Source organism: Stenotrophomonas sp. GbtcB23 (genome assembly GCF_019091045.1).
Lineage (GTDB): Bacteria > Pseudomonadota > Gammaproteobacteria > Xanthomonadales > Xanthomonadaceae > Stenotrophomonas > Stenotrophomonas rhizophila_A.
On the sequence record NZ_JAGXKC010000027.1, the window covers coordinates 1 to 57,671 of the forward strand.

The window sequence follows — 57,671 nt, forward strand, 5'->3', positions numbered from 1 at the left end:
CCTCGTCTCTCATACCTTGGGTTATCTGTCTTGCCACGGGTCACCTCGATGCTTGGATTGATCCTATCGAGTGTCCAGCCGGATTAGACCACCTCAACCCATCCGTGGGGGCTTGGCAAAAACATCCATGTTTCTGACAGTCCCTACAGGGGCTACCCGCCTGCCTCCCCGACGGATTGCGTGTGCGGTTGGGTAAAGCGGCCACGCAGGGCGTGGCTCTACGAGGGTGCAAGCCGCTACGGCGGGGTAGGGTCGGTTCCCAAACGACTGCCGTGAAACACACCGCGCCCGGTAACGCATGAAAATAATCGAAGCAGACGCCCAAAAAAAACGACAACCGCCTATGAAAGCGCGGTTGCCGTGGAGGAGCGTTTCCCCTGCCCGAAGGCAGGGTTGGGTTGACGCTTAGAACTTGTAGGTCGCGCCGAAGTACAGCTGGCGGCCCGAGTACAGGCTGGAGATCAGACGGGCATCGGTATCGTTGCCGAGGTGGACGCGCTGTTCTTCCTTGGTGGCATTCAACACGGACGCGGTGAAGGTCAGCGCGTCGGTGAAGTTGTAGGCCACGTTCAGATCGAGCTGTGCATACGGCTCGGTGTACTCGGTCATGCCGCCATTCAGGCCACCGACCACTTCACCACGACGGTTGTACGAGGCACGTGCCAGGAACTTCTCGTTCTCGTAGAACACCGTCACGTTGGCCTGGTTCTTGGCGCTGCCGACCAGCGGCGACGAACCGATGCTTTCACCATCGAGCACGATCGAGGCCAGGTTGGTGTCGTTGTAGGTGTAGTTGGCCTGCACACCGAAGCCCATGTCGAACGTGTACTGACCGTACAGTTCCACGCCCTGCGACACGCCATCGCGGCCGTTGGCCTGGGTCTCGTAATCCTGCACCGTGACCGACTCGCCGCCGACCACCATCTGCACGTCACGCACCACCGGCACGGTGAAGTTGTCGACGTTCTTGCGGAACAGGCCGATACCCGCGACCGCGCCCGGCTTGAAGTACCACTCCAGGCCCACGTCGAACTGGGTGGCCTCGAACGGCTCCAGGTTCTTGTTGCTGCCGTGGCCCTGCCAGCCTTCCTGCGGCGCGCCACCGGCGACGCGACGGTCGTTGACGTACTCGGCGCTGTAGTAGCTCAGTGCACCCGGCGCGGCAATGCTGGTGTAGCTCGGGCGCGCGATCACCTTCGACGCCGCGCCGCGCAGCACCAGGTTCTCGGTGATGTCCCAGGCGATGTTGAAGCTCGGCAGGAAGTCGGTGTAGGTCTTGTCGGTGCCGATCAGCTCGAACGACTTCTGCCGCGCCAGGCTGTCAGGCAGGCGGACGAAGCCGCTTTCGCAACCGTAGGTCGGGAACGCCGCCGCCGCCGGGTCGGTACACGACATCGGCGCACCGGACGCGTTGTCGAGGAAGTAGTCGTTGAAGCGTTCGATCGCATCGCTGGACTGTGCGAACTGCTCCGTACGCACCACGCGCAGGCCGACGTTACCGCGCAGGCGCTCGGTACGGAAGTTGGCCTGGAAGTAGCCGGCGTAGACCTTCTCGTTGACGTTGTAGACGAAATCTTCTTCGGTACGGTTGTGCGAACCGCCGTAGCGGTCGTTGAGGTAGTTGATGTACGCCGGGTAGTTGATGCCCGGGAACACGTTGGCGTTGAAACCGCCGTTGATGCCGCTGATCGGGTTGGACAGGAAGAAGCCCGGCTGCGCAATGCCGGCCGTGTTGTCGCAGCCCGCCTGGTAGCGGTTGTTGTCATAGTCCGCCGGGTCGGTGCCCGGGCAGACCCAGTAGGTGTTGCCGGTATTGCGGTGGACCTTGCCATCGCTGTACTTGGCGCCGAACTGGAACGAATCCAGCCAGCCGGTCTCGAACAGCTTGGTGAAGTCGGCCTGGAAGTGGTTCTGCTTGATCTCGGTCTGCATCCAGGACGAATCGGTCGAGCCGGTGTCCACTTCAGCAATGCCGTTCATCAGCTGCTGCTGCAGGTCGGGCGAGAACGTGGCCGACGGCGTGCCGGTCAGGTCCCATGCCGAGTACTGGTTGCCGGTCTGCCACACGCCATCGACACGGCGGCGCGGCTTGGCCGACATGCGGAACTTCATCGACGGGCCACCTTCGGACCAGGTGCGGCCGCCGCTGAAGGACGCCTTCCACAGCGGGCTGATGTCCCAGTCGATGCTCAGGTCGGCGGTCTGCGACAGCGCCTTTTCGCGGCTGTAATCGCCGGTCAGCTGCGGGGTGGGGATGGTGCAATCGTCCGGACCCCAGCCACCCGGCGGCAGGCCGGCGGCGGCAGCTTCGTCTTCACTGCAGTAGTAGGTCTTGCCCGGGATCTTCTCGAACTGCGCGCCGGTGACGATGGAGCCGCTGGGATCCATGGTCAGGCCGTTGAGCAGGCGACCGCCGGCCCAGTTGCCGTCCTGGTTGTAGCGGGCCATGTTCCATTCCGGAATCTTGAGCATGTTCTGGGTGTAGTCACCCTCCAGCTCGAAGCGGAAGTAGTTCGCCGTCAGCGTTACGTTGTCGGTCGGCTTGAACTGGAAGGTGAACTGACCGCCCTTGCGCTGGCGCTCTTCTTCCTTGACCGCGAAGTTCACCGAGGTCGGCATGTAGAAGTCGGTGTAGTTGCGGCCGTTCTGGTCGTTGAAGCCGGAGTTGCCCCACCAGTAGTTGACACCCCCCTGGTTCATGTCATTGCCGAACACGTCGCGCGCGGTGGTGTCGGTGCCATACCACTGGTAGTTTTCCGTGGTGGCTTCCATGGTGCGGCTGGTGCGCTTCTGCTGGGTCACGCCGACCAGCACGCCGAAGCGCTCGTCGTCGCTGTGCCAGGAGTAGAGCGCCGACGCCTGCGGGTCGACGTCGCGGCTGTTGTCCGAGGAGGTGCCTTCCAGGGTCACGTAGCCGGAGTTGGACTCCATCTCCAGCGGGCGGCGGGTGTGCAGGATGACCGTGCCGCCGATGCCGCCTTCGTCGATGCGCGCTTCGGGCGACTTGAACAGCTCGGCGCTGGACAGCATGTTCGACGGCAGCAGGGTGTAATTGAACGAACGGCTCGCCTCGTCATTGGTTTCCGAGGTGGCGATGTAATTGCCGTTCAACTGGGTCAGGGTCAGGTCCGGGTCCAGACCGCGCACGCTGACGCTCTTGCCTTCGCCGCCGTCACGGGTGATCACCACGCCCGGCACGCGCTGCAGCGAATCGGCGACGTTCTTGTCGGGGAACTTGCCCACGTCTTCGGCCGTGATCACTTCGACCACGGCGTTGGCGTCGCGCTTCTGCTGCAGGCTCTTCTCGATGGCGTAGCGGTAGCCGGTCACCTGCACGCTGTCGAGCGTGGTTGCCGAGGGGGTCTCGGACGGGGTGGTGGCCTGCTGGGCGAACGCGGCGGCCGGCACGAAGGCGGCGGCGGCCAATGCGAAGGTGATGGCGGCCGACAACGCGTCGCGGCCGTGTTTGCGGGACATCTGGTTCATTCCACTCTCTCCCTTGGATTGAAGCGTATGGCTGACACGTTGTATCGATCTAAATTCGGAGGCCGAATTGGCGTGGGGTTACAGGTCTCCACGCCCGCCGTGGCCGGTTCTGTGACGGTTTGGAGTTGGATCGATCTAAACCGCTGGCGGCGAATTTTTAACACGGCCGGGCCCGGGACGCATGCTGCTGCGCAATATGGACGGGGAGGGGGCAGATGTGCCTATGGCCCCTGGTGGGTGGTCTGTTATGTTGCGCCGCAGAATGCATCCCGCAATTTGTCCATGGTTTACTTAAATCGATCTAAATTCACGTCGTCGTGACTTTGGAGCGATCCAAACCATAGGACCCACTGCATGCGCCGATTGCCGTCCCGCCTTGCCCTTCCGCCCCTGCGCCGCCCGCTGGCGGGCCTGGCCTGCCTGGCCGTGCTGGCCTTCACCCCGATGCTGCAGGCCGCCCCGGCCGCGCTCGAGCGGGAGGTCAACACCTTCATCGGCAGCAAGGATGACGGCAATACGTTCCCGGGCGCCTCGGCCCCGTTCGGCCTGATCCAGGTGAGCCCCATCGGCGAACACTATGCCGGCTGGCGCTATGACGATCCCAAGATCCGCGGGTTCGGCCATTCCTTCCTGTCCGGCGCAGGCTGCTGGGAGCAGGGCGGCCAGGTCTCGGTGCTGCCGGTGACCGGCACCATCGGCCCGGGCGGTGATTTCGATACCGACACCGCCAAGAGCTTCGACCACAAGGCCTACGCCTCCGGTTACACCCACGAAGGCGAAGTCGGCCAGGCCGGCTACTACAAGGTGCGCCTGACCAGCTACGGCGGCATCGACGCCGAAGCTACCGCACGCACCCGTGCCGCCGCCGAGCGCTACACCTTCCCGGCCGACGCCGGTACCGGCCACGTGCTGGTCAACGTGGGCCAGGCCAACGAGCGCCATTCGGTGATCGGCAGCGTGATCGACGTGGTCGGCGACCGCGTGGTCGAAGGCAAGCTGGTCACCAAGAGCTTCTGCGGTGGCCACCAGTACACCACCTGGTTCCGCATCGAATTCGACCGCCCGTTCAAGGCCCATGGCACCTGGGGCGAGGGCGGTGGCCTGCCCGGCGCCCGCCATGGCATGGAAGGCGAGCTCAAGCCCAGCGGCGCGTGGCTGAGCTTCGACCTGTCCAAGGGCCGCGCGGTAACCGCGGTCAGCGCCATTTCGCACGTGGATGCCGACGGCGCACGCGCCAACCTGCGCAGCGATGGCATGCAGGATGGGCGCCTGCTTGGCTTCGAGCGCATGCGCAGCCTGTCGCAGCAGCAGTGGCGCAAGGAACTGTCCACCGTGCGCGTGGACAGCAAGCATGCCGACGACCGCACGGTGCTCTACACCGCGCTGTACCACGCGCTGCTGCAGCCGCTGACCGGCAGCGATGCCGACGGCCGCTACCGTGGCTACGACGACAACATCCACCGCGCCGAGGGCTGGACCTACTACGAGTATTTCTCGCTGTGGGATACCTACCGTGCGCAGAACCAGTGGCTGGCGCTGACCCGCCCGCAGGTGACCAGGGATATCGGCCGCAGCCTGCTGGCGATCAACGAGCAGGGCGGCTGGCTGCCGCGCTGGGGCTACGCGAACTTCGAAACCAACATCATGACCGGCGACCCGGTCACCCCCTTCATGGTTGACCTGTGGCGCTTCGGCGCGCTGGCCGGGCGCGAAGGCGAGGCCTACACCGCACTGCGCCGCAATGCCTTCGAACTGCCGCCGATGAACTCGCGGCATGCCGGCCGCTCGGGCAACCCGGGCTATGTTGAGAATGGCTACGTCGCCTACGACCGCGCCTTCCCGTCCAAGGGCATGGATGTCGATCCGCACCACGGCGGCTCGGCCACCCTGGAATACGCCCTGGCCGACTGCGCGCTGGCACAGATGGCCGATGGCCTGGGCCATGCCGACGATGCCGGCGTGCTGCGCCAGCGCGGCCGCAACTGGCAGAAGGTGTGGGACCCGAGCGTGCGTGACGAGGAAACCGGCATGAGCGGCTTCCCGCGCCCGCGCATGGACGATGGCAAGTGGTACCTGCCGGCGGACGGGCATTACAGCCCGCGCTCGCACCATGGGTTCCATGAAGGCACGGCATGGCAGTACCAGTGGCTGGCCCAGCAGGACATCCCCGGCCTGGTCCAGGCCATGCACGGCCGCGAGAACGCCGGCAAGCGGCTGGATGCGTTCTTCGCCTATGACGCGCTGCTGCAGTCGCCGCTGCAGGCCGCCCGCAAGGAATGGGTGGTGGGTCCGTACAGCTACTACAACCAGTACCGCTACAACCCAAACAATGAGCCCGATCTGCATGCGCCGTGGATGTACACGCTGATCGGCCAGCCGTGGAAGACCGCCACGGTGGTGCGCGCCGCGCAGCAGCTGTTCACCAACGCCCCCAATGGCGTCACCGGCAACGATGACCTGGGCACCATGTCGGCGTGGTACCTGTTCAGCGCGCTGGGCCTGTACCCGGCGGTGCCGGGCAGCGGCGAGTTCCTGCTGCATACCCCGCGCTTTGCCAAGGTCGAGGTCGACCTCGGCCAGGGCCGCACGCTGCGCCTGCAGGCTCCCGGTGCCGACGGCCGCAAGCTGCAGTACGTGCAGGGCGTGCAGGTTGATGGCCAGGCGCATGCCCCGGTGTGGGTGGACTGGAACCGCCTGCAGCAGGGCGGCACCATCGCCTACACCCTGGGCGATACCGCACCGGAAACCGGCTGGGGGACCCAGGTCGACGCCCTGCCGGTGTCGTACTGCGCCACCCCGGGGGCCGGGCTGGAATGAGCCCGCAGGCCGCGATCCGTTGACCGATGTGATCGTTTAGGCTTGCAGGACCATGAGGACGCCGACGCCACGATGAAAAAGGACACTTCCGCTGCCAAGGGAACCCGCGCCAGCACGCCCCGTGCCGGCGCCGCACGTGCGGTCACCGTGACCGACATCGCCGATGCCATCGGCGTGTCGCGCGCCACGGTGTCGCTGGTGCTGCGGGGCAGCCCGCTGGTCAATGTCGACACCCGCGCGCGGGTGGAAGCCGAACTGCGCCGGCAGCGCTATGTGTACAACCGCGGCGCAGCCAACCTGCGCCGGCGGACCTCGACCAGCGTGGCACTCGTCATCAACGACCTGTCCAACCCGTTCTTCGCCGAATTCGCTTCCGGTGTAGACGAGGCGCTTGGCGCGAAGGGCTACGTGACCCTGCTGGGCAGCACCGGCGAATCGCCGGTGCGGCAGCAGGCGGTGTTGACCACGCTGATGGAACACACCCCGGCCGGCCTGATCCTGTCGCCGGCCGAAGGCAGCGATGCCACCGAAGTGCGCCAGGCCGTGGGCTATGCCAACGTGCTGCTGTTCAACCGCGAGCTCAAGGGCGGCGACTGGGATTTCCTCACCCTGGACAACCAGCAGGGCGCTTACCTGGCCACCCGCCACCTGATCGAGCAGGGCCATCGCCGCATCGCCTTCTTCGGCGGCCATGCCGAGTCCAGCTCCTGCCACCAGCGCCGCACCGGCTATGCGCAGGCCTTGGCAGAGGCGGGGTTGTCGGTGAAGCCGGACTGGCTGATTGAATCAGCGCCGAACCGGTTGGAAGCCGCCGCGCGGTCCGGTGAGCTGTTCGCCGGCGACGTACCCACCGCGGCGGTCTGCTACAACGACACGGTAGCCTTGGGCCTGATGCTGGGCCTGGCCTCGCGCGGCGTGCAGCCGGGCCGCGATTTCGCGGTGACCGGGTTCGATGACATTTCCGAAGCAGCGGTGGCGTTGCCGCCGCTGACCACCCTTACCGTCAATCCGCGCGAGCGCGGCCGCCAGGCGGCCGAACTGCTCCTGCAGCGGCTGGACGATCCCACCGCCGCACCGCGCCATACCGTGGCACCGGTGCAGCTCCGTATCCGTGACAGCAGCGGCCCCGCCGTCGGCTGAGTCCGTTCCCTTTCACCTGCCCGCACACTGAGGCGCGTTACGCATGCCCATTTCTCCAACGCATCGCCTGCCCACATCGTCATCCACCGCGCCCGTGGTCAACACGCGCATGGCGTTGGCGGTGGCCACCACGATCTTCTTCATGTGGGGCTTCCTGACCTGCCTCAACGACATCCTGATTCCGCACCTGAAGGCCGTGTTCGAACTGAACTACGCCAAGGCGATGCTGGTGCAGTTCACCTTCTTTGGCGCGTACTTCCTGATGTCGCTGCCGGCCGGTCGGCTGGTGGCGCACCTGGGCTACAAGAAGGGCATCGTGGCCGGCCTGGCCATCGCCGCCGTTGGCGCGCTCGGCTTCTGGCCGGCCGCCGAACTGCGGGTGTATGAAGCCTTCCTTGGCGCGCTGTTCGTGCTCGCCACCGGCATCACCGTGCTGCAGGTGGCAGCCAATCCGTACGTGGCGCTGCTCGGCCCGGAACAGACCGCATCGAGCCGCCTGACCCTGGCGCAGGCGTTGAACTCGCTGGGTACGGCGATCGCGCCGATCTTCGGCGGCCTGCTGATCCTCGGCAACACGGTCAAGAGTGCCGATGAACTGGCCGCACTCGGCGCGGCCGAACAGCTGGCCTACCGCACCCAGGAAGCACAGTCGGTGCAGGGCCCGTACGTGGGCCTGGCGATCGCGCTGGCGCTGCTGGCGGTGTTCGTCTATCTGTTCCGCCTGCCGGCGTTGAATGAAACCACCGAACAGGCCGACCCGGTCAAGCACACCCTGATGGATGCGCTGCGCCACCGCCACGTGACCTTCGGGGTGCTGGGCATCTTCTTCTACGTCGGTGCGGAAGTCTCGATCGGCAGCTTCTTGGTCAATTACCTGTCGATGCCGAACATCGGCGGCCTGACCGAACAGCAGGCCACCGGCTACGTGTCGGCCTACTGGACGATGGCGATGATCGGCCGCTTCGTCGGTTCGGCGATCATGACCCGCTTCTCCCCGCGCCTCCTGCTTACCCTGTTTGCCACCGCCAACGCCGTGTTGCTGGCAGTGACCATGGCCAGCGAAGGGCAGGTGGCGATGTACTCGGTGGTGGCCATCGGCCTGTTCAACTCGATCATGTTCCCGACCATCTTCGCGCTCAGCATCGAGCGCCTGGGCGCGCTGACCAACAAGGCCTCCAGCCTGCTGATCATGGCCATCGTCGGTGGCGCGATCATCCCGTTCCTGCAGGGCCTGCTGGCCGACCGCATCGGCCTGCACCTGTCTTTCATCCTGCCGTTGCTGTGCTACGGCTACATCCTCTTCTACGGCGTGTGGGGCTCGCGCCCGCGCGCCGGTTTCAGCCAGGGGGGCTGAGCGCGTCATGACCAAGATTGTTTGTTTCGGCGAAATTTTGATCGATCTACTTGCGCAGCCGCCGGCCACGCCGGACACGCCTCGCGCGTTCCTGCAGTACGCCGGCGGTGCCCCGGCCAACGTCGCCGTGGCCGCCGCGCGGCTGGGGGCGGACACCCATTTCGCCGGCATGCTCGGCCAGGACATGTTCGGCGACTTCCTTGCCGAGAGCCTGGCCGGTGCCGGGGTCGCCACCGACTGCATCGTGCGCACCGACGCGGCCAAGACCGCGCTGGCGTTCGTGGCGCTGGACGCGCACGGCGAGCGTAGTTTCAGCTTCTACCGGCCGCCGGCCGCGGACCTGCTGTTCCGCGCCGAGCACTTCAGCCCGGCCTGTTTCGACGGCACGCGCAGCTTCCACGTGTGCTCCAACAGCCTGACCGAAGCGGCGATCGCCCAGGCCACGCTCGACGGCATGCAGCGCGCACGTGCGGCCGGCGCGATGGTCAGCCTGGACCTCAACCTGCGCCCCGCGCTGTGGCCGGCCGGTGTCGACCCGACCGCGCAGCTGTGGGAAGCGCTGGTGCTGGCCGACCTGGTCAAGCTCTCGCGCGAGGAACTTGACTACCTGGCCGCGCCGCTGGGCGCCGACGGCAATGCCCTGGTCATCCAGCGCCTGCTGGCGGCCCACGCGCAGGCCGTGGTGGTCACCGATGGCGCCGCGCCGATGCGTTGGCACACCCGCCATGGCAGCGGCGTGGTCACCGGCTTCCAGGTGCCTGCCGTGGACACCACCGCCGCAGGCGATGCGTTCGTGGGCGGGCTGCTGTTCGCGCTCGGTGAGCGCGGTGCCGATGGCGATGCGTTCGTCGACTTCTGCCGCGATGCGGCCGGGCTGCAGGACGCCATCCGTTTCGGTGCCGCCGTTGGCGCGCTGGCCGTGACCCGCAAGGGCGCGTTCGCCGCGATGCCCAGCCTGGCCGATGTCCAGACACTGCTGCAGCAACAACAGGAAACCGCCGCATGACCACCGCCATTCCCGCCCAGCCTGATTTCCGTTCGCCGGAATTCCTGCGCGCGCACATCGCGCAGAGCATGGCGTTCTACCAGCCGCACGAGATCGACCCCAACGGCGGCTTCTTCCACTACTACCTGGACGATGGCACGGTCTACGACGCCAGCCACCGCCACCTGGTGAGCAGCACCCGCTTCGTGTTCAACCACGCCATGGCCTACCGCGAATTCGGCAAGGCGGACGACCTGAAGGCGGTGGAACACGGCATCCGCTACCTGCGTGAGGTGCACCGCAACCCCGTCACCGGCGGCTACGCCTGGACCCTGCGCGACGGCGTGGTCGAAGATGGCACCAACCACTGCTACGGCGTGGCCTTCGTGCTGCTGGCCTACAGCTGCGCGCTGAAGGCCGGCATCGGCGAAGCCCGTGCGTGGATGGATGAAACCTGGGCGTTGCTGGAAACGCGCTTCTGGGAACCCGAATTCGGCCTCTACAAGGACGAAGCGGACGCCGAGTGGAACTTCAGCGACTACCGCGGCCAGAACGCCAACATGCACATGTGCGAGGCGATGCTGGCTGCGTTCGAGGCCAGTGGCGAAGCCCGCTACCGCGACCGTGCGCTGCTGCTGGCCGACCACATGACCCGCCGCCAGGCCGCGCAGGGCGAGGGGCTGGTGTGGGAGCACTACGACCGGCAGTGGCAGATCGACTGGAACTACAACCTCGACAACCCCAAGCACCTGTTCCGCCCGTGGGGTTTCCAGCCCGGCCACCAGACCGAGTGGGCCAAGCTGTTGCTGATCCTCGATCGCCATGTGCAGGCTGACTGGCTGGTGCCGACCGCGCGCCACCTGTTCGATACCGCAGTGGCGCGCAGCTGGGACGAAGCGCGCGGCGGCCTGTACTACGGCTTCGCGCCGGATGGCACGGTGTGCGACGACGACAAGTACTTCTGGGTGCAGGCCGAATCGCTGGCGACCGCCGCGCTGCTGGCCGCGCGTACCGGTGACGCGGTCTACTGGGACTGGTACGACAAGCTCTGGGCGTACGCCTGGCAGCACATGATCGACCACCAGTACGGCGCCTGGTACCGCATCCTGGATGCGGACAACCGCAAGTACAGCAACGAAAAGAGCCCGGCCGGCAAGACCGACTACCACACCATGGGCGCGTGCTACGAAGTGCTCAACGTGGTGCGCTGAACGCAATGACGGGCGCCGGGCGTGGCCCGGCGCAACTGCATGACCGGGGGAGCGCCCGGTCCAACGGCACGGCCGGGCACCGCCCGGCGCTACGGGGTGGGGCATGAAGGTGTGGGTATGGGGCGTTGGACTGGTTCTTCTGCTTGCGCTGCACGCGCCTCCTGCTGCGGCAGCGCCGCTGCAGGCGCAGTGGTCGTTCCGGCTGCTGCCGGGCAACGCGCAGGGGAAGGCGCATCCGGAGGCGGCGCAGTGGCGGCCGGCGTCGGTTCCCGGCGCGGTGCACACCGACCTGCTGGCGGCCAGGCGCATTCCCGATCCGTACGCCGGTGCACCTGAGGCCGGCCTGCAGTGGATCGGCCTGGCCGACTGGGAGTACCAGGCCCGCTTCGACGTTGACGCCGCCACCCGGGCGCGCGCCCACGCTGAATTGGTGTTCGAGGGTCTGGATACGTTTGCCGAGGTCAGCCTCAACGACCAGCCCCTGCTGCGGGCCGACAACAGCCACCGCACCTGGCGCGCGCCGGTGCAGGGGCGGCTGCGAGCCAGTGGCAACGTCCTGCGCGTCGTGTTCCGTTCGCCGATCAGCACCCTGCTGCCCAGCGTGCAGGCGATGCCGCACAAGATCGCCGGCAACTACCCGTCGCCGTATGGGGATGAACCGCGTGAGGCCATGGTCGGCAATTTCGTGCGCAAGCCGGGTTACCACTTCGGGTGGGACTGGGGCCCGCGTTACGTGACGGCCGGCATCTGGCGTCCGGTGCGGCTGGAAAGCTGGAACGCGCAGCGCATTACCGATGTGGCGGTGCAGACCACGGCGCTGGATGCGCAGCGGGCCGCGCTGCTGGTGCAGGTCGAGGTGGAGGCAGCGGCCGCGCGCCAGGCGCGGGTGCAGGTGGACATGCTCGACCCCGATGGACGGGTCGCCGCCACGGTGGAACAGCCGGCCGCGCTGCGTGCCGGCGTGCAGGTGCTGTCGGTACCGGTGCAGCTGGCCCAGCCGCGTCGCTGGTGGCCGGTCGGCCACGGCGAGCAGGCGCGCTATACGGTACGTGCGCGTGTGGATGACGGTAGCCGCGATGCGGCCGAGCGCAGCATCCGCACCGGGCTGCGCACAGTGGAGCTGCGCCGCGAGGACGATGCCAAGGGCGGGCAGGGCTTCGCCTTCGTCATCAACGGGGTGCCGATCTTCGCCAAGGGCGCCAATGTCATTCCGTTCGACATGTTCCCGGCGCGGGTCGATCTGGCACGGATCCGCCGCGAGCTGACCGCCGCGCGCGATGCGAACATGAACATGCTGCGCAACTGGGGCGGCGGCTATTACGAAGACGACGCGTTCTTCGACATCGCCGACGAGCTGGGCCTGCTGGTCTGGCAGGACTTCATGTTCGGTGGCGGCATGCAGCCCGGCTACGATCCGGCGTTCCGCGCCAACGTGGTGGCCGAAGCGCGCGACAACGTGCGCCGCCTGCGCGGCCACCCGAGCGTGGTGCTGTGGTGTGGCAACAACGAGGAAGAAACCGCTTGGAAGGACTGGGGTCACGGTCGCGACCTGAAAGCGGCCGATCCGGCATTCGCCGCGCGTGTGTGGCAGGGCTATGTGGACCTGTTCGGCAACGACCTGCGCAGGGTGGTGGCGGAGGACGGGCTGGGCGTGCCGTACTGGTCCAGCTCGCCTAGCAACGACCTCGATACCGTGGCCAACGACTCCACCCGCGGCGACAAGCACTACTGGCAGGTATGGGGCAATCCGGCGCTGCCGGTGCAGGCCTACCTGCGCGAAACACCGCGCTTCATGTCCGAATACGGGCTGCAGGCGTGGCCGGTGCTGCGCACGCTGGAGGGCATCATCCCGGCGGATGAGCTGCGCGTGGACAGCGACACCGTGCGCGCGCACCAGAAGTTCATGGCGGGCGAGGGCAACCGGCGCCTGCTGCAGTACGTCGAGCGCGAGTTCGGCACGCCGCGTGATTTCCCCGACTTCGTCTACCTGAGCCAGGTGATGCAGGCCGAAGGCATCGCGCTGGCCGCGTTGCATCATCGCGCCTCTCGCCCCTACACGATGGGTTCGCTGTACTGGCAGCTCAATGACGTGTGGCCGGGTGCGTCCTGGTCCAGCATCGATTACGCCGGGCGCTGGAAGGCGCTGCATTTCCATGCGAAGCGGTTCTTTGCGGATCATGCGGTGGCGGCATTGCGTGACGAAGGCGTCACCCGCGTCAGCCTGCTCAATGACCTGCAGCAGCCGCTGAAAGCACAGTGGCGGTTGCGGGTGATGGATGTGGAAGGCCGCCAGCTTTCGCAACAACAGCATGCGGTGACGGTGCCGGCACTGTCGGCGCTGGAGGTCGGGCGTTTCACCGATGCGCAGCTGCTGGGTAAGGCGGCTCCCGCGCGAACCGTCGCGGTGGTGGAACTGCTGGAGGGCAAGCGTGTGCTGTCGCGCCAGGTGGTCTACTTCGCGGCCGCCAAGGACATGCAGCTGCCGAAGGTACAGATCGACAGCCGCTGGACCCAGGATGGCGACGCCATCGTGCTGGAGCTGCGCGCGGCGCAGCTGGCACGCGGCGTGTGGGTGGATTTCGACGGAATGGACGCCACCCTGGACGACAACGCCATCGACCTGGTGCCGGGCGAGCCGGTGCGGATCAAGGTGAAGGCCGATGCCGAACTCGAAACGCTGCGCAACGCGCTGCGGATCCGCTCAGTAGCCGACGCGATGGCGCTTCAGTGACCATCCGGCATCGTGCGGGATGGGCGGCGTGATGGATTTGGGGCTGGGAACCGACCCCACCGAAATCGTTCGTGCGATATTCCGATACTGATCGCGTGGCCTGGATTACAGCGTGATCTGCTGGAAATTTTCCACGCGGTCGTGGCCGTGCGTGGCTTCGCCGGTACGCGGCAGCGGGTAATCGTCCAGGCGGTCCAGCAGACGCGTTTGCAGGCCTGCCTCACGCGCGGCATCCAGCTCTTCGACCACGTCCGACAGGAACACGATCTGCCCGGCCGGCACGCCGATGGCCTTGACGATGTTCCGGTAGCTTTCCGCCTCGCGCTTGCCGCCGATCTCGGTATCGAACCAGCCCGACACCAGCCCGGTCAGGTCGCCGGCCTCGCTGAAGCCAAAGAACTGCTTCTGCGCCGGCACCGAGCCGGACGAGTACACATACAGCGGCTTGCCCTCGGCATGCCAGCCGCTCAGCACTGCCGCCACTTCCGGATAGAAGTGCGCCGTGTACTCGCCGTTGCGGTAGCCATCTTCCCAGATCATGCCCTGCAGCGCCTTCAGCGCCGTGTGCTTGCGATCCTGGTCGATCCAGCCCTGCAGGGTTTCCACGATGAGGCTGTCCTGGCAGGCACCGCCGATCTCCACCGCCACCGCATCCAGCCAGCGACGCACCTCCGGCTGCTGGCCATGCGCGGCGACAAACGCCGGCAACGCCTTGCGCGCATACGGAAACAGCACGTTCTTCACGAACGAAATGCTGCTGGTGGTGCCTTCGATGTCGGTGAGGATGACAGTGGGGTGGGGCATGGATCAGGACGCCTTGGTCGGAACGTAACGGGGGAATTTCTGGGCGATGTCGGTGCCGGTGAAGTGCCCGACCCAGCCATCCGGTTCGGTGAAGAAGCGGATCGCCACGAAGCTGGGCTCATCGCCCATGTCGAACCAGTGCGTGGTGCCATCCGGCACCGCGATCAGGTCGTTCTTCACGCACTCGATCTCATAGACCTTGTCGTCCACGTGCAGCGTGAACAGCCCCGAGCCGGCCACGAAGAAGCGGACCTCGTCTTCCTTGTGGAAGTGCTCGTCCAGGAACTTCTTCCGCAGCTCGGCGCGGTTGGGGTTGTCCGGCGCGATCGAGGCCACGTCCACGCTCTTGAAGCCGTGCTGGGCCACCAGCCGGTCGATGTCGCTGCGGTAGGCGGCGAACACCTCGTCCTGGCTCGCGCCCGGCGAAACCTCATGGGCCGCCTGCCAGCGTTCGAAGGTCACCCCGATCTTCTCCAGCTCGGCGGCAATCAGCGCGCCGTCCTGGGTATCCAGCAGCGGGGATTGGGGTTCATCGTGATCGTAAATGCGCAGTCGGCTCATGGCGGCAGCTTGAACGGCGAGGGGGACCTCAAAGAGTATCAGCGGCCGGCCCTGAATGGGGGCGCGACCTGATGACGCTGGAGCATGTAGCTCAGGGCCCGCGCAGCTTGCGCAGCTCCAGCTCGCAATGCAGCAGGAACTCGAACGCCTCCATGTGCCGACGCGCCTCGGCCATGTCCCGGCCCCAGGCGTACAGCCCATGCCCGTCGATCAGATAGCCCCACATGCAGCCCTCGTCGAGCTTCTGCTCGACCTTGGCGGCCAGCTCGTCCATGTCCTGGGTGTTGGCGAACACCGGCACGTCCACAGCGGTTTCATGGGTGCTGTTGCCGTGGAAGGCCTTCAGCAGCTCATACCCCTCCAACCGGATATGCCCATTGGCCGCATACAGCCGCGAGGCAATGGTCTGCACCGGCGAATGGGTATGCAGCACGCAGCCAATCTCCGGGAACCGGCGATACAGCTGCGTATGCAGCAGCGTCTCGGCAGACGGACGCAGCGGCCGGCCCACGGCCTTGCCGTCGAAGTCGACCACCATGATGTCGTCCTCGATCAGCCGACCCTTGTCCTTGCCGGACACCGTGATCGCCGCATGCTGGTCATCCAGCCGGTGCGAGAAATTGCTGCTGGTCGCCGGCGTCCACCCGGCCTGGGCCAGTTCGCGGATGTTGTCGATCAGCACCTGGGCCAGTTCGCTCAGACGAGCCGTGTCGTAAGGGGTGTCGTTCATGGCGGGCATTTTAACGGCGTCTGGCGTTAAAAGCAGGTTCCCGGGCCGGTCAGGACGTCACGACCAACGGTCGTGACCTACCGCTTTGGCCCTTGGCGCCGTCACCCGTAGCGTGTCGAAGGGTGGGGCGGGTTGGGTTTGCGGGGGTGTGAGCCGCATGGATGCGGCGACCAAGCCCCCATGGATGGGTTTACGGCGTCCCCCGCAAACCCAACCCGACCCGCCCTGAACGACGCTAACGGCAGAGCCGACGCTCTGGCTCTGGCCGTTGCACCGGACGTTCAGCCGCGCAGGCGGCTGTGCTTGTAGCTGTAACCGAAGTAGATGGCGAACCCGATGACCGTCCAGATCCCCATCAGCATCCAGTTGTGCATCGTCATCGCCGACAGCAGGGCCAGGCAGCTCAGCACGCCCAGGCTGCAGATCAGCCAGGCCGCCGGAATGCGGAACGGGCGCGGCAGGTCCGGCTGCGTGCGGCGCAGGATCAGCACGCCCGCGCAGACCGCCGCGAACGCGATCAGCGTCCCCATTGACGTCAGCTCGCCCAGCACGTCCAGCGGGAACAGCGCCGCCAGCAGCGCAATGCCGATGCCCGTGATCACCGTATTGATGTGCGGCGTGCGGTACTTCGGGTGGATCGTCGTGAACACCTTCGGCAACAGACCGTCGTTGGCCATGATCATGAAGATGCGCGGCTGCGCGATCACCATCACCAGCACCACCGACGACAGCCCGATCAACGCACCGATCTCCACCACCACCCGCAACCAGCCCAGCGTCGGGTGCGCCGCCACCGCCGTCACCACCGGCTCGTCCGTGCCCAGCAGCGTGTACGGCACCAGCCCGGTCATCACCGCCGCCATCGCGATGTACAGGATCGTGCAGATCACCAGCGACAGCAGCATGCCGATCGGCATGTCGCGCTGCGGCCGGTGCGATTCCTGCGCCGCCACCGACACCGCCTCGAAGCCGATGTAGGCGAAGAACACCATCGCCGCACCGCGCAGCACGCCCTCGAAGCCGAACTTGCCCGGGCCCTCATTGGCCGGAATGAACGGCGTCCAGTTGGCCGGGTCCACGTACTTCCAGCCGACCACGATCACCAGAATGATCAGGCCCGTTTTCAGCACCACCATCGCCATGTTCATCGCCGACGACTTGCTGATGCCCACATAGCACAGCCACGTCAGCAGCAGCACCAGGATCGCCGCCGGCAGGTTCGCGATCGCCCCCGTGGGGCGCAGCTGCCCATCCAGCGGCGCACTGACCAGCGCCGATGGCAGGTAGATGTCGAAATGACTCAGCAGGCTCAGGAAGTAACCGGTCCAGCTGACCGCCACCGCCGACGCCGACACCCCGTATTCCAGCACCAGCATCCAGCCGATGAACCACGCCGCCAGCTCGCCGAAGGTCGCATAGGTATAGGTATAGGCGCTGCCGGAGACCGGCACCATCGACGCGAACTCCGCATACGCCATCGCGCAGAACGCACAGCAGATCGCCGCCAGCACGAAGCTCAGCATGATCGCCGGGCCCGCATGGTTGGCCGCCGCCTGCCCGGTGATGACGAAAATGCCGCCGCCGATCACCGCGCCGATGCCCAGCGCGGTCAGGCCCCAGGGGCCCAGGGTGCGCTTCAGGCTCAGCCCGTTCGCATCTTCATGAGCGGCGTGCGGGTGCTTGGTGGCCCACAGTTGCTTCAGCATGGGATCACGACACCTTGTTGAGCTTGCTGTGGCGGATGCCGTAGCCGAAGTAGATCAGCAGGCCCAGCACCGTCCAGCCCACGAACAGGTGCCAATGCACCACGAACGCCTGCCAGAACAGGAACAGGCACGACAGCGCGCCCACCGGGCAGATCACCCACACCAGCGGCACCCGGAACGGCCGGGTCAGTTCCGGGCGCGTGTAGCGCAGCACCAGCACGCCGATGCAGACCGTGGCGAAGGCGAGCAGGGTGCCCATCGAGACCAGCTCGCCCAGTACGTTCAGCGGCATCAGGCCCGCCAGCCCAGCAGCCAGCACGCCCACCACGATCGTGGCCCAGTACGGGGTACGGAAGCGCGGGTGGACCTTGCCGAATAGCTTCGGAATCAGGCCATCGCGCGAGATGGTGTAGGCGATGCGGGTCTGGCCCATCATCATCACCAGCACCACCGAGGACAGGCCGGCGATGGCGCCGATCTCCACGGCGGTCTTCAGCCAGGACAGGCTGGCATACGGCTCCAGCGCGGTCGCCACCGGCTTGTCGGTGCCCAGCAGGTGGTACGGCATCATGCCGGTCAGCACCGCGCACACGATGATGTAGACGATGGTGCAGACCGCCAGCGAGCCAAGCAGGCCGATCGGCATGTTGCGCTGTGGGTCCTTGGTTTCACCGGCCGCGGTGGAAACCGCATCGAAGCCGATGTAGGCGAAGAACACGATGGTGGCCGCACGGAACACGCCGCTCCAGCCGAACTCGCCCGGCACGCCGGTGTTTTCCGGAATGAACGGGGTCCAGTTGGCCATGTCGATGTGCTGCGCGCCAAAGCCGATGAACAGGCAGATCACCGTGACCTTGATCGCGACGATGATCGCGTTGACGAACGCCGACTGGGTCACGCCCACGTACAGCAGGCCCGACACCGCCGCCACGATCAGCACCGCCGGCAGGTTGAACAGCTTGCCGGAGGAGATGAAATCCTGCCCGGTCCAGCTGATCGGCGCCGCGCTGAGCGCGTCCGGGAATGGCATGTGCAGCGTGGTGGTGATGAAGCTGATGAGGTACGCCGACCAGCCCACCGCCACCGAGGCCGAAGCGAACAGGTATTCCAGCACCAGGCACCAGCCGATGAACCAGGCCATGCCTTCGCCCAGGGTGGCGTAGGAGTAGGAGTAAGCGCTGCCCGAGACCGGCATCATCGCCGCGAACTCGGCGTAGCACAGGCCCGCGAGGGCGCAGGCGAAGCCGGCGATCACGAACGACAGCATCACCGCCGGGCCGGCGTGATTGGCGGCCGCCTGGCCGGTCAGCACGAAGATACCCGCACCGATCACGGCGCCAATACCCAGCATGATGAGATGTTTCGCCGTGAGGGTCCTTTTCAGCGAGGCTTCGCCGTCCAGGCTGCCTTCAATCGGTTCGCCGGCATCGACGTGCCCGGCCGGCTCGACCGGTTTGACCCTCAACAGAGACTTCAGCATGCAGTGCTTCCCAGGTGGACGTTGGTGCGGGGCGGGCCCCGCGAAATAAAAAGGTAAGTGGGCGATACGTTGCCGCGCACTTGAGTGGTGACCGGCCGCCCCAAAGGAACGGCCCGCTGTACCTTAGCCAAAGCTGAAGCCTGCGCACAAGCGCAAATGCAGCATGCCGGGCGATAATCTGCCAAATCCGCCTGATTGCCCGGTCGCCATGTCGTCAAACCCTGAATCCGTTGTAGCACTTGACGCCGCCCTGCGCGGCCAACTGGCCGATTACGCCCGCCGGCACCCGGAACACGCCGCCTTGGCTGACGAATTCAGCACATTGCTGGACGACCCGGAAAACCCTTTCCTGCGTGACCGGCTGGCCGGCCATTTCACCGGCAGCGCCTGGCTGGTCAGCGCCGATGGGGCGCGGGTGCTGCTGACCCATCACCGGAAGTTGAACCGCTGGCTCCAGTTGGGCGGGCATGCCGATGGCGTGCGCGACCTGGCCAGGGTGGCGCTGACCGAGGCCGAGGAGGAATCCGGCCTGGCCGGGCTGGTGCTGGAGGACGGGGCGGTGCTGTTCGACATCGATAAGCACTGGATTCCGGAACGGCATGACGTGCCCGGCCACTGGCACTACGACGCCCGCTACGTGGTGCGGGCGGTGGGGAGTGAGGTTTTCGCGATCAGCGAGGAGTCGCTGGCGCTGGCCTGGCGCGACGTCGCCGACGTGGCCGATGCCGCGATCGAGACGCCGGACGGGGATGATTCGCTGCCGCGGATGGCCAAGCGCTGGCTCGCACGGTGACCCGGTAGGGTCGCATCCCGATCGACCGCCGACCGTGTTCGAACGTCCGGTTGTGGCATGACCGTTGGCGGAAAAAACGCGTTTCGTTCGGAGGTGATGCCTTCGTCGCGCCGATCACCGTTATCGGCGGTCGATAGGGATGCGACCCTACCAATGCGTCATCGCACGAACCGTCGTTCCGTCCCGTTCGCGTCATCGCACGAATCATCGTTGCGCCGCCTTTGGGTAATCGCACGAAATCCATCGGCACGCATCGGTAGGGGCGCATCCCGATCGACCGCCGACCGTGGTGCAACGTTCGGTTGTGGCATGACCGTTGGCGGAAACAACGCGTTTCGTTCGGAGGTGATGCCTTCGTCGCGCCGATCACCGTTATCGGCGGTCGATAGGGATGCGACCCTACCAATGCGTCATCGCACGAACCGTCGTTCCGTCCCGTTCGCGTCATCGCACGAATCATCTTGCGCCGCCTTTGGGTAATCGCACGAAATCCATCGGCACGCATCGGTAGGGGCGCATCCCGATCGACCGCCGACCGTGGTGCAACGTTCGGTTGTGGCATGACCGTTGGCGGAAACAACGCGTTTCGTTCGGAGGTCATGCCTTCGTCGCGCCGATCACCGTTATCGGCGGTCGATAGGGATGCGACCCTACCAATGAGTCGCCGAACGTGATCGACCAGCACGCAATGCACCGGTAGAGTCGCATCCCAATCGACTGCCTACGGTGTTTCAGCGTTCGGTTGCGGCATGACCGTTGGCGAAGAAATGCGCGTGCAACCGCACCGATTGCGTCATGCAGTAGACACAGCCTACTGAAACTCCAATATCCTTCGGAACAAGCAATTTCCCATCGCGTTCGATATCGCGCATGGTTTGCTCAGGAGCCTGAAATCTCCTTAGAACGAACGCAATGTGGAAGTCATTTGTCGGGAGGGTGGTGGAATAAAACACCCTCGCGGGAATACGCCATGCCGATGTTCTAAACGGTTTCAGCCTCCCGACTCCCTCGCCATTCCGGCGAGGGAGACTTCCTCGGAGGTGGCAAATGCGTCGCTCGAACTCGGACTTACCCTTAAACGAACAACCCAAAACCGGCATCGGCCTGCACGCGCCGGAACATCTGCGGATCGGCTCGTTCAAGCATCCCGGTGGTCATCGGCTGCCAGACGGCGGGCGCATTCCGTGCGTGGTGCTGCGCGGCATGTGGCTGGACCGCTTTGAACTGCCCGTAGGCGGGCGGGTGATGGTGCAGGTGGAACCGAAGCGGATCACGCTGACGCTGGATGAAACGCCCATCCCGGTGCCGTACCGCTACCAGGACCACGTGCCCAAGCGCGCGCGATAAGTCCCCGCCCTGGTAGGGTCGCATCCCGATCGACCACCGGCCGTGTTTCCACGTTCGGTAGGGCATGACCATTTGGCGAAGAAGCGCGTTTCGTCCAGAGGTCATGCCGCCATCGCGCCGATCACCGTTATCGGCAGTCGATTGGGATGCGACCCTACCGCGGAGCGAAACGTGCGCGTTGATGCGCACGTCCGCGGCCGGCAGTGCGATCAATACAGAACGCGCGTACGCAGCGTGCCCGGAATCGCCGCCAGCTCTTCGCGCACGGCCGCGGCCTGTGCTTCGCTGGCGGTGATGTCGATCACCACGTAGCCGACCTTCGGGTCGGTGCGCAGGAACTGGCCATCGATGTTGACATTGTGGCGCGAGAAGATCTCGTTGACCTTCGACAGCACGCCCGGCACGTTCTGGTGGATGTGCAGCAGGCGCAGGCTGTCTTCGTGCTCGGGCAGGGTCACTTCGGGGAAGTTGACCGCCGACAGGGTGCTGCCGTTGTCGCTGTAACGCACCAGCTTGGCCGCCACTTCCACGCCGATGTTGTCCTGCGCTTCCAGGGTGCTGCCGCCCACGTGCGGGGTGAGGATGACGTTGTCGTGCGCGGTCAGTGGCGACACGAAGGCATCGCCGTTGCCCTTGGGCTCCACCGGGAACACGTCCAGCGCCGCGCCACCGATGTGGCCCGAGCGCAGCGCCGCATCCAGCGCATCGATGTCGACCACGGTGCCGCGTGCGGCATTGATCAGGTGCGCGCCCGGGCGCATGCGGGCCAGCTGCGGCGCGCCGATCAGCCACTGGGTGGCCGGCGTTTCGGGCACGTGCACGGTGACGATATCGGCGCGGGCGAGCAGGTCGTCCAGGTCGATGGCAGCGCGGGCGTTGCCCAGCGACAGCTTGGTTTCGATGTCGTGGAAGATCACCTGCATGCCCATGGCTTCGGCCATCACGCCGACCTGGGTGCCGATATGGCCATAGCCGATGATGCCCAGGGTCTTGCCGCGCACTTCATGGCTGCCGGCGGCCGATTTGGACCAGCCGCCACGATGGCATTCGGCGTTCTTCTGCGGAATGCCACGGGTCAGCATGATCGCTTCGGCGATCACCAGCTCGGCCACGCTGCGGGTGTTGGAGTAGGGCGCATTGAACACCGGTATGCCGGCCAGCTCGGCCGCTTCCAGGTCCACCTGGTTGGTGCCGATGCAGAAGCAGCCCACCGCCATCAGGCGCTTGGCATGGGCCAGCACGTCGGCGCTGAGCTGGGTGCGCGAGCGGATGCCGACGATGTGCGCTTCGGCGATGCGCGCCTTCAGTTCGTCTTCGGGCAGGGCCTTGCTGTGCAGTTCTATCTGCGAATAGCCGGCCGCACTGAACACGTCGATGGCCGTCTGGCTCACCCCCTCCAGCAACAGCACGCGGATATCCTGCTTCGGGAATGAGGTCTTCTTCGGCGACATGGGCAAGCGGCAGCATGTTGGGCGGGAGCTGCCCACTATGCCAGATCGGGGCGGGGATGGTGCGGTGCGCCATGGGGCGGTTTGACGGTTTCAGATGCGACCAATTGTTGGCGAGGTCGCACGACTAACAGTCGTGCGCTACCCTTTGGGATTGCCTTGGCCCCTCCGTTCATATGACTGATCCGCGCCTTGATTTGCTGTTGCAGGACTGCCCCGGGCTGCGGCTCACCACCGAGCCGGCCGAGCTGGAGCATTACGGGCGCGATTGGACGCGGCGCTGGACGCCGGCGCCGCTGGCCATTGCGCTGCCGGGCAACGTGGACGAGGTGCAGGCCATCCTGCGCTGGGCCAGTGCCCAGGGCGTGGCGGTGGTGCCCTCCGGGGGCCGCACCGGCCTGAGCGGCGGCGCGGTCGCGGCCAACGGCGAGCTGGTGCTCAGCCTGGAGCGGATGAACAAGGCGCTGGCCTTCGATGCGGTGGACCGTACGCTGACCGTGCAGGCCGGCATGGCGCTGGAAGCCGTCCACAACGCAGCGCTCGAACACGGCCTGATCTATCCGGTCGACTTCGCCGCACGCGGCTCGTGCTCGATCGGCGGCAATATCGCCACCAATGCCGGTGGCATCCGGGTGATCCGCTACGGCAACACCCGCGAGTGGATTGCCGGCCTGAAGGTGGTCACCGCCAACGGTGAACTGCTCGAACTGAACAAGGGGCTGATCAAGAATTCCAGCGGTTACGATTTCCGCCAGCTGCTGATCGCCTCCGAGGGCACGCTGGGCGTGATCGTGGAAGCCACGCTCAAGCTCACCGATCCGCCGCCGGCGAGCAACGTGATGCTGCTGGCGTTGCCGTCGTTCGAGGTGCTGATGCAGGTGTTTGCCGCGTTCCGCGAGCGCATGCAGCTGCAGGCCTTCGAATTCTTCACCGACCGGGCCTTGGAGCACGTGCTGGCGCATGGCGCGCAGGCGCCGTTCGCCGAGGTGCATCCGTTCTACGTGGTGACCGAGTTCGCCGCGGGCGATGAGGTGCAGGAGGCTGCGGCGATGGCCGCGTTCGAGGCCTGCATGGAGCAGGGCTGGGTCAGCGACGGCGTGGTCAGCCAGAGCGACGCGCAGGCCGCGCAGCTGTGGCGTTTGCGCGAAGGCATCACCGAGGCGGTGGCGCGCTACAAGCCGTACAAGAACGATGTGTCGGTGCGGATTTCGGCGATGCCGGCGTTCATGGCGCGCACCCAGGCGCTGATCGGGCAGGCCTACCCGCACTTCGACGTGGTCTGGTTCGGCCATATCGGCGACGGCAACCTGCACATCAACGTGCTCAAGCCCGATGCCACCGACGATGCGCAGTTCCTGCAGCAGTGCGAGCACGTGACCAAGCTGCTGGCGCAGGTGCTGAAAGACTTCGATGGCAGCATTTCGGCCGAACATGGCATCGGCCTGGTCAAGAAGGGCTACCTGGACAGCACCCGCGGCGAGGCGGAAATCGCGCTGATGCAGGCGGTCAAACGAGCGTTTGATCCCCAAGGGTTGCTGAATCCGGGCAAGGTATTCGACCTGTAGCAGGCGACAGAATTTCACGCAGCCGATACGCTTTCCCTCTTCCTGTCCTCAACGAACCCAAGATGAAGCGATCGATCCTGCTGTTTGCCGTGCTCGCCCTGCCGCTTTCGGCATTCGCCTCCAGCTTCGCCGGCTCCTCGGCGGGTTCGGCGTCCGGTGCCTCCTCGGCCGGTTCGTCCAGCTCGGACGATGACAAGGTGGTGGTGGACGCCCGCGAAGACGCAGCGGCGTTCGTGGCCACCGACGGCGCCATCCGTGGCGCCCGCCTGGAAGCGGCGCTCCTGCACCTGCGCGAAACCGGTGCCGCCCAGCGCGACGCCAGCGACATGCAGCTGGCCCAGGCCCTGCTGGCCCGCTGATGCAACTGCGCCGCAGGGCCCTGCGCCGATGCGCGGCGGCCCTGGCGGCGTTGCTGGCCGCCCCGGCCGCCCATGCCGCCCTGCAGCTTCAGCTGCAGGCGGACGGACTCGATCCTGGTCAGCGGGCGAACGCCGAGCAGGTGCTGCAGCAGGCGCCTGCGTTGCTGCCTGCGTCATGGCAGGCGCGCTTCGTCGCCCCGGTGACCCTTTCCTGGTCGGACCAGCTTCCCGACACGGTGCATGGCCGCACCCGCAGGAATGCGATCACCCTGCGGCGCAGCCTGCTGGACGAGGTACAACCCGGCCAACCCCTGCCACGCGCGGTGCAGGCGGCGCTGATCCATGAATTGACCCACGTGCTGGACCGCGCCGTTGATGGCCGCTGGTCGTACAGCGCCCGCTGGCGTGACCTGGCCGGCTGGCAGCAGCACCCGTGGCGTTGGGGGCGTGGTGACAACGCGTTCACCGAACGCAGTCCCGACCCGTACGAGCGCTACAGCCCGGCCGAATACCTGGCGGTGAATGCCGAGCATTACCTGCTCGACACCGGGTTCGCGTGTCGCCGCCCGGCGCTGGCGGCGTGGTTTGCAGATCACCTTGGACCCGGGCCGCAGGCCACATGCGACCCGCGCGTGGCGCTGGTGCAGGCGGGTGATGTCACCGGCGAAGCCTCGTTGCTGGAGCTGGATCCGCAGCGGGTATATGCGGTGGACTACCTGCTGGCCGAGGGCAACGACCAGCTGATGAGCCGCTGGGGCCACAGCATGCTGCGGCTGGTGATCTGCGCGCCGGGACGTCCGCGCGGCCCGGCGTGCCGGCTGGATCTGGCCCATCACCGGGTGCTGTCGTTCCGCGCGTTCGTCGGCGATGTGCAGATTTCCAGCTGGCGCGGGCTGACCGGCGCGTATCCGTCGCGGCTGTTCGTGCTGCCGCTCAACCAGGTGATCAACGAGTACACCCAGCTGGAGCTGCGCGGGCTGAAGTCGGTACCGCTGGCGCTTGATGAAAGCGACATCGCGGGTCTGCTGGAACGCGCAGGCCAGGTGCACTGGAGCTATGACGGGCGGTATCGTTTTGTCAGCAACAACTGCGCGGTGGAAACCGGCAAGCTGCTGCAGGAAGGCGTGCCACGCTGGGCCGATCCCGGCCTGAACCGGCTCAGCCCCGGTGGCCTGCTGCGTCGGCTGGAGCGGCAGGGCCGTGCGGATGGCGCGGTGTTGGAGGACAGGCGCGAAGCGATGCGCATGGGCTACTACTTCCCGTCGGCGCAGGCGCATTACCAGCAGTTGTTCGATGCGGCGCGTTCGGAACTGGCATTGCCGACGGCGAAAGTGACCGCGTGGTTGGCATTGCCGGCGGCGCAGCGTGCGCACTGGGCGGACCGTGGCGGATTGCGTGCCACTTCGGCATTGTTGTTGCTGGAGCAGGCGGCGCGGTACCGCGAAGAACTGCGTGCGCGCGATGGGTTGAAGCGGGCGCTGGGCGGTTCGGATACGGACGATGATGCAGCGCATGCGGCGTTGCTCGCGCTGCTGGACGATGCCGGGCAGCTGGTGAATCCGGCCGGGTTGGTGGGCGGTGACGGCTATGGCTTGCCGAGCCCGGAGGAGCGCATCATTGCGGCCGAGGCTGCAAAACAGATCAGCGCACGCGGCGTTCCGGCATGGACGGCGTTGCAGGCGCAGATGCGCGCGCGATTGCCTGCGGCGCAGCAGCAGGAGCTGGCCACGATCGACGACACGCTGGCCCGGCTGGGAAGCCGTATGCGCCAGCTGGCGCGCGAACAGGCGTAAAGCGGCCGCGTTTCACCTCCGCTCACACCCGCAGGGCTACGATCCCTGGTTGAACCAGAACATCGGCAAGGAGTCGAACATGCGCGCATCTCCCCTCATTCTCAGCCTGGCCATCGCCACCGGCCTGGCCGCCTGCCAGCCGGCGCAGCAGGCCGACAGCGCGGTACCCGATCCCGTCGCGGCCGGCAATGAAACCCCGCCGCCGGCGGCCGCACCGACTTCCGATGAACGCGTGTACGCCTTCCAGTGCGGCGATCTGCCGGTGCAGGCCACCTATCGCGGCCAGGATTCGGCCACGGTGGTCGTCGGCGGGCGTACTTTCGTGATGGCCGCGGACACCGCCGCCTCCGGCGCGAAGTTCAGCGACGGGCAGGGCAACGTGTTCTGGACCAAGGGCACCACCGAAGGCACGCTGACCCTCAAGGGCGAGCCGGACCGCAGCTGCTCCGGATCGGGCGAGGAGGGCGAGATCGCTGCCGCCGCCCAGAGCGCAGCAGCGCCGCCTGAGTTCCGTGCCACCGGCAACGAGCCGGGCTGGCTGGCGCAGGTCAGCGCAGGCGAAAACCCGGTGCTGCGCGTGGAGACCGGTTACGGCGAGCAGAAATTCGAAGTGGTCGCGCCGACCCAGGGCAAGGATGGCTGGTCGGGCAAGGCCGCCGATGGCACCGACATCAAGGTCAGCTTCCAGCGCACGGTCTGCCATGACGACATGAGCGGGCAGGCATTCGGCGCTACCGTGATGCTCACGGTGGGCGCCCGCCAGTACCACGGCTGTGGCGATTTCGCCGGGGCGCCGGCCCTCGCCGAGCGCCCCTGATTCAGCGCGCTACCTCAGTCAGCGCGGCCGGCGAATTCACCGGTCGCGGTATTGACCAGCACGCGCTCGCCGTTGGAGATGTACTCCGGCACCATGATTTCAATGCCGGTGTTGAGCTTGGCCGGCTTCGGGCGCTTGGTCGCGGTGCCGCCCTTCAGTTCCGGCGGGGTCTCGACCACTTCCAGTACCACGCTGCTCGGCAGCTGCACGGCCACCGGCTGGTCATCGATGACCTGCACGTAGATGCCGGTCAGGCCATCGGTGATGTACCCGGCGTCATCGCCGATGACATCGGCATCGAGGGTGTACGGGGTGTAATCCTCATCGTCCATGAACACGAACGCATCGCCGTCCTTGTACGAATAGGTGGACTGGCGGCGCAGCAGTTCGACTTCCGGCAGGTTGTCGTCGGCGTCGAAGCTGGCGTCCAGCTTGTTGCCCCCGGGCACGCTGTACATGATGAAACGGAAGCGGACGTTGCCGCCGCGCCCCTGCGGCGAGCTGCGCTCGATGTCGCGGATCTGGTACACGCCGTTGTTGTATTCGACGACGTTGCCTTTCTTGATGTCGTTGGCTTTCATGTAATGAAGGTCGGTTCGTGGGAGGTAGTGGTGCTTGCTTACTTGGGTGCCAGGCGCACCGCACCGTCGAGGCGGATGGTCTCGCCGTTGAGGTAGGTGTTGGTCAGGATGTGGCCGACCAGGCCGGCGAAATCTTCCGGCTTGCCCAGGCGCGGCGGGAACGGGATGGAGGCGGCCAGCGATTCCTGCACGGCCGGCGGCATGCCATCGACCATCGGGGTCCAGAAAATGCCCGGGGCGATGGTCATCACGCGGATGCCGAAGCGCGACAGCTCGCGCGCCATCGGCAGGGTCATGCCGACCACGCCACCCTTCGAGGCGGCATAGGCGGCCTGGCCGATCTGGCCTTCGTAGGCGGCCACGCTGGCGGTGTTGATGATCACGCCGCGCTCGCCATCGTCACCGGCGGCGTTGTGCTGCATGCGGTTGGCCGCGGCCTTGGCCACGTTGAAGCTGCCCACCAGGTTGACCATGACGGTGTTCTGGAAGGTGGCCAGCGGCATCGGCGCTTCCTTGCCGAGCACGCGGCCCGCGCCGAGGATGCCGGCGCAGCTGACCACGACGTTCAGGCCGCCCAGGAAGTCGTGCGCGGCGTCGATCTGCGCGGCCACGGCGGTTTCGTCGCTGACATTGGTGCTGAAGTAGCGGGCGTTGGCAGCGCCCAGCTCGGCAACGGCGGCGGCGCCCTTGTCGTCATTGAGGTCGAACAGGGCCACCTTGGCGCCATGGGCGACGAGGTGCTGGGCCACCGAAAGGCCGAGGCCGGAAACACCGCCGGTGACGACGGCGCGGACGGAAGACAGCTGCATTGCACGATCCCGCAGGTTCAAGAGCCGCCGATTCTAGCGGATGCCGGCCCGTTCGCCGTTGTGCAGCGCAGACGGGCGCTCAGCGGCGCGGCGGCAGGCGGCGGGCGAATTCGTCCGGGGACAGTCCGGGCGCGAACAGGAAGCCCTGGCCGACGGTGACCCCCATGCCGTGCAGGAAGCGGCGCTGCTCCTCTGATTCGATGCCTTCGGCGACCAGCCCCAGTCCCAGGCTGCGGGCGATGCCGCAAACGGCCTCGCACACCGCCACGTCCGAGCGGTTGCCGGGCACGCCCTCGACGAACATCTGGCTGAGCTTGAGCCCGTGGATGGGCAGCCGGCGCAGGTAGTTGAGCGCGCTGTAGCCTTCGCCGAAATCGTCGATGGTCAGCAGCACCCCCATCTCGCGCAGCCGCGCGAAGGTCTGCAGGGTGTCGGGCGCGTCCTCGATCAATACCCGCTCGGTGAATTCCAGCTCCAGCGCGCTGCCCGGCAGGCCGTACTGGTCCAGCGCCTGGCGCACGTTGCGGGCCAGGTCCTCGCCGACGAACTGGCGGTAGGAGACGTTCACCGCCACCCGCACGATGCCCAGGCCGTCGTCCTGCCACTGGCGTACCTGGCGGCAGGCCTCGTTGAGCACCCACAGCCCGATCCGCACGATGTCGCCGGTGCTTTCGGCGTGGCCGATGAAGATGTCCGGGCGCAGTTCGCCCAACTGCGAGTTGCGCCAGCGGATCAGCGCCTCGGCGGCCACCAGCTGGCCGGTATGCAGGTTCACCTGCGGCTGGTAGACCAGGTGGAACTCGTCATCGTCCAGCGCGCGGTGCAGGCGGCTCTCGATCTGCAGGCGGTCGTGCTGGCGCTGCGCCAGCTCCGGGGAAAACACCTGCCAGCCGTTGCGGGTGCGCCGCTTGCAGTCATACATGGCGATGTCCGCGTTCTGGATCAGCTGCTGCGGGCGCAGCCCGTCCTGTGGCGCGCGGGCGATGCCGATGCTGGTGGTGACCGAGAACTCGTCGCTGCCGAACCGGAACGGGGTGGAGAAGGCGCGGGTGATCGCCTCGGCCAGGCGCTCGGGCTGGTCGGGCTGGTCGCGGGTATCGCACACCACCAGGAATTCGTCGCCGCCAAACCGCGCCACCAGCCCTTCGGTGCCGATTGCGGTGGAAATGCGCCGGGTGGCATCGATCAGCAGTTCATCACCGGCGTTGTGGCCGAGCAGGTCGTTGACGGTCTTGAAGCGGTCCAGGTCGATGTACAGCACGCCCACCTTGCAGTGGGTGGGGCTGCCCATGCGGGCGGCCAGGTCGGTGAGCACCGCATCGCGGTTCATGATGCCGGTGAGCGGGTCGGTCCGGGCCTGGATGCGCAGGGTTTCCTCGGCATGCTTGCGCGAGGTGATGTCCTGCACGGTGCCGGCGATGCGCGCGGCATTGACGTCGCCGGCCTCGGCCTCGCCGATCATGCGCACCCAGAACGAATGCCCGTCGCTGCGCTGGCCCTGCAGCTCCAGCTCGAAAGGTACCTGGCGGTCGATCACGTCCAGCAGCGCCTGCTGCAGCTGCGAGCGGTCGTCCAGGCGCAGGCAGTCCATCAGGTGCGCCATGTCCTGCAGCGGCAGCTCCTGGCCAAGAATGCGCGCGGCTTCATCGGTGAGGTACAGGCGCTGCAGGCCGCGGTCCCATTCCCAGCCGCCGATGTGGGCCAGCGACTGGGCGCGGTCGAACAGGGTGTTGTTGCGCTTGAGTTCGGTGATGTCGCTGAACAGCCCGAACACGTGATCGGGGCAGTCGCGTCCATTGCCGTACACCGGCACGTTGGTGGTGGAAATCCAGATCATCCGCCCGCGTGGGCGGTGGTACAGGCCGACAATGGTGCTGCGGACAATGCGCCCGCGCAGCAGTGCTTCTGCTGCCGGCCACTGGTCGCGGGTCAGCGGATGGCCGTGCTCGTCCACGCTGATCCAGTCGTCCGGGCTCAGCATGGCGGCCAGGCTGCCGCCATTGCCCTGCGTGCCCAGGATGCGGTGCGCGGCCGGGTTGGCCGAGATCACGCGCAGGTCGCGGTCGAACAGGATCACCCCCTTGTCGATGGATTCCATCAGCAGCCGGTAGCGCGATTCGGCCTGCCAGCGGCTGCTCAGGTCGCGCGCCACCGCCACGATGCAGTGCTCGCCCTGGTGCTCGAAGCCGGCCGAATGCACTTCCACCGGGAAGCGGCTGCCGTCACCGCGCATGTTGGTGACTTCGATGACGTAGGTTTCGCCCCGGCGCAAGGCTTCCCAGACCGGATCAAGGTGATCGCTGGGCAGGTCCGGATTCAGCAGCTCGATCGGCTGGCCGATGATGTCTTCGCGGGCCCGGCCATAGGCGCGGATGCCGGCCTTGTTGAGATCCAGCACCACGCCGGATTCGCTGAGGATGCTGACCGGATCAGGCACCGCATCAAACAGTGCCGCGTAGCGGCGCAGCGCCAGCTGGCGGTCGTCCATCGCTTCCTGCAGCGCCTGCTGCACATCGCGCAGCAGGGCATGCAGGTCGTCGCCGGGCGGCTGCGCCAGCGCCTCTTCCAGGGCCGCCAGCGCGTCGACGTGCCCGGTGAGGTGATCACCGACCGCTGCATCCGTGCGCGGGCGGCGTCGGCTCATGTCGCGGCCAGGGCCCTGCCGGCCTTGCTGCCGGTTTCGCGGCCGAGCCGCGCGGCCAGCCAGCGGCCGGTGGCGGCCAGCGCCGGCAGATCGATGCCGGTGCGCATGCCGATGCCATGCAGCAGGTACACCACGTCTTCGCTGGCCACGTTGCCGCTGGCACCCTTGGCATAAGGGCAGCCGCCGGCACCGGACACGGCCGAATCGACCACGCGCACGCCTTCCTCCAGGCATGCATCGATGTTGGCCAGCGCCTGGCCGTAGGTATCGTGGAAATGCACGGCCAGGGCCGGCATCGGCACTTCGCTGGCCACCGCGCGCAGCATGGCGCGGGCCTTGCGCGGCGTGCCGACGCCAATGGTGTCGCCCAGCGAAATTTCGTAACAGCCCATGTCGTGCAGCGCGCGTGCAACGCGCACCACTTCGCTGACGGCGACCTCGCCCTGGTAAGGGCAGCCGAGCACGGTGGACACGTAGCCGCGCACGTTCACTCCGTCGACGCGGGCGCGCTCGAGGATCGGTGCGAAGCGCGCCAGCGATTCGTCGATGCCGGCATTGGTGTTGGTGCGGTTGAAGGTTTCCGAGGCGGCGGTGAACACCGCCACTTCCTCCACGCCCACCGCGCGGGCACGGTCGTAGCCCTGCTCGTTGGGCACCAGCACCGGGTAGGCGATACCCGGGCGGCGTTCGATGCCGGCATAGACCTCGGCGGCGTCGGCCAGCTGCGGTACCCAGCGCGGGCTGACGAAACTGGTGGCTTCGATGGTGCGCAGGCCGGTCAGCGAGAGCTGGCGGATCAGCTCGATCTTGTCGGCGGTGGCCACCGGCTGGGCTTCGTTCTGCAGTCCGTCGCGCGGACCGACTTCGACGATGCGTACGAAATCATCCATGCCGATGCTCCCCATGGGAGGGAAGACGCACAGCCTGCAGTGGACGGGTGGGGAATGGAGTCACGAACGTTCCTGGCGAAGTGGAGCGACCCAGGTTTCCCTGTGGGCCATGAAAGGGGGATACGCGGGATGGGCGGCAAAGCGGCCAGCCCGCGGGTGCGTGGGCCCGGGGCCCTTCAGTCCTGGGTAACCCAATGGGGCGCGCGCTTGTCCAGGAAAGCGCCGAGACCCTCCTGGCCTTCCTCGGACACCCGCAGGCGGGCGATCAGGGCGGCATTGTCGCGGTCGGTTGCGTCGCGGTCGCGCCCAAGGCTGACCCGGCGCACCAGTTCCTTGGCCGACGACGAGGCGATCGGGCCGGCCTTGTCGAGCAGGCCCAGCTGGCGTTGAACCGCTTCGTCGATCCGTTCAGGTTCGATCAGCTGGTGGACCAGGCCGATGCGCAGGGCGGTGTCGGCGTCGAAATGCTCGCCGGTGGCGAACCAGCGCCGCGCCTGGCGCGGGCCGATCGCATCGATCACATAAGGCGAGATCACCGCCGGCAGCAGGCCCAGCCGGCTTTCGGTCAGGCCGAAGCGGGCGGTGGTGCTGGCAATGGCGATATCGCAGCAGGCCACCAGGCCGACCCCGCCGCCGAACGCCGCCCCGTGCACGCGGGCGATGGTCGGCTTGGGCAGCTCATCCAGGGTGCGCATCAGCCGGGCCAGCGCCAGCGAATCCTGCCGGTTGTCCTCCTCGCTGGCCGCAGCCATGCCGCGCATCCACTGCATGTCCGCGCCGGCCGAGAAAGAAGCCCCGGTGGCGGCCAGCACCACCGCGCGGACCTGCGCGTCGCGGCCGGCCGCTTCCAGCGCGGCGGTGAGCTGCGCGATCAGCCCGGCGTCGAAGGCGTTGTGCAGGGTAGGGCGGTTCAGCCACAGGGTCAGCACGGCCGCGCTGCGTTCAATTCGTAAAGCGTCACTCATCGGGGGCCTGCGCCTGCTCCATACATGTATGGATCATAGCGGCCCATGCGGCCCGGGCCATGACGCGGCGCGGCGATGCTAGAATTGATAACCATTCTTATCGACCGAAGGCGACCTGTGACGTTGTCCGATCTGCCGCTGCACGGCTCCGCTCTGGTGGAATCGGTGCGCGACCTCCATGCAAACGACGCCATCGCCCGTCGGCTCAGGGAACTGGGCTTCGTCAAGGGTGAAGATGTGCGTCTGGTAGCCCGTGGTCCCATCGGCGGCGAACCGCTGCTGGTGCAGGTCGGGTTCACCCGTTTCGCCCTGCGGATTTCCGAAGCCAAGCGCATCGACATCACTGCCGTTGCAGATGGAGCGGCCGCATGAACGCCGCCACCCTGCGCATTGCCCTGGTCGGCAACCCCAACAGCGGCAAGACCGCGCTGTTCAACCAGCTCACCGGCAGCCGCCAGAAGGTCGCCAACTACACCGGCGTGACCGTGGAGCGCAAGGAAGGCCGCCTGCGCGCGCCATCTGGCCGTGAATTCGCCGTGCTCGACCTGCCGGGCGCCTACAGCCTGCAGCCGGCCAGCCTGGACGAAGCAATCACCCGCGACCTGTGCCGGGGTTTCTACCCGGGCGAGGCCGCCCCCGACGTGCTGCTGTGCGTGATCGACGCCACCAACCTGCGCCTGCACCTGCGCTTCGCGCTGGAACTGCGCGAGCTGGGCAAGCCGATGATCGTGGCGCTGAACATGGTGGATGCGGCCGAGCGCCGTGGCATCAAGATCGACGTGCCGGCGCTGGAGCAGGCCCTGGGCGTGCCCGTGGTGGAAACCGTGGCCGTGCGCCGCAACGGCGCCCAGGCGCTGGTCGAACGCCTGGATGCGATGGTGCCGCACCTGGATGCCCCGCTGGTGGCGGCGGTCGCCGGGGAGACGGATTACCACGCCCAGGTGCGCGGCATCCTCGCCGCCGCGGTCAGCATGCCCACCCGCACTGCGAAGATCGACGACGCACTGGACCGCTGGCTGCTGCACCCGGTGTTCGGGTTGATGACCCTGATCGTGGTGATGTTCCTGATCTTCCAGGCGGTATTCGCCTGGGCCACGCCGATGATGGACGGCATCGAGGCCGGCTTCGGCTGGCTGGGCGAGGTGGTGGGCGCCAACCTTCCGCCCGGCCCGCTGACCAGCCTGCTCACCGACGGCATCATCGCCGGCGTGGGCGGGGTGGTGGTGTTCCTGCCGCAGATCCTGATCCTGTTCGCCTTCATCCTGGCCTTGGAAGAGTCGGGCTACCTCCCGCGTGCCGCGTTCCTGCTCGACCGCATGATGGCCTCGGCCGGCCTGTCTGGCCGCTCGTTCATCCCGCTGCTCTCCAGCTTCGCCTGCGCGGTGCCCGGCATCATGGCCACCCGCAGCATCCAGGACCCGCGTGACCGCCTCGCCACCATTCTGGTCGCCCCGCTGATGACCTGCTCGGCACGCCTGCCGGTGTACGCCCTGCTGATCGGCGCGTTCATCCCGCAGAAGACCCTGTGGGGCTTCGTCAGCCAGCAGGGCCTGATCCTGTTCGCCCTGTACGCGGCCGGCATCTTCAGCGCACTGGCGATGTCGTGGGTGATGAAGAAGTGGCGCCGCGACAAGAGCGAACACCCGCTGATGCTTGAACTGCCGTCCTACCGCATTCCGCACCCGCGCGACCTGGCCGTGGGCCTGTACGAGCGCGGCATGATCTTCCTCAAGCGCGTGGGCGGCATCATCCTCTCGCTGACCATCCTGCTGTGGGTGCTGCTGTCGTTCCCGGGTGCCCCCGAAAACGCCACCATGCCGGCCATCGATTACAGCTTCGCTGGCCAGATCGGCCATGCCATGGCCGTGTTCTTCGCCCCGCTGGGCTTCAACTGGCAGATCTGCATCGCACTGATCCCCGGCATGGGTGCCCGCGAAGTGGCTGTGTCCTCGCTCGCCACCATCTACGCCCTGTCCGCCGCCGACGATGACGCCGCCATCCAGGCCCTGACCCCGGTGGTCGCCAACGGCTGGTCGCTGGCCACCGGTCTGTCCCTGCTGGTGTGGTTCATCTACGCCCCGATGTGCATCTCCACCCTGGCCACCATCAAGCGCGAAACCAACTCCTGGAAGCAGGTCGGCTTTGCCACCTTCTACCTGTTCGCGGCCGCCTACGTCGCCGCGCTGGTCACCTACCAGTTGACCGTGGCCTTGGGCGGCGGCTGATGAGCACCGGCCTGCTCCTGCAGTACATCGTGGTCGCGCTGATCGTCCTGATCAGCGCTTGGGTAGTGCTGAAGAAGCAATTCCCAGGCACCGTACGCAAAGCGCGCGGCGCGATAGCGCTCGGGCTGATCAAGCCGGAGCGCGCCACCTGGCTGCAGGCACTGGGCCGCCGCATAGCACCGCCGGCCACCGGCAGTGGCGGCGCCTGCGGTGGTTGCGACAGTTGTGGCCCGACACCGCCAAAGCAGCATTGATTGATCGGGGCTCTACGCTCTTGCTCTCCGTCAACGATAAGCCGTAGAGGGCGGGGCCGGGGTAGGTTTGCGGGGGTGTGAGCCGCATGGATGCGGCGACCAAGCCCCCAAGGATGGGTTCACGGCGTCCCCCGCGGGCCTGCCCCGGACCCGCCCAGCCAGACGGCAACGCAGAGCCGACGCAGTTGACCTTGATGTTGAAGTTGATGTTGAAGTTGACGTTGAAGTTGATGTTGACGTTGATGTTGGCGATTGCCCAATCCAAACCCTTTCGCTAGCCTGCGGGCATGACTACTCCCCCGATTCGTTTGCTCATCCACGGTGCGTCCGGCCGCATGGGCCAGGCCCTGCTGCGCCTGGCTGCCGAACGCAACGACCTGCAGGTCGTTGCCGCCGTTACCCGCCGCTCGCCCGCCCAGCGCGTGGTCGACGGCGTCCCGCATTTCGCCGCCAGTGAACTCCACGGCGCGCCCCAGTTCGACGTCGCCATCGACTTCAGCCTGCCTGAAGGCTTTGATCCCGTGCTGGCCCTGTGTGTCGAGCGCGGCGCAGGCCTCGTTTCCGGCACCACCGGCATCAGCGAAACCCAGCGCCAGGCCCTGATCCAGGCCGCCACCCGGATCCCGCTCGTGTGGGCCTCCAACTTCAGCCTCGGCGTGGCCGTGCTCGATGAACTGGTCGAACGTGCCGCCGCCGCCCTGGCCGGCTGGGACTGCGACATCGTCGAATCCCATCACGTCCACAAACAGGACGCCCCGTCCGGTACCGCACTCACCCTCGGCGCCGCCGCCCAGAAGGGCGGCGCCCAGCCGCACTACGCCAGCCTGCGCGCTGGCGACATCGTCGGCGAACACCTCGTCCAGTTCACCGGCCTCGGCGAGCGCATCGAACTGACCCACCGCGCCACCAACCGCGACATCTTCGCCCGTGGCGCCCTGTTCGCCGCCGTGCAGCTGAACGGGCGCGCCCCCGCCAGCTACCGCGTGCGCGACCTGCTCGCCGCCAGCGCAACCTGAACGCGTACACCGGCCAGGCCTGAACCCCAGGGTGGCCGGACGCTCCCGTACGCTGCCCATTGCAAGCAAACGCTGGCGTTGGAGGGGGGTTGCCTTTACAATTCCCGCTCGCCGAATCACGACAGCCGGACCGGTCCCGCACCGCAGTCCGCGCTTTTTTGCAACCGCTTTTCCGTGAAGCGTGGCGTGACTTCGGTGACCCCTCGGTAGCCAAAGTGAGATTCCCGTGACCCAAGCCGCAATCCTCGTCCTCGAAGACGGCACCGTATTCGAGGGCGAATCCGTAGGCGCGCCCGGCCTGTCCGTCGGTGAGGTGGTGTTCAACACCGCCATGACCGGTTACCAGGAAGTGCTGACTGATCCCTCCTACGCCCGGCAGATGGTCACGCTGACCTACCCGCATATCGGCAATACCGGCCTTACCGACCAGGACGACGAAGCCCACAAAGTGTGGTCGGCGGGCCTGATCGTGCGCGACGTGCCGCGCCGTCCCAGCAACTGGCGCAGCCAGGTCTCGCTGCAGGACTGGCTGCTGCAGCGTGGCGTGGTCGCCATTTCCGGCATCGACACCCGCAAGCTCACCCGCATCCTGCGCGAGCGCGGCGCGCAGAACGGCGCGCTGATGGCCGGTGACGACATCAACGTCGACATCGCCCTGGAAGCCGCACGCAAGTTCCCCGGCCTGAAGGGCATGGACCTGGCCAAGGTGACCAGCACCGACAAGGCCTACAGCTGGAACGAGGGCCAGCTCGACCTGGATTCCAACACGTTCGTCAGCGCCGCCCCGCAGTACAAGGTGGTGGCCTATGACTTCGGCGCCAAGCTCAACATCCTGCGCATGCTTGCCGAGCGCGGCTGCGACATCACCGTGGTACCGGCCCAGACCCCGGCTGCCGAAGTGCTGGCGATGAATCCCGATGGCGTGTTCCTGTCCAACGGCCCGGGCGACCCGGAACCGTGCGACTACGCCATCGAAGCGATCAAGGTGTTCCTGGACAGGAAGGTGCCGGTGTTCGGCATCTGCCTGGGCCACCAGCTGCTGGCGCTGGCCTCCGGCGCCAAGACCGTCAAGATGGGCCACGGCCACCACGGTGCCAACCACCCGGTGCAGGACCTGGACGACGGCCGCGTGATGATCACCTCGCAGAACCACGGCTTCGCGGTGGATGAAGCCACGCTGCCGGCCACCCTGCGCGTGACCCACCGCTCGCTGTTCGACGGCACCAACCAGGGCATCGCCCGCACCGACGTGCCGGCGTTCTCCTTCCAGGGCCACCCCGAAGCCTCGCCGGGCCCACACGACGTCAGCCCGCTGTTCGACCGCTTCATCACCCTGATGGCGCAGGCCAAGGCCTGATTCGAGACGCCGCTGCCTTCGGCGCGGCGCTGCGACCCCTGACACGCTGTACTGACTTAGAGAAGACAATGCCCAAGCGCACTGACCTAAAGACCATCCTCATCATCGGTGCCGGCCCGATCGTCATCGGCCAGGCCTGTGAGTTCGATTACTCCGGCGCCCAGGCCTGCAAGGCCCTGCGTGACGAGGGGTACCGCGTGGTGCTGGTCAACAGCAATCCGGCCACCATCATGACCGACCCGGAGATGGCCGACGCCGTCTACATCGAGCCGATCAACTGGCAGACGGTCGAAAAGATCATCGCCAAGGAAAAGCCCGACGCACTGCTGCCGACCATGGGTGGGCAGACCGCGCTGAACTGCGCGCTGGACCTGGCCGACAACGGCGTGCTGGAGAAGTACAACGTCGAACTGATCGGCGCCAAGCGCGAAGCGATCCGCATGGCCGAAGACCGCGAGCTGTTCCGCGTGGCCATGGGCGAGATCGGCCTGGAGTGCCCGAGCGCGGCCGTGGCCCACACGCTTGAAGAAGCCATCGACATCCAGACCCGCGTCGGCTACCCGACCATCATCCGCCCCAGCTTCACCCTGGGCGGCAGCGGTGGCGGCATCGCCTACAACCGCGAAGAGCTGGTCGATATCGTGACCCGCGGCCTGGAACTGTCGCCGACCACCGAAGTGCTGGTGGAAGAATCGGTGCTGGGCTGGAAGGAATTCGAGATGGAGGTGGTGCGCGACACCGCCGACAACTGCATCATCGTCTGCTCCATCGAAAACCTGGACCCGATGGGCGTGCACACCGGTGACTCGATCACCGTCGCCCCGGCCCAGACCCTGACCGACAAGGAGTACCAGCGCCTGCGCGATGCCTCCATCGCCGTGCTGCGCAAGATCGGCGTGGATACCGGCGGTTCGAACGTGCAGTTCGGCATCAGCCCGACCACCGGCCGCGTCGTTGTCATCGAAATGAACCCGCGCGTGTCGCGTTCGTCGGCGCTGGCCTCCAAGGCCACCGGCTTCCCGATCGCCAAGGTCGCCGCGAAGCTGGCGGTCGGTTACACCCTGGACGAATTGAAGAACGAAATCACCGGCGGCCTCACCCCGGCCTCGTTCGAACCGTCGATCGATTACGTCGTCACCAAGATCCCGCGCTTCGCCTTCGAGAAGTTCCCGGCTGCCGATGCCCGCCTGACCACCCAGATGAAGTCGGTGGGCGAGGTGATGGCGATGGGCCGCACCTTCCAGGAATCGCTGCAGAAGGCCCTGCGTGGCCTGGAAACCGGCAAGATCGGCCTCGACCCGACCGGCCTGGACCTGGCCAACGAAGACGACATCACCACCCTGAAGCGTGAACTCAAGGCCCCGGGCCCGGAGCGCCTGTTCTTCGTGGGTGATGCATTCCGCGCCGGCTTCAGCGTGGAAGAAGTTTTCGCGCTGTCGCACATCGACCCGTGGTTCCTGGACCAGATCGAAGAGATCATCCAGGCCGAAACCCAGCTGGCCGCCGATGGCCTGGACGCACTCGATGCCGCCCGCCTGCGCAAGCTCAAGCGCGCCGGTTTCTCCGATGCGCGCCTGGCCGAGCTGACCGGCACCAATGAAGCGGGCGTGCGCGCACTGCGCCGTGCGCTCAAGGTGCGCCCGGTGTACAAGCGCGTGGATTCCTGCGCCGCCGAGTTCTCCACCAGCACCGCCTACCTGTATTCGACCTACGAGGACGAGTGCGAAGCGGCGCCGAGCAACCGCGACAAGATCATGATCCTGGGCGGCGGTCCGAACCGCATCGGCCAGGGCATCGAGTTCGACTACTGCTGCGTGCACGCGGCACTGGCGCTGCGCGATGACGGTTACGAAACCATCATGGTCAACTGCAACCCGGAAACCGTCTCGACCGACTATGACACCTCCGACCGCCTGTACTTCGAGCCGCTGACGCTGGAAGACGTGCTGGAAATCGTCGAGCTGGAACAGCCCAAGGGCGTGATCGTGCAGTACGGCGGCCAGACCCCGCTGAAGCTGGCGCGCGCGCTGGAAGCCAATGGCGTGCCGGTGATCGGCACCTCGCCCGATTCCATCGACCTGGCCGAAGACCGCGAACGCTTCCAGCAGCTGGTGGACAAGCTGGGCCTGAAGCAGCCGCCGAACCGCATCGCCCGCAACGACCAGGAAGCCCTGCTGCTGGCCCGCGAGATCGGCTACCCGCTGGTGGTGCGCCCGAGCTACGTGCTGGGCGGCCGTGCGATGGAAATCGTCTACGGTGAGTCCGACCTGGCGCGCTACGTGCGCGATGCGGTCAAGGTTTCCAACGATTCGCCGGTGCTGCTGGACCGCTTCCTGGACAACGCCGTGGAAGTGGACGTGGACATCATTGCCGACAAGGACGGCAACGTGCTGATCGGCGGCGTGATGGAGCACATCGAAGAAGCCGGCGTGCATTCGGGCGATTCGTCCTGCTCGCTGCCGCCGTACTCGCTGTCGGCCGAGACCCAGGCCGAGCTGCGCCGTCAGGTGGTGGAGCTGGCCAAGGCCCTGAACGTGGTCGGCCTGATGAACACCCAGTTCGCGATCCAGGCCGGCGAGAACGGCGAGGACATCGTGTACCTGCTGGAAGTGAACCCGCGTGCCTCGCGCACCGTGCCGTTCGTGTCCAAGGCCACCGGCATGCCGCTGGCCAAGATCGCCGCGCGCTGCATGGCCGGCAAGACCCTGGCCGAGCAGGGCGCGACCAAGGAAATCGTGCCGGACTACTACTCGGTCAAGGAAGCGATCTTCCCGTTCGCCAAGTTCCAGGGCGTCGATCCGATCCTCGGGCCGGAAATGCGTTCCACCGGTGAGGTGATGGGCGTGGGCCGCAGCTTCAGCGCCGCCTTCGCGCGTGCGCAGGAAGCCGGCGGCATCAAGGCGCCGCCGCTGGGCAAGGCCTTCGTGTCGGTCCGCGACCCGGACAAGAAGCGCGTGCTGCCGGTCGCACAGGCACTGCTTGAGCGCGGTTACAGCCTGGTCGCCACCCGCGGCACCGCGGCGTGGCTGCAGGAGCACGGCATGCAGTGCGAGATCGTCAACAAGGTCGTTGAAGGCCGCCCGCACATCGTCGATTCGATCAAGAACGGCGAGATCGTGTATATCGTCAACACGACCGAAGGGCGTGCGGCGATCAACGACTCGTTCTCGATCCGTCGCGAGGCGCTGCAGCACCGCGTCACCTATTCGACCACCATTGCCGGCGCCAAGGCGCTGGTGCAATCACTGGAATTCCGCGGTACCGGCCCGGTCTGGTCGCTGCAGGAGCTGCACAAGGAGTTGAACGCATGAGAGCACCGATTACCCTGAAGGGCGCGCAGCGTCTGCGCGAAGAGCTTGACCAGCTGAAGTCGGTCAAGCGCCCCAAGGTCATCGCGGCCATTGCCGAGGCACGTGAGCACGGCGATCTCAAGGAGAACGCCGAGTACCACGCCGCGCGCGAAGAGCAGGGCTTCATCGAAGGCCGCATCAAGCAGCTGGAAGGCGAGCTGTCGCATGCCGAGATCATCGACATCACCAAGCTCAATGCCGGCAGCAAGGTCGTGTTCGGCGCTACCGTCAAGCTGGCCGATGTGGAAAGCGATGAAGAGAAGCGCTACCAGATCGTGGGCGACCTGGAGGCCGACATCAAACTCGGCCTGATCGCGATTTCCTCGCCGGTGGCGCGTGCCATGATCGGCAAGAACGAGGGCGACAGCATCGTGATCGACGCCCCGGCCGGGCAACGCGAGTACGAAATCGTCAGCGTCGAGTACCTGGACTGACCTGACCATGGCCACGGCAACCCTGTTGCTGCCGGCGCGCAGCCGCTTCCCGGCGGCGGCGTTGCCTGATGACGTGGCCAAGGCGCTCGGCCGTGCCGAGCGCAGCCGGGTCGATGCCGGCGAGCGCGCCCAGCTGCAGCGGCATTTCCAGCTGCAGCCGGCCGATTGGCCGGTGGCGGCACTGACCCGGCAGCTGGATGTGGGCGATGCCCACGATGGCGTGTGGCTGCGGGCGGACCCGGCCAACGTGGTGCCGGACATGCACGGCGCGCGGATGATGGGCCACGGCGACACGCTGCGGCTTGAGGCCGACGACGTGGCGGCGTTGCTGCCGGCGCTGCAGCCGCTGTTTGCCGGGTATGGATTCACCCTGGATGCGCCGACGCCGTCGCGCTGGTACCTGCGCTTGCCGCCAGGCACCACGCTGCCGGCGTTCGCCGCGCCCGATGACGTGCTGGGCGATGACCTGTTCGCGCACCTGCCCGAAGGCGACGCCGGGCGACGCTGGCGGGCGTTGTTGACTGAAGCCCAGGTGGTGCTGCACCAGCACCCGTGGAACGTGCAGCGCCTGTCAGCCGGCAAGCGGGCGGTCAATTCGCTGTGGTTCTGGGGTGGCGGTGAGCTGCCCGGGGCGGTGCGTACCGCCCATGCGCAGGTCCGCAGCCGCGATGCGCTGCTGCAGGCCTTGGCCAAGGCGGCCGGCGTGCAGGCCGATGGCGACCAGCAGGTGGATGCGCTGGTGGACCTGCGCCAGCTGCGTTCGCTGGAACAGCTGGGCAACGATGCGATCCGGCCGCTGTTGTCGGCATTGCAGCGCGGCGAACTGCGTCGGCTGGTGCTGGATTTCGAGGATGGCGCCCGGTTCGAACTGGACAAGGGCCAGCGCTGGCGGTTCTGGAAGAAGCCGGTCCAACTTCACGAAGCGTGATCGGTCGCCCGTAGCGCCTGCCTTGTGGATTGACCGCGCGTATCATGGTCGCCATCGGCGTTCGCGCTGTTTATCGAGCCCGCTTTGACTTCTCCTGATTCGCTCCAGATCCAACGTCGTCCCGTTGCCGCCCTCGGTGAGTGGCCGGGCGACATGCTGCCGCTGCTGCAGCGCCTGTACGCGGCGCGCGGGGTTACCGATGCGGCGCAGGCGCAGCCGAAGCTGGCCCAGCTGCACGCGCCGGAACTGATGGGCAGCATGCAGGCCGCCGTGGACCTGCTGGCCACGGCGATTGCGGCCGATGAGCGCATCCTTGTCGTGGGCGATTTCGATTGTGATGGCGCCACCGCCTGCGCGGTCGGCGTGCGCGGCCTGCGCATGCTCGGCGCACGCGACGTCGTGCATGCGGTACCCAACCGCATGCTGCACGGCTACGGCCTGTCGCCGTCGCTGGTGGCCGAGCTGGCCCCGCTGCAGCCCGGCCTGCTGGTGACGGTCGATCACGGCATTGCCTGCCATGCCGGCGTTTCCGCGGCCAAGGCGCTCGGTTGGAAGGTGCTGGTCACCGACCACCACCTGCCGGGCGAACAGCTTCCACCGGCCGATGCGATCGTCGATCCCAACATCAACGGTGATGCGTTCCCGAGCAAGGCGCTGGCCGGTGTCGGCGTGATCTTCTATGTGTTGATGGCCCTGCGCCGACACCTGCGGGTGCAGGGTGCGTTCGCCGCGGGTGCCGAACCGGATCTGCTGACCCTGCTGGACCTGGTCGCGGTCGGCACCGTGGCCGACCTGGTCGCCCTGGATGCCAACAACCGGGCGCTGGTGTCGGCTGGACTGCGCCGGCTGCGGGCCGGCCACGGCTGTGTGGGCCTGCAGGCGCTGATTGAAGCCAGTGGCCGCGATGCGGCGCGGCTGAGTGCCACGGATATCGGCTTCGCCCTCGGCCCACGCCTGAACGCGGCCGGCCGGCTGGAAGACATGGCGCTGGGCATCGAACTGCTGCTCACCGAAGACCGTAGCCAAGCACGTGAGATCGCGCAGACGCTGGAGCAGATCAACGCCGAGCGGCGCGCGGTGCAGCAGTTGATGACCGATGACGCAGAGCTTGCCGTGTCCCGCGCGGTGCTGACTGCCGAAGGCGAGCGCCCGATTGCCGCCTGCCTGTTCGATGCCGAATGGCACCCGGGCGTGGTGGGCCTGGTGGCATCGAAGATGAAGGATCGCCTGCACCGGCCGGTGATTGCGTTTGCGCCCTCCGAACCCGGCAGCGATTCGCTGCGGGGTTCGGCGCGGTCGATTGCCGGTTTCCACATCCGTGACGCGCTGGCGCTGGTCAACGCGGGCCACCCGGGCCTGATCGACAAGTTCGGCGGCCACGCGATGGCGGCCGGCCTGAGCCTGCCGCACGCGCGGCTGCAGGAGTTCCAGCACGCCTTCGTCACCGTGGTCGAAGCCAGCATGGATCCGGCTGCGTTGCAGCAGCTGCTGATGAGCGATGGCGAACTTGCCCCGGCCGAGCTGGATTTCCAGCACGCCGAAGCGTTGCGCCTGGCAGGCCCGTGGGGGCAGGGCTTCCCGGAGCCGCTGTTCGATGGCCACTTCCAGGTGGCGCGCTGGCAGGTGCTGAAGGAAAAGCATCTGAAGCTCAGCCTGCGCGTGCCCGGCCGCGCCGAGCCGATCAACGCCATCCACTTCAGTGGCTGGCGCGGCAACGCGCCGGCCAACAACGTGCACATCGCCTATCGCCTGGTCAGCGACGACTACCGCAGCGGCGGTGCGATCCAGCTGATCATCGAGCACTGCGCCGACGCGTGATTGGGACTGCGCCTACTGTGGCGCCGGATCGAGACACGTAGTGTCACGCCATTGCCCGCCATGTTGGCTTGGGGAGTGGCGAAAGACATGTCGCATGTTCGCTGGACCTACCTGGTTGCCACGCTGTTGGTCTGCGCATCGCTCGTCCATCTGAAGGGGGAGTGGGGCAATTCCGACAGCATCAACGTCTTCAATTACTGGTGCGGAGGCGCGACATTGGTGGCGCTGGTTGTTGCCATCGGGGAGATCGTGCATGCCGGAACCGCTGGAAATGCAGTAAGGAAGGCCTTTGCGCGTGCCGCACACCAGCAAGCAAAGGTTCTAGCTATCGAAGTCATCTCTTTGATAGATGACGTGAGCTCGAAAGTTCAGCGAAAAGACTATAGTGCGGCCTTGAGGGCACTGCAGATGGCGCGCCGCTTCCTGGCGCGGCTGGATGCGCGTTACGCGAAGGAGCTCTCCCAACCCCCTTCGCTCACGCCCCTGTTGAACGATGCGGAAATGATCATCCTGAAGGCAATCCATAACGCGACAAGCGCGACGATGAGCCGGGAGGCCCGCCACACGCTCAGCGATCATCTGGTCAGGATCAAGTCAAGCGTGGAGACGCTGGAACGAAGAGGAGTGGAAGAATGATGCTGCCGACCGGTCTATTGACGTTCCTGGAAAAGGTCCTCCTGAAGACGGAGGCTGGCGAACTGGCGTGGCTGTTCGATGCGGAGGGTGACGATGTCTCGGTGGGAACACCGGAGTTCAGCATGACGGTGCGGCACGACTTCAACCGGAACTTGGAGGCCAACCAGTTCATGGTGTTCTATCGAGGCGGAATGGATCAGCAGGCCCATCGCTTTGTCACCAACGACAGCGCCGAGGGCGATTACCTGCTGCTGCAGCGGCTGTTCAATGCCGCGCAGGCGACCTCGACCGTGTTCCCGTTCTGACCCTGCGGGCGGCTCAGGGCGCCTCCTTGACCTCGGTTACCAGTGTCGGCAGGTCCCAGGCGCCGCCGGCGGCGACCAGGCGGCACAGGCCGGTGGTGCTGTCTGACGTCTTGACGTAAGCGGCGCCGTTCCACGCCCAGCTGGCGCTGGACCAGCAGTCGCCCAGGCCTCGGCCTTTGTGCGAGGACGAGATGGTCAGCGCGTCGTCGTCCACGCCCAGGTTGGTGATGTAAGCGGGTTGGTAAGGCGCGCGGTCGTTGACCACCCAGTAGCCGCTGCCCGCGTTGTAGGCACCGCGCCAGCAGGTCATGGACACCAGCAGCCGGCGGTTGTCCAGGCGCTTGACCTCGATTGTCTGTGGGCCTTCATCCGCATAGGTGCCCTCGCTGGGATGCAGTGATTCGCAGTCATCCTGCGAGGTCGCGGCGGCCAGCGCGGCACGAAGCGCCGGGGCGTTGGCCAGGGCTTCGTCGGCCGGGCGCGTGGCCACGCGCCGGGGCAGGGTCACCACGGGTACCGGCAGCGAGGCGGGCACGCTGGCTTCGGCGCGGCTGCCTTTGCGCAGGATCGCGCCCGGCGTGCCTAGCCGACCCTGGAACTCGTCCATCTTCAGCAGCACCGCCGATGCGCCACGGTCGGAGAGGGTCCATTGGCGGCCGTTGTCGCCGATCAGCTCGATGCTGCTGTCCTTCACCAGCGCCTTGAGCAGTGCCGTCACCTGCGCAGCAGAGAAGCGGGTGTTGTCCGCCACGGTGCCCAGCGCGATGCCGTTGATGCGCAGGGTGACAGTGGCCGGCAGGTCGCTTTCCTCGTACTCGCCCAGCATCAGCTCGGCCCCGATCAGCTGGTCCGGCCCGCCACGCCGGGTGAGCAGCACGGAGACCGGATCGCCGCCGGCGTCCTCGTTCTGGTACCCGGCAGCCCGGCAGGTGCGGGTGTTGTCGCAGGCCAAGGTCCAGTCCTCATGGCTGAATGCCACGCCGGGCGTGATCGCGCCGGCCGGTGCGGCGTGTGCGACCGGGAGCAGGCCGGCAATCAGCAGGGGGGTCAGGGACAGGCGCATGCGGACATCCTTCTTCGACAACATTCCATGGGGGAGGGATCGTGGACCAGCAGGGGGCGTGCTGTCCAACCCCGTTTCCGGTGCTGGTGCGTTCAACCCTTCGTCATCGGATCAGGAGCGTCACATGGACAGCATGCTGCGCGGTATTGGCTTGGGGTTGTTGCTGTGGGTGGGCGGGGGAGCGGGCGTGCCGACGGCGGCAGCGCAGCGCTTGATCGAGCCGCTGCTGAAGGTGGCCGGTGCGGAACAGCCGGTGCAGCTGGAGCAGGCGCGCATCGACAGCCATGTGGCGGCCGGTCTGGCCGAGACCCGCATCGAACTGGTGTTCCGCAACCCGAACCGGCGCGTGCTGGAGGGGGCGCTGGAATTCCCGTTGGCCGAGGGCCAGCAGGTGACCGCGTTCGCGCTGGATATCGACGGCGTGCTGCGCGATGCGGTGCCCGTGCCCAAGGCGCAGGGACGGCAGGTGTTCGAGGCAATCGAGCGGCGCCGGGTTGACCCGGGCCTGCTGGAGCAGACCGCCGGCAACCAGTTCCGCCTGCGCATCTACCCCATTCCAGCGCTGGGCACGCGCCGGGTCGCGCTGACCGTGCGTGAGGCCCTGCCGGTGGACAGGGAGGGCCTGCGCTGGACGCTGCCGCTGCAGTTCGTGGGCCAGGCCAACGCGGTACAGCTGCAGCTGGACGCGGTCGCCACCGGCGTACCGGTGACGCACGGACCGCCGACGCTGGCCCTGGCCCTGCGCGACGGCGCATGGCGCGCCCAGTGGCAGGGCAGCGGCAGGCAGTTGCCGGATCAGCTGGGCTGGACCCTGCCGCTGCCGCGCGGGCTGGATGCGGTGCGGGGTGACTTCGATGGCGACCACTATGTGATGGTGCAGGTGCCTGTGCCGGTGCAGACCCGCCAACGCACCTTGCCGCATCGCGTTGGATTGCTGTGGGATGCGTCCGCCTCGGCCCGCCATCGCGACACGGCTGCGGAACTGGCCCTGCTTCAGCGCTACTTCGCCGCCATCGGCAATGGCGAGGTACAGCTGACCGTGCTGCGCGATCGCGCCGAGCCGGCCCGTCGTTTCGCGATCCGCAACGGCGACTGGAGCGCGCTGCGCCGGTACCTGGAGGCCCTGCCCTACGACGGTGCCAGTGCGCTGGGCGACTGGACCGCGCAGCCCGATATCGACGAGTACCTGCTGGTCAGCGACGGGCTGGCCAACTACGGCAAGCGCGAGCGCCCCGCATTGCGTGCGAACCAGCGCCTGTATGCGCTCAGTGGCGCCGGTGCACGCACCGACAGCGACCGGCTGCGTGCGTGGGCGCGTGCAGGGCAGGGCCAGCTGCTGGTGTTGAACGGCAGCCAGGATGTGGAATCGATGGCAGCGCGCCTGCTGCGGGACAACCCGGGCAACGTGCAGGCCGAAGGCGACGGGCTGAACGACCTGATCGTGGATGCCGACCGCGCCGGCCAGGGATGGGTGCGCGTGCTGGCCCGGATGCAGAACGCGAACGGCGTGCTGCGGTTGCAGGTGCCGGCTGCGGGCGGTAGCCGGCAGACGCTGACGGTGCCATTGGCGCAGGCGCGCGATACTGGCGGTGCACTGGTCGCCCATGCCTGGGCAGACGCGCGCCGTCGCGAGCTGGCCGCAGACCCCGCAGGCAACCGTGCCGCCATCCAGGCACTGTCGCAGCGCTTCGGGCTGGTGGGCGCCGATACCTCGCTGCTGGTGCTGGAAACGCTGGACGACTACCTGCGCTACGGCATCCGCCCGGCTGCACCGTTGCAGCGGGACTACGACCGGCTGCACGCGGTGAAGCTGGATGACGAGGCCAGCGCCCGCCGCGCGCGCCTGGACAACCTGGCCCGGCAGTTCGCCGAACGCGAGCAATGGTGGAACCGGGCCTGGCCGAAAGGCGCACCTCCGGCGGCGGCGTCGAGCAAGCAGTTGATGGCGCCGATGCCGGCTGCCGCGCCGGCACCGCCCGCCCCGGCCATGATGGTGGCGGCCGAAAGCGCGCAGCGCGAGCGGGCGGAGGCCGCGTCCACTACGCTGGATCGCGTGGCGCTCACCGCGGCCCGGCGCACGCAGGCCGATGCTGCCGCCGAGATGGCCGTGGAAGGCGATGCCGATGACCGGGCAAACCACGGCGGCCTGCGCATCACCGTCGCCGCCTGGGCACCGGATTCGGCCTACGCACGCCGGTTGCGCGCGGCACGCCCGGAGGCGGTGTACGCGCTGTACCTGCAGGAACGCGAACAGCACGCCGACAGCAGTGCCTTCTACCTGGACGTGGCCGACATGCTGTTGGCCCACGGCCAGCGCGAGCTGGCGCTGCGGGTGCTGTCCAACCTGGCCGAGATGCAGCTGGAGAACCGGCATGTGTTGCGCGTGCTTGGCTATCGGTTGATGCAGGCCAAGGCACCGGCACTGGCGGTACCGGTGTTCCGTGACGTGCTGGCGCTGGGCGAAGAAGAGCCGCAGAGCTTCCGGGACCTGGCCCTGGCGCTGGAAGCCGACAACCAGCCGCAGGCGGCGCTGGCCGCGTTCAACGAGGTGGTGGTGCGGCCGTGGGACGAGCGCTTCGACGGCATCTCGCTGATCGCGCTGGACGAGCTGACCACGCTGGTGGCGCGCACCGGGGTGGATGCACGCGCAGTGGACCCGCGCCTGCGCCGGCCGATGCCGCTGGACCTGCGCGTGGTGCTCAGCTGGGACAGCGACAACAGCGACATGGACCTGTGGGTGACCGACCCCAATGGCGAGCGCGCGTACTACGGCAACCGGCTGACCTTCCAGGGCGGACAGATGTCGCGCGACTTCACCGGCGGCTACGGTCCGGAACAGTTCTCGCTGCGCCAGGCCAAGCCCGGCCGCTACAAGGTGGAGGCGAACTACTTCGGCAGCCGCGAGCAGCTGGTTACCGGGGCCACCACGCTGACCCTGCGCCTGAGCACGCACTGGGGCAGCCGCCGCCAACAGGACCAGCAGGTGACCCTGCGCCTGAAGGACAGTGCCGACACCGTAATGGTGGGCGAGTTCGACGTGCGCTGAGCCGCAGCCCGTAGAATCGGGCGCTGATTCCCCGGCGCCCGCTGCATGGACCCGAACGTGCCCCACCGAAGTTCCCCGCGCTGGCGGCCCACCAGCCGCCTGCTGGTCTGGGCCGCCATCCTGCTCGGCAGCGGCGTGGCCAATGCCGTGGTCGAGGTGATGGACGCCCAGCGCCGGGGCGAAATGCTGGCGCTGTGGGAGCCGATGACCTGGGAGTTGAGCAGCGTCGGCATGATCCTGCTGACCCTGCCGCTGCTGTGGTGGGGCTGCCAGCGCTGGCCGCTGCATGCCGATACCTGGAAGCGGCGGCTGCCGCTGTACCTGCTTGCCAGCGTGGGCTGGTCGCTGCTGCACGTGGCCGGGATGATGCTGCTGCGCCACCTGGCCTATGCCAGCGTGGGCGAGCACTACGTCGACGGCTCGGCCTGGCCGACCCGGCTCCTGTATGAGTATCTCAAGGACGTGCGCGCCTTCTTCAGCTTCGTGGCGCTGGAGCACTTCTTCAGCTGGTTCGGCCGCCGCCGGCAGGGCGAGGCGCACCTGCTCGCCGCGCCCGACGATGCCCCGCCGGAAGAGCCGGTCGAGCGCCCCCAGCGTTTCCTGGTGCGCAAGCTGGGCCGGGATTTCCTGGTGGCCACCGCCGACATCGAGTACGCCCAGGCCGCCTGCAACTACATGAACCTGCACGTGCGCGGCCATGAGTACCCGCTGCGCAGCACGATGGCGGCGCTGGAGGCGCAGCTGGACCCGGCCCGGTTCGTGCGCATCCACCGCAGCTACGTGCTCAACCTGGGCTTCCTGGTCTCGATCGAGCCGTTGGACAGCGGGGAGGCCCGGGCCCACCTGAAAGATGGCAGCACGCTGCCGTGCAGCCGCCGCCAGCTGCCGGTGCTGCGCGCCGCGCTGGGGCAGGGGCCCGCGCCGGCCGAGCCTGCAGCGGCGCCGACAGCAACATGAACAAGCGCTCTGGGCTACAATTCCGGTCTTGTCCCAAGCCTTCATTACCGCCGATATGATCGAGCTCAATCCCGTGCGCCAGCGAATCACCGATCTCACCGATCGCGTGCTCTCGCTCAGGGGGTATCTTTGACTACGACGCCAAGAAAGAGCGTCTGGAAGAAGTAACCCGGGAACTGGAAAACCCCGATATCTGGAACAACGCCGAATATGCCCAGACCCTGGGCCGAGAGCGTTCCAGCCTGGAAAAGACCGTGGGCGGCATCGCCACCATCCTTGATGGCCTGACCGAATCCGGCGAACTGCTGGAACTGGCTGAAAGCGAACAGGACGAAGACACCGCCCTGGCCGTGGTCGCCGACCTGGACAAGTACCAGAAGCACGTGGAACAGCTGGAATTCCAGCGCATGTTCTCCGGCAAGATGGACAACGCCCCGGCGTTCGTCGACATCCAGGCCGGTGCCGGTGGTACCGAAGCCCAGGACTGGGCCGAAATCCTGCTGCGCATGTACCTGCGCTGGTGCGAATCGCGTGGCTGGAAGACCGAACTGATGGAAGTGTCCGGTGGCGATGTTGCCGGCATCAAGTCGGCCACGCTGCGCGTGGAAGGCGACTACGCCTACGGCTGGCTGAAGACCGAAACCGGCGTGCACCGCCTGGTGCGCAAGTCGCCGTTCGATTCGGACAACCGCCGCCATACCAGCTTCACCTCGGTGTTCGTGTCGCCGGAAGTCGACAACAACATCGAGATCGACATCAACCCGGCCGACCTGCGTACCGACGTGTACCGCTCGTCCGGCGCCGGCGGCCAGCACGTCAACAAGACCGAATCGGCGGTGCGCATCACGCACATCCCGACCAATACGGTTGTGGCCTGCCAGACCGGCCGCAGCCAGCACCAGAACCGCGACAACGCGATGAAGATGCTGGCCGCCAAGCTGTACGAGCTGGAAATCCAGAAGCGCAACGCCGAGCGCGATGCGGTGGAAGCGACCAAGTCGGACATCGGCTGGGGCAGCCAGATCCGCAACTACGTGCTGGACCAGAGCCGCATCAAGGACCTGCGCACCGGCATCGAACGTTCGGACACGCAGAAGGTGCTCGATGGCGACCTCGACGAATTCGTCGAAGCCAGCCTGAAGTCGGGCCTGGAAGTCGGTTCCAAACGCCTCGACGCCTGACGGTCGGGCCGCCACGTGCGGCCCGATCCGCTCCATCCCGGCACCCCGGGTTTCGTAATTCCCGTCCATATCCCCCCAGACATAGACCCACGCCATGAACGATCAGATCCCCGCGCCGCAGCCCCCCGTCGACGAGAACAGCCTCATCGCCGAGCGCCGCGCGAAACTGACCGCGCTGCGCGGGCAGGGCATCGCCTACCCGAACGATTTCCGCCGTGAGGATTTCGCCGGCACCCTGCAGGACGAGTACGCCGATGGCGAGCAGTGGACCGCCGAAGCGCTGGAAGCCACCGACCGCCACGTCAAGATGGCCGGCCGGCTGATGGCCAAGCGGGTGATGGGCAAGGCCAGCTTCGCCCAGATCCAGGACGAATCCGGCCGCATCCAGCTGTTCCTGCAGGGCAGCACGCTGGGCGATGCCTATACCGCCTTCAAGGGCTGGGACGTGGGCGACATCATTGCCGTGGAAGGCGGGCTGACCCGGACCAAGACCGGTGAACTGTCGGTCAAGGCCACCAGCATCCGCCTGCTGACCAAGTCGCTGCGCCCGCTGCCCGACAAGTGGCACGGCCTGGCCGACGTCGAGCAGCGCTACCGCCAGCGCTACGTGGACCTGATCGTGACCCCGGAGTCGCGCGAGGTGTTCATCAAGCGCTCGCGGATCATCCGCGCCATGCGCGCGTGGTTGGACAACCGCGACTTCCTGGAAGTCGAAACGCCGATGATGCATTACATTCCCGGCGGCGCCACGGCCAAGCCGTTCACCACCCACCACAACGCGCTGGACCTGGACCTGTACCTGCGCGTGGCCCCGGAGCTGTACCTCAAGCGCCTGGTCGTGGGCGGCCTGGAGCGCGTGTACGAGATCAACCGCAACTTCCGCAACGAAGGCGTCAGCACCCGGCACAACCCGGAATTCACCATGATGGAGCTGTACGAGGCCTACGCCACGTACAACGAAGTGATGGACCTGACCGAAGGCGTGATCCGTGACGTGGCCAGCAAGGTGCTGGGCACCACCACGGTAGAGTGGGACGGCGCCACCATCGACCTGGCCCCGGCGTTCCGCCGCTGGCGGATGGACGAGGCGGTGCGCCACCACAACCCGGAAATCAGCCTGGCCGACTGCACCGACCGCGAGGCACTGCTGCGCCATTGCGAGCGCCTGAAGATCCGGGTCAAGCCGTCCTACGGCTGGGGCAAGCTGCTGCTGGAGATCTTCGAAGCCACCGTCGAGCACACCCTGGTGCAGCCGACCTTCATCACCGACCACCCGGTCGAGGTCTCGCCGCTGGCCCGCGCCAACGACGACCAGCCCGGCTACACCGACCGCTTCGAGCTGTTCATCAACGGCAAGGAACTGGCCAACGGCTTCTCCGAGCTGAACGACCCGGAAGACCAGGCGGCCCGCTTCCAGGCCCAGGTGACGGCCAAGGAAGGTGGCGATGATGAAGCCATGCATTACGACGCCGATTACATCCGTGCGCTGGAGTACGGTATGGCCCCGACCGGCGGCCTGGGCATCGGCATCGACCGCCTGGTGATGCTGCTGACCGGCAGCAGCTCGATCCGCGACGTACTGCTGTTCCCCTACATGCGTCCCGAAAACTGAGACGTAGGTCCGGATGGCCCCGCAGGGGCCGTCCCGGCGGGCTTCCGCTGCGGTGGCCGGACGCGTATGGTTTCCCCGTGGCCCTAGATGGCGCAATCCGCGCCGGCCATGGAGCATGAGGTGGGACGGGGCATGCGTGACACGCGCATCACACTGTGACCACGATCATGAACTGGGGAATCGTGACCGGAGGTGGTTCCATGCAAGGTGCCGGTATGCAGAGCGGCGGGGTATCCTTACCGCAGCATGTGCCAGTGTGGTCCAGGAAGACGACGGAAACAGCCTTGAATATTGTCATCGTTGACGATCAGACGTCCGCGCGCACGATGCTGCGGCATGTCATCGAGGACATCGCGCCGGAACTGAGCGTGCATGATTTCGGCGACCCGCTGACGGCGCTTGCCTGGTGCGAATCGCACGGGGTGGACCTGCTGCTGCTCGACTATCGCATGCCGGAAATGGACGGGCTGGAATTCGCCCGGCGTTTCCGCCGCCTGCCCAAGCACCGCGACATTCCGGTGATCCTGATCACCGTGGTCGGCGATGAGCCGATCCGCCAGGCCGCGCTGGAAGCGGGGGTCATCGATTTCCTGGTCAAGCCGATCCGCCCGCGCGAGCTGCGCGCGCGCTGCTACAACCTGCTGCAGCTGCGGCAGCAGTCGGAAAACGTGAAGCAACGCGCGCTGTCGCTGGAACAGCGGCTGCTGGCCAGCATGCACGAGGTCGAGGAACGCGAGCGCGAGACGCTGTCGCGGCTGGCCCGCGCGATCGAGTTCCGTGATGCCGGCACCAGTGCCTACCTCGAGCGCATGGCGCACGTGGCCGGGCTGATCGCAGAGCAGCTCGGGCTGCCGGAAGAAGAAGTCAAACTGATCGAGATGGCCGCGCCCCTGCACGACATGGGCAAGATCGCCATTCCCGATGCCGTGCTGCTCAAGCAGGGCAAACTCAACGACGAGGAGCTGGCCATCATGCGCCGGCACCCGCGTATCGGTTACGAGCTGCTCAGTGGCAGCCAGAACCGTTTCATCCAGGTCGGCGCGTTGATCGCGCTGCGCCACCACGAACGTTACGACGGCAGCGGGTATCCCGACGGTCTGGTCGGTGAAGCCATCCCGCTGGAAGCGCGGATCGTGGCCGTTGCCGATGTCTTCGATGCCCTGATCTCGCCGCGCCCATACAAGGAAGCATGGACGATGGAAGCCACCCTGGCCTATCTGTACGCACAACGTGGGCGCCTGTTCGACCCGCGCTGCGTGGACGCACTGCTGCGCGGCCGCGTGCAGCTGGACGACATCTGCGCGCAGCATTCCGTTGCGTCCTCCCGCCCGGGGATGTGACATGGCCGGTCTGTTCCAGGTGTTGAAGCAGCGGCTTGGCGCGCTCCCTGGCCTGGCGCTGCTCAGGCACCGGCTGGGCAACCGCCCTGACAGCGAGCATGGCCAGGCGATCGTACGCATCGTCCTGATCGTGCTGATCCTGGGCTACGTGCTGATGCCGGGGGTGCGCAACGACCTGCCGCACCACCAGTACCAGGTGGTGCTGGGCATCGTGCTGACCGGGCTGACCCTGTCGGTGCTGCTGTTTTCGTGGCTGCTGGCGCGCCCCGGTCGTTCGGACCCGCGCCGGGTGGCCGGCATGCTGGCCGATTACGGGCTGATTGCTGCCGGCATGGTGCAGATGGGCGAGCCGCTGTCGTGGGTCTACATCGTGGTGATGTGGGTCACGGTGGGCAACGGCATGCGCTACGGCAACAAGTACCTGTACGCCGCCGTGGGCATGGCGCTGGTCAGTTTCGGGGTGACCGTGCTCGCCACCGGCTACTGGCAGGCCAATGCGCGGCTGGGCTTCGGCCTGTGGCTGGGCCTGGCGGCGGTGCCGCTGTACTTCGCCAGCCTGCTGCGCCAGTTGACCCATGCGATGGACGAAGCGCGCCGCGCCAGCGAGGCCAAGAGCCGTTTCCTGGCCAACATGAGCCACGAGTTCCGCACGCCGCTCAATGGCCTGTCAGGCATGACCGAGGTGCTGGCGACCACGACGCTGGATGAAGAGCAGCGTGAGTGCGTCAATACCATCCAGGCGTCCTCGCGCAGCCTGCTGGCGCTGGTGGAAGAGGTACTGGACATCTCGGCCATCGAAGCGGGCAAGCTGCGGGTGGTGGCAGAGGACTTCTCGCTGGACGACGTGGTGCAGTCGATCGGCCTGATCCTGATGCCGCAGGCGCGTTTGAAGCACCTGGATTACCAGGTCAAGGTCGCCGCAGGCGTGCCGCGCCTGCTGCGCGGCGACCTCGGTCACCTGCGCCAGATCCTGCTCAACCTGGCCGGCAATGCGGTGAAGTTCACCGAGCACGGCAGGATCGAGATCCGGGTGTCGCAGGTAGGCGAGGAGGGCCACGGCCAGGTCCGGCTTCGCTTCGACATCCTCGACACCGGCATTGGCGTGGGCCCGGAAATGCGTTCGCGCCTGTTCCAGGCCTTCGAGCAGGCCGATGTCAGCCTGGGCCGCCGCCACGAAGGCAGCGGGCTGGGTACCTCGATCTCGCGTGGGCTGGTGGAAGCCATGGGGGGACGGATCGGCTATGCCGAGAACCCGCCGCAGGGCAGCTGCTTCTGGTTCGAACTGCCGTTCGCATTGCCACCGGTGGTGGCCGGCGAGTTCACCCCGGCCGTGCTCGGCAATGGCCTGCAGAGCGCGCAGGACAATGTAATCGCTTTCGCCGACCCGTTCCTGCGCCACCGCGCTCGCGTGCGCAGCATGAAGGTGCTGGTGGCCGACGACCACCAGGCCAACCGGCTGGTGCTGCAGCGGCTGCTGCAGAAGGCCGGGCACAAGGTGGTGTGCGTCAACGGCGGCGAAGCGGTGCTGGATGCGATGGCCGAAAGCGACTACGACGTAGCCATCGTCGACCTGCACATGCCGGGCATGAGCGGGCTGGACATGCTCAAGGAGCTGCGCGTGCTGCAGGCCGGTGGCGCCCCGCGCACGCCGGTGCTGGTGCTCAGCGCCGATGTCACCCCCGAGTCGATCCAGCAGTGCACCCAGGCTGGCGCGCACACCTTCTTCGGCAAGCCGGTGGTGCCGGTGAAGCTGCTGGACACCCTGGCCGAGATCGCCGCCAACGATGGCCTGAAAGCCCGCACCGCCGTGGTGCCGTCCACGCCGGTGGCCGTGGGCGTGCTCGATACCGGCGTGCTCGATGAACTGGCCGCGCTGGGCATGGGCGAGGGCTTCGAGCAGGAGTTCATCCGCCAGTGCCTGGCCGACGCCACGCAGTGCGTGGGCGTGGCGATGGAAGCGGGCGAACGTGGCGACTGGGTACACCTGCGTGAGCAGGCGCACGCCATCAAGGGCGTGGCCAGCAACCTTGGCCTGGTGCGGGTGGCTTACCGTGCCGGCGAGGTGATGCACATGGCCGACTGGCAGCTCAAGAGCGAATGGCGCGAGCGGATGAAGCTGATCCGCACGGCGGTGAAGGAAGGCAAACAGGCGCTGGAAGCGCGCAGGCGTCCGGGTGCCTCGTCCACGGACGACGGTGGCATCGACATGCGTTGAAAAAAAGCCCGGCTCCAACCGGGCTTTTTTACTGGAACCCCCTGCTTGCGATGGCGCAGTTACGCGGCATCGGACTGGGCACGACGGGTCTGCGCCTTGATCAACCGATCCATGGTGCGCAGCGACTTGTCTTCCAGGGCCAGTGCCGAATCCACCCAGATCTTGGTGATTTCCAGCAGTTCGTCATAGCCCACCGCCTGGGCCAGGTTGCGTGCCGCGTTCATCGCCAGGTACGTGCGCGGGGTGCGCTGCTGCTGGCGGATCAGGTCTTCGGCAGCCTTGATGCCCTGTCCCTTGGGCACCAGCACGTCGACCACGCCCATGGCGTACATTTCTTCGGACGAGTAGACGCGGCCTTCGAGGATGATCTTCTCGGCCAACTGGGGGGCCACGCGGCGGCACAGGAACGAGTACGCGCCCATGCCCGGGAACAGCCCGAACAGTACTTCGGGCAGGCCCATGCCGCAGCCTTCCTCGGCGATGATGGTATGGCAGGCCAGCGCCATTTCCAGGCCGCCGCCCAGTGCATCGCCTTGGATCACGGCGATGGAACGCACGTCACCGCCGAAGCCGGTATGCAGGTGGTGCACACCTTCAACGCAACGCTGGGCATAGGCCAGCAGGCGGTCGCGATTGCCTTCGCGGATGAGCTGGGCGAACAGGGCCAGGTCGCCGCCCAGGTTGTAGGCGGTGGCGTCGGAGGCCAGCACGAAGTGGCGCAGGCGGCCACTGTTGCGCTCGGCGGGCGACAGCGTGATCTGGCTCATCACGCTCCACATTTCATCGAGCATGTCCTTGCGGCAGCAGGGACGGATGCCGGTGGCGGCATCGGCGTGCATGAAGAGCCAGTGGGCGGCGTCGTCGGGGGTCGATTCGGTGCGGATGGTCGCATAGCCGCGGGAATACGGAAGCTTTTCG

At 66.9% G+C, this 57,671-nt stretch carries 44 protein-coding genes (1 of these 44 running past the window's edge); 29 read left to right on the forward strand and 15 right to left on the reverse strand.

Annotation, left to right across the window (positions count from 1 at the left end; genetic code table 11):
- Nucleotides 1-405: 405 nt before the first annotated feature.
- Nucleotides 406-3,486: a TonB-dependent receptor gene (locus tag KVS69_RS12235; RefSeq protein WP_217538243.1), complete on the reverse strand. Its 3,081-nt coding sequence runs from the start codon at nt 3,484-3,486 to the stop codon at nt 406-408.
- 354 nt (nt 3,487-3,840) lie between these two features.
- Between KVS69_RS12235 and KVS69_RS12240 the strand changes: the two genes are divergently transcribed.
- From KVS69_RS12240 to KVS69_RS12265, 6 genes are all read left to right on the forward strand, one after another.
- Nucleotides 3,841-6,303, forward strand: a complete 2,463-nt coding sequence (locus KVS69_RS12240) for a GH92 family glycosyl hydrolase (RefSeq protein ID WP_217538245.1) — start codon at nt 3,841-3,843, stop codon at nt 6,301-6,303.
- A 72-nt stretch (nt 6,304-6,375) separates the two neighbouring features.
- The gene (locus KVS69_RS12245; protein ID WP_093534539.1) at nt 6,376-7,443 is read left to right on the forward strand and encodes a LacI family DNA-binding transcriptional regulator; all 1,068 of its coding nucleotides are present in this window, start codon (nt 6,376-6,378) and stop codon (nt 7,441-7,443) included.
- 109 nt (nt 7,444-7,552) lie between these two features.
- Nucleotides 7,553-8,797: an L-fucose:H+ symporter permease gene (fucP, locus tag KVS69_RS12250; protein WP_254622165.1), complete on the forward strand. Its 1,245-nt coding sequence runs from the start codon at nt 7,553-7,555 to the stop codon at nt 8,795-8,797.
- A 7-nt stretch (nt 8,798-8,804) separates the two neighbouring features.
- Nucleotides 8,805-9,803, forward strand: a complete 999-nt coding sequence (locus KVS69_RS12255; RefSeq protein WP_095363852.1) for a carbohydrate kinase — start codon at nt 8,805-8,807, stop codon at nt 9,801-9,803.
- Nucleotides 9,800-10,993, forward strand: a complete 1,194-nt coding sequence (locus KVS69_RS12260; RefSeq protein WP_217538249.1) for an AGE family epimerase/isomerase — start codon at nt 9,800-9,802, stop codon at nt 10,991-10,993. The genes KVS69_RS12255 and KVS69_RS12260 overlap by 4 nt, the downstream gene beginning before the upstream one ends.
- 103 nt (nt 10,994-11,096) lie before the next feature.
- Nucleotides 11,097-13,724: a glycoside hydrolase family 2 protein gene (locus KVS69_RS12265; RefSeq protein ID WP_217538251.1), complete on the forward strand. Its 2,628-nt coding sequence runs from the start codon at nt 11,097-11,099 to the stop codon at nt 13,722-13,724.
- Nucleotides 13,725-13,829: 105 nt separating this feature from the next.
- Here KVS69_RS12265 and mtnC read toward each other — a convergent pair whose 3' ends face one another.
- The 5 genes from mtnC to KVS69_RS12290 form a co-directional block, all read right to left on the reverse strand.
- Entirely contained in the window at nt 13,830-14,528 is a 699-nt protein-coding gene (mtnC, locus tag KVS69_RS12270; RefSeq protein WP_217538253.1) for an acireductone synthase, read from the reverse strand.
- 3 nt (nt 14,529-14,531) lie between these two features.
- Entirely contained in the window at nt 14,532-15,089 is a 558-nt protein-coding gene (locus tag KVS69_RS12275) for an acireductone dioxygenase (protein WP_093534507.1), read from the reverse strand.
- Nucleotides 15,090-15,180: 91 nt separating this feature from the next.
- Nucleotides 15,181-15,819: a methylthioribulose 1-phosphate dehydratase gene (locus KVS69_RS12280; RefSeq protein ID WP_093534509.1), complete on the reverse strand. Its 639-nt coding sequence runs from the start codon at nt 15,817-15,819 to the stop codon at nt 15,181-15,183.
- A 281-nt stretch (nt 15,820-16,100) separates the two neighbouring features.
- Nucleotides 16,101-17,525, reverse strand: coding sequence for an amino acid permease (locus KVS69_RS12285; protein WP_093536223.1), 1,425 nt, complete (start codon nt 17,523-17,525; stop codon nt 16,101-16,103).
- A gap of 4 nt (nt 17,526-17,529) precedes the next feature.
- Nucleotides 17,530-19,005, reverse strand: coding sequence for an amino acid permease (locus KVS69_RS12290; RefSeq protein ID WP_217538255.1), 1,476 nt, complete (start codon nt 19,003-19,005; stop codon nt 17,530-17,532).
- 208 nt (nt 19,006-19,213) lie between these two features.
- Between KVS69_RS12290 and KVS69_RS12295 the strand changes: the two genes are divergently transcribed.
- Nucleotides 19,214-19,798, forward strand: coding sequence for an NUDIX hydrolase (locus tag KVS69_RS12295; RefSeq protein ID WP_217538295.1), 585 nt, complete (start codon nt 19,214-19,216; stop codon nt 19,796-19,798).
- 731 nt (nt 19,799-20,529) lie between these two features.
- On the opposite strand, the gene KVS69_RS12300 is transcribed toward KVS69_RS12295, so the two are convergent.
- Nucleotides 20,530-20,670: a hypothetical protein gene (locus KVS69_RS12300; protein ID WP_217538257.1), complete on the reverse strand. Its 141-nt coding sequence runs from the start codon at nt 20,668-20,670 to the stop codon at nt 20,530-20,532.
- A gap of 175 nt (nt 20,671-20,845) precedes the next feature.
- Here KVS69_RS12300 and KVS69_RS12305 point away from each other — a divergent pair, with 175 nt between their 5' ends.
- Entirely contained in the window at nt 20,846-21,145 is a 300-nt protein-coding gene (locus tag KVS69_RS12305) for a hypothetical protein (protein WP_184123758.1), read from the forward strand.
- Between the two features lie 209 nt (nt 21,146-21,354).
- Here the strand turns inward: KVS69_RS12305 and serA are convergent, their stop codons facing one another.
- Nucleotides 21,355-22,596: a phosphoglycerate dehydrogenase gene (gene serA / locus KVS69_RS12310; RefSeq protein ID WP_184123757.1), complete on the reverse strand. Its 1,242-nt coding sequence runs from the start codon at nt 22,594-22,596 to the stop codon at nt 21,355-21,357.
- A 173-nt stretch (nt 22,597-22,769) separates the two neighbouring features.
- Here serA and KVS69_RS12315 point away from each other — a divergent pair, with 173 nt between their 5' ends.
- The 4 genes from KVS69_RS12315 to KVS69_RS12330 all read left to right on the forward strand — a co-directional run bounded on the left by KVS69_RS12315 (nt 22,770) and on the right by KVS69_RS12330 (nt 27,127).
- Complete coding sequence (locus tag KVS69_RS12315; RefSeq protein ID WP_217538259.1) at nt 22,770-24,158, forward strand: FAD-binding oxidoreductase; 1,389 nt, start codon at nt 22,770-22,772, stop codon at nt 24,156-24,158.
- A 62-nt stretch (nt 24,159-24,220) separates the two neighbouring features.
- Nucleotides 24,221-24,517 carry a DUF2388 domain-containing protein gene (locus tag KVS69_RS12320; protein ID WP_068851491.1) on the forward strand — a complete coding sequence of 99 codons (297 nt, stop codon included), beginning with the start codon at nt 24,221-24,223 and terminating at the stop codon, nt 24,515-24,517.
- Nucleotides 24,517-26,310, forward strand: a complete 1,794-nt coding sequence (locus tag KVS69_RS12325) for a DUF4105 domain-containing protein (protein ID WP_217538260.1) — start codon at nt 24,517-24,519, stop codon at nt 26,308-26,310. The genes KVS69_RS12320 and KVS69_RS12325 overlap by 1 nt, the downstream gene beginning before the upstream one ends.
- Before the next feature lie 79 nt (nt 26,311-26,389).
- On the forward strand, nt 26,390-27,127 hold the full coding sequence (locus KVS69_RS12330; RefSeq protein ID WP_217538262.1) for an MliC family protein: 738 nt from the start codon (nt 26,390-26,392) through the stop codon (nt 27,125-27,127).
- A 14-nt stretch (nt 27,128-27,141) separates the two neighbouring features.
- Here the strand turns inward: KVS69_RS12330 and yeiP are convergent, their stop codons facing one another.
- The 5 genes from yeiP to KVS69_RS12355 all read right to left on the reverse strand — a co-directional run bounded on the left by yeiP (nt 27,142) and on the right by KVS69_RS12355 (nt 33,016).
- On the reverse strand, nt 27,142-27,708 hold the full coding sequence (gene yeiP, locus KVS69_RS12335) for an elongation factor P-like protein YeiP (RefSeq protein WP_068851495.1): 567 nt from the start codon (nt 27,706-27,708) through the stop codon (nt 27,142-27,144).
- Nucleotides 27,709-27,746: 38 nt separating this feature from the next.
- Nucleotides 27,747-28,517, reverse strand: a complete 771-nt coding sequence (locus KVS69_RS12340) for an SDR family NAD(P)-dependent oxidoreductase (RefSeq protein ID WP_217538264.1) — start codon at nt 28,515-28,517, stop codon at nt 27,747-27,749.
- Between the two features lie 79 nt (nt 28,518-28,596).
- A complete protein-coding gene (locus tag KVS69_RS12345) occupies nt 28,597-31,161 on the reverse strand; it encodes an EAL domain-containing protein (protein WP_217538266.1) in 2,565 nt (854 codons plus the stop codon).
- Nucleotides 31,158-32,051 carry a hydroxymethylglutaryl-CoA lyase gene (locus tag KVS69_RS12350; protein WP_217538268.1) on the reverse strand — a complete coding sequence of 298 codons (894 nt, stop codon included), beginning with the start codon at nt 32,049-32,051 and terminating at the stop codon, nt 31,158-31,160. The genes KVS69_RS12345 and KVS69_RS12350 overlap by 4 nt, the downstream gene beginning before the upstream one ends.
- A gap of 176 nt (nt 32,052-32,227) precedes the next feature.
- On the reverse strand, nt 32,228-33,016 hold the full coding sequence (locus KVS69_RS12355; protein WP_068851504.1) for an enoyl-CoA hydratase-related protein: 789 nt from the start codon (nt 33,014-33,016) through the stop codon (nt 32,228-32,230).
- A gap of 117 nt (nt 33,017-33,133) precedes the next feature.
- On the opposite strand from KVS69_RS12355, the gene KVS69_RS12360 reads away from it, so the two are divergent.
- From KVS69_RS12360 to KVS69_RS12410, 11 genes are all read left to right on the forward strand, one after another.
- Complete coding sequence (locus KVS69_RS12360; RefSeq protein ID WP_093536239.1) at nt 33,134-33,388, forward strand: FeoA family protein; 255 nt, start codon at nt 33,134-33,136, stop codon at nt 33,386-33,388.
- Nucleotides 33,385-35,241 carry a ferrous iron transporter B gene (locus KVS69_RS12365; RefSeq protein ID WP_217538270.1) on the forward strand — a complete coding sequence of 619 codons (1,857 nt, stop codon included), beginning with the start codon at nt 33,385-33,387 and terminating at the stop codon, nt 35,239-35,241. The genes KVS69_RS12360 and KVS69_RS12365 overlap by 4 nt, the downstream gene beginning before the upstream one ends.
- Nucleotides 35,241-35,495: a DUF6587 family protein gene (locus tag KVS69_RS12370; RefSeq protein ID WP_217538272.1), complete on the forward strand. Its 255-nt coding sequence runs from the start codon at nt 35,241-35,243 to the stop codon at nt 35,493-35,495. The genes KVS69_RS12365 and KVS69_RS12370 overlap by 1 nt, the downstream gene beginning before the upstream one ends.
- A 287-nt stretch (nt 35,496-35,782) precedes the next feature.
- Nucleotides 35,783-36,511, forward strand: coding sequence for a 4-hydroxy-tetrahydrodipicolinate reductase (gene dapB, locus KVS69_RS12375; RefSeq protein WP_093536245.1), 729 nt, complete (start codon nt 35,783-35,785; stop codon nt 36,509-36,511).
- A 226-nt stretch (nt 36,512-36,737) separates the two neighbouring features.
- Nucleotides 36,738-37,868 (forward strand): glutamine-hydrolyzing carbamoyl-phosphate synthase small subunit, encoded by a 1,131-nt coding sequence (carA, locus tag KVS69_RS12380; RefSeq protein WP_068851517.1) that lies wholly within the window; start codon nt 36,738-36,740, stop codon nt 37,866-37,868.
- 68 nt (nt 37,869-37,936) lie between these two features.
- Nucleotides 37,937-41,179 carry a carbamoyl-phosphate synthase large subunit gene (carB, locus tag KVS69_RS12385; protein ID WP_217538274.1) on the forward strand — a complete coding sequence of 1,081 codons (3,243 nt, stop codon included), beginning with the start codon at nt 37,937-37,939 and terminating at the stop codon, nt 41,177-41,179.
- Entirely contained in the window at nt 41,176-41,652 is a 477-nt protein-coding gene (gene greA / locus KVS69_RS12390; protein WP_068851523.1) for a transcription elongation factor GreA, read from the forward strand. Before carB ends, greA begins: the two co-directional genes overlap by 4 nt.
- A gap of 7 nt (nt 41,653-41,659) precedes the next feature.
- Entirely contained in the window at nt 41,660-42,580 is a 921-nt protein-coding gene (locus KVS69_RS12395; protein ID WP_217538276.1) for a phosphoglycerate mutase, read from the forward strand.
- A gap of 84 nt (nt 42,581-42,664) precedes the next feature.
- Nucleotides 42,665-44,398, forward strand: coding sequence for a single-stranded-DNA-specific exonuclease RecJ (gene recJ, locus KVS69_RS12400; RefSeq protein WP_217538277.1), 1,734 nt, complete (start codon nt 42,665-42,667; stop codon nt 44,396-44,398).
- A gap of 87 nt (nt 44,399-44,485) precedes the next feature.
- Nucleotides 44,486-45,034, forward strand: coding sequence for a hypothetical protein (locus KVS69_RS12405; protein WP_217538279.1), 549 nt, complete (start codon nt 44,486-44,488; stop codon nt 45,032-45,034).
- Nucleotides 45,031-45,339 carry a hypothetical protein gene (locus tag KVS69_RS12410; RefSeq protein ID WP_141236255.1) on the forward strand — a complete coding sequence of 103 codons (309 nt, stop codon included), beginning with the start codon at nt 45,031-45,033 and terminating at the stop codon, nt 45,337-45,339. Before KVS69_RS12405 ends, KVS69_RS12410 begins: the two co-directional genes overlap by 4 nt.
- Before the next feature lie 13 nt (nt 45,340-45,352).
- Here the strand turns inward: KVS69_RS12410 and KVS69_RS12415 are convergent, their stop codons facing one another.
- Nucleotides 45,353-46,402, reverse strand: coding sequence for a DUF1176 domain-containing protein (locus KVS69_RS12415; protein WP_217538281.1), 1,050 nt, complete (start codon nt 46,400-46,402; stop codon nt 45,353-45,355).
- A gap of 124 nt (nt 46,403-46,526) precedes the next feature.
- On the opposite strand from KVS69_RS12415, the gene KVS69_RS12420 reads away from it, so the two are divergent.
- The 6 genes from KVS69_RS12420 to KVS69_RS12445 all read left to right on the forward strand — a co-directional run bounded on the left by KVS69_RS12420 (nt 46,527) and on the right by KVS69_RS12445 (nt 56,753).
- On the forward strand, nt 46,527-49,448 hold the full coding sequence (locus KVS69_RS12420) for a VIT domain-containing protein (protein ID WP_217538283.1): 2,922 nt from the start codon (nt 46,527-46,529) through the stop codon (nt 49,446-49,448).
- 45 nt (nt 49,449-49,493) lie between these two features.
- Nucleotides 49,494-50,405 carry a LytTR family DNA-binding domain-containing protein gene (locus tag KVS69_RS12425; protein ID WP_217538285.1) on the forward strand — a complete coding sequence of 304 codons (912 nt, stop codon included), beginning with the start codon at nt 49,494-49,496 and terminating at the stop codon, nt 50,403-50,405.
- A 55-nt stretch (nt 50,406-50,460) separates the two neighbouring features.
- Nucleotides 50,461-51,586 (forward strand): peptide chain release factor 2 gene (gene prfB, locus KVS69_RS12430; protein ID WP_099047393.1). Its coding sequence is split into 2 segments (ribosomal slippage): nt 50,461-50,535 and nt 50,537-51,586, totalling 1,125 coding nucleotides; the frame shifts between segments, so codons are not numbered across the junction.
- 94 nt (nt 51,587-51,680) lie between these two features.
- Complete coding sequence (gene lysS, locus KVS69_RS12435; protein WP_217538287.1) at nt 51,681-53,198, forward strand: lysine--tRNA ligase; 1,518 nt, start codon at nt 51,681-51,683, stop codon at nt 53,196-53,198.
- A 200-nt stretch (nt 53,199-53,398) separates the two neighbouring features.
- Nucleotides 53,399-54,538: a two-component system response regulator gene (locus tag KVS69_RS12440; RefSeq protein ID WP_068851546.1), complete on the forward strand. Its 1,140-nt coding sequence runs from the start codon at nt 53,399-53,401 to the stop codon at nt 54,536-54,538.
- A gap of 1 nt (nt 54,539) precedes the next feature.
- The gene (locus KVS69_RS12445) at nt 54,540-56,753 is read left to right on the forward strand and encodes an ATP-binding protein (protein ID WP_217538289.1); all 2,214 of its coding nucleotides are present in this window, start codon (nt 54,540-54,542) and stop codon (nt 56,751-56,753) included.
- A 59-nt stretch (nt 56,754-56,812) separates the two neighbouring features.
- On the opposite strand, the gene KVS69_RS12450 is transcribed toward KVS69_RS12445, so the two are convergent.
- Nucleotides 56,813-57,671, reverse strand: partial view of a crotonase/enoyl-CoA hydratase family protein gene (locus KVS69_RS12450; RefSeq protein WP_217538291.1) — the 3' portion only. It continues 11 nt past the right edge of the window; 859 of the gene's 870 nt are visible here — the last part of the coding sequence; its start codon lies off the right edge, out of view; its stop codon occupies nt 56,813-56,815.

Coding starts and splice junctions, on each gene's coding strand:
- KVS69_RS12235 (WP_217538243.1), bottom strand. CDS start 3,486: ATGAACCAGATGTCCCGCAAACACGGCCGCGACGCGTTGTCGGCCGCC.
- KVS69_RS12240 (WP_217538245.1), top strand. CDS start 3,841: ATGCGCCGATTGCCGTCCCGCCTTGCCCTTCCGCCCCTGCGCCGCCCG.
- KVS69_RS12245 (WP_093534539.1), top strand. CDS start 6,376: ATGAAAAAGGACACTTCCGCTGCCAAGGGAACCCGCGCCAGCACGCCC.
- fucP (WP_254622165.1), top strand. CDS start 7,553: ATGGCGTTGGCGGTGGCCACCACGATCTTCTTCATGTGGGGCTTCCTG.
- KVS69_RS12255 (WP_095363852.1), top strand. CDS start 8,805: ATGACCAAGATTGTTTGTTTCGGCGAAATTTTGATCGATCTACTTGCG.
- KVS69_RS12260 (WP_217538249.1), top strand. CDS start 9,800: ATGACCACCGCCATTCCCGCCCAGCCTGATTTCCGTTCGCCGGAATTC.
- KVS69_RS12265 (WP_217538251.1), top strand. CDS start 11,097: ATGAAGGTGTGGGTATGGGGCGTTGGACTGGTTCTTCTGCTTGCGCTG.
- mtnC (WP_217538253.1), bottom strand. CDS start 14,528: ATGCCCCACCCCACTGTCATCCTCACCGACATCGAAGGCACCACCAGC.
- KVS69_RS12275 (WP_093534507.1), bottom strand. CDS start 15,089: ATGAGCCGACTGCGCATTTACGATCACGATGAACCCCAATCCCCGCTG.
- KVS69_RS12280 (WP_093534509.1), bottom strand. CDS start 15,819: ATGAACGACACCCCTTACGACACGGCTCGTCTGAGCGAACTGGCCCAG.
- KVS69_RS12285 (WP_093536223.1), bottom strand. CDS start 17,525: ATGCTGAAGCAACTGTGGGCCACCAAGCACCCGCACGCCGCTCATGAA.
- KVS69_RS12290 (WP_217538255.1), bottom strand. CDS start 19,005: ATGCTGAAGTCTCTGTTGAGGGTCAAACCGGTCGAGCCGGCCGGGCAC.
- KVS69_RS12295 (WP_217538295.1), top strand. CDS start 19,214: ATGTCGTCAAACCCTGAATCCGTTGTAGCACTTGACGCCGCCCTGCGC.
- KVS69_RS12300 (WP_217538257.1), bottom strand. CDS start 20,670: ATGCGCGATATCGAACGCGATGGGAAATTGCTTGTTCCGAAGGATATT.
- KVS69_RS12305 (WP_184123758.1), top strand. CDS start 20,846: ATGCGTCGCTCGAACTCGGACTTACCCTTAAACGAACAACCCAAAACC.
- serA (WP_184123757.1), bottom strand. CDS start 22,596: ATGTCGCCGAAGAAGACCTCATTCCCGAAGCAGGATATCCGCGTGCTG.
- KVS69_RS12315 (WP_217538259.1), top strand. CDS start 22,770: ATGACTGATCCGCGCCTTGATTTGCTGTTGCAGGACTGCCCCGGGCTG.
- KVS69_RS12320 (WP_068851491.1), top strand. CDS start 24,221: ATGAAGCGATCGATCCTGCTGTTTGCCGTGCTCGCCCTGCCGCTTTCG.
- KVS69_RS12325 (WP_217538260.1), top strand. CDS start 24,517: ATGCAACTGCGCCGCAGGGCCCTGCGCCGATGCGCGGCGGCCCTGGCG.
- KVS69_RS12330 (WP_217538262.1), top strand. CDS start 26,390: ATGCGCGCATCTCCCCTCATTCTCAGCCTGGCCATCGCCACCGGCCTG.
- yeiP (WP_068851495.1), bottom strand. CDS start 27,708: ATGAAAGCCAACGACATCAAGAAAGGCAACGTCGTCGAATACAACAAC.
- KVS69_RS12340 (WP_217538264.1), bottom strand. CDS start 28,517: ATGCAGCTGTCTTCCGTCCGCGCCGTCGTCACCGGCGGTGTTTCCGGC.
- KVS69_RS12345 (WP_217538266.1), bottom strand. CDS start 31,161: ATGAGCCGACGCCGCCCGCGCACGGATGCAGCGGTCGGTGATCACCTC.
- KVS69_RS12350 (WP_217538268.1), bottom strand. CDS start 32,051: ATGGATGATTTCGTACGCATCGTCGAAGTCGGTCCGCGCGACGGACTG.
- KVS69_RS12355 (WP_068851504.1), bottom strand. CDS start 33,016: ATGAGTGACGCTTTACGAATTGAACGCAGCGCGGCCGTGCTGACCCTG.
- KVS69_RS12365 (WP_217538270.1), top strand. CDS start 33,385: ATGAACGCCGCCACCCTGCGCATTGCCCTGGTCGGCAACCCCAACAGC.
- KVS69_RS12370 (WP_217538272.1), top strand. CDS start 35,241: ATGAGCACCGGCCTGCTCCTGCAGTACATCGTGGTCGCGCTGATCGTC.
- dapB (WP_093536245.1), top strand. CDS start 35,783: ATGACTACTCCCCCGATTCGTTTGCTCATCCACGGTGCGTCCGGCCGC.
- carB (WP_217538274.1), top strand. CDS start 37,937: ATGCCCAAGCGCACTGACCTAAAGACCATCCTCATCATCGGTGCCGGC.
- greA (WP_068851523.1), top strand. CDS start 41,176: ATGAGAGCACCGATTACCCTGAAGGGCGCGCAGCGTCTGCGCGAAGAG.
- KVS69_RS12395 (WP_217538276.1), top strand. CDS start 41,660: ATGGCCACGGCAACCCTGTTGCTGCCGGCGCGCAGCCGCTTCCCGGCG.
- KVS69_RS12405 (WP_217538279.1), top strand. CDS start 44,486: ATGTCGCATGTTCGCTGGACCTACCTGGTTGCCACGCTGTTGGTCTGC.
- KVS69_RS12410 (WP_141236255.1), top strand. CDS start 45,031: ATGATGCTGCCGACCGGTCTATTGACGTTCCTGGAAAAGGTCCTCCTG.
- KVS69_RS12415 (WP_217538281.1), bottom strand. CDS start 46,402: ATGCGCCTGTCCCTGACCCCCCTGCTGATTGCCGGCCTGCTCCCGGTC.
- KVS69_RS12420 (WP_217538283.1), top strand. CDS start 46,527: ATGGACAGCATGCTGCGCGGTATTGGCTTGGGGTTGTTGCTGTGGGTG.
- KVS69_RS12425 (WP_217538285.1), top strand. CDS start 49,494: ATGGACCCGAACGTGCCCCACCGAAGTTCCCCGCGCTGGCGGCCCACC.
- lysS (WP_217538287.1), top strand. CDS start 51,681: ATGAACGATCAGATCCCCGCGCCGCAGCCCCCCGTCGACGAGAACAGC.
- KVS69_RS12440 (WP_068851546.1), top strand. CDS start 53,399: ATGCAAGGTGCCGGTATGCAGAGCGGCGGGGTATCCTTACCGCAGCAT.
- KVS69_RS12445 (WP_217538289.1), top strand. CDS start 54,540: ATGGCCGGTCTGTTCCAGGTGTTGAAGCAGCGGCTTGGCGCGCTCCCT.